Here is a 55,450-nt window from a genome sequence, read left to right as displayed (position 1 = left end):
TGGACCATCTGCACGTAGTAGGGGATATTTATGATCGTGGACCTGAACCGGATAAAATTATGGATACGCTGATTAACTATCACTCCGTTGATATTCAGTGGGGAAACCACGATGTGCTATGGCTAGGCGCTTTTGCGGGCTCGAAAGTGTGTCTTGCCAATATTATTCGGATCTGCGCGAGATACGACAATCTAGATATTATTGAAGACGTATATGGCATTAACCTGAGACCGCTGCTTAACTTGGCGGAGAAATACTATGATGATAATCCTGCTTTTAGACCAAAAGTAAGCTCGAGTGACAAGCTATCCGATCACGAGCGACTACAAATCACGAAAATTCATCAGGCCATTGCGATGATTCAGTTCAAGCTTGAAAGTCCGATTATAAAAAGACGTCCTTTCTTTAATATGTCAGAAAGGCTGCTGCTTGAAAAAATTGATTATGATAAAAATGAAATTACGATATACGGAAACACATATCCGCTAGAAAACAGCTGCTTTGCAACGGTGGATCCGGCGCAGCCTGATCAGCTATTAGAAGAAGAAGAGCAGGTAATGGAAAGACTGCTGCTTTCCGTGCAGCATTCGGAAAAGCTGGCGAGACATATGAAGTTTCTTATGAAAAAAGGCAGCCTTTATTTGAAATACAACGGAAACTTATTAATACACGGCTGCATTCCTTTAGATGAAGAAGGAAACATGGAAAAAATGACGATAGAAGATAAAACGTATGCAGGCCGTAACTTGCTTGATGTGTTTGAACATTATTTACAGGAGGCTTTTGCGCACCCTGAAGAAACGGATGATTTGGCAACAGATATGGTCTGGTACCTATGGACAGGAGAATATTCATCACTCTTTGGGAAACGCGCCATGACGACGTTTGAACGATATTTTATCAGTGATAAAGCAACGCATAAAGAGAAGAAAAATCCATACTACTATTTACGGGAAAATGAGGAAGTCTGCCAAAACATCCTCGCAGAATTTAATCTGAATCCTGATCACGGTCATATTATTAATGGTCATACGCCTGTCAAAGAAATCGAAGGAGAAAACCCGGTCAAAGCAAATGGAAAGATGATTGTTATTGACGGCGGTTTTTCAAAAGCGTATCAATCCACAACAGGTATCGCTGGATATACATTATTATATAATTCTTACGGCATGCAGCTAGTTGCTCACAAACACTTTAATTCAAAAGAAGATATTTTATTAGAAGGAACGGACGTCTTATCCGTAAAGCGATTGGTCGATAAAGAACTAGAAAGAAAAATGGTTTTAGAAACAAATGTCGGAGAAGAATTGTTAAAAGAAATTTCGATTTTAAAAGATTTAAGAAAATATCGCTATAGTTAAAGATAAAAAAAGAGCAGTATGCCCCGGGGCTTCTGCTCTTTTTTATGTAGCCACTACACCGTCATTTCCCAGCTCGACATTTCCAGCCAGTGCTCTTGTTCACGATAATCGGGCATAATTTTCCCGACAAGACGCCAAAAGGACCGATCATGATTCATGTGAACCATGTGGCACATTTCATGAACGACTACGTAATCAATGACGTGCTGCGGTGCCATTGCCAGCCGCCAGTTGAAGGTTAGCTGACGCTTAGAATCACACGTGCCCCACGCTTTTTTGCTATCGGAAATCGAGATGGATCGCGGCTTTGTTTTAAAATGTTTTTGATAGGAGGAGATACTTTTGGTTACGAGCGCTTTACATTGTTGATAGTAAAAACGTTTGAGCGCTTGTTTTATCGCTTCATCGTCGTGCTGATTGACATAAATCTGAAGCGTGTTCGCTTCAAACACTACAGAATCCTTTGGAATGGTCGAATCGTGATGAATTTGTATCGGATAGTTTTTTCCTACATATAAAAAGCTTTCTCCGTGTTCATAGACTTTTTTCTTGGGTCCATGCGTTCTATCTTTCATTTCATTTATTTTTTGCTGAATCAATGCCCAGTTGTTCTCTAATAACATACGTACTTGTTCAGTAGACGTTCCTTTAGGAGCAAGGACTTCGACCGTTCCGTATCCGTCTACTTTAATTGCAAAAGAACTTCGGTTTTTATATCGTATTTCATAATGGATACTCTGATTTGAAAAAGTGTGTATCATGTTATCCTCTATATTGTACGGTTAAGCCTCTTAGGAATTTTCGAGCAAAATTCTCTTTGCACGGTTTGTAATTTTTATGGCCTTTTTTTCGTAATAAAGCACCTAATTCTGCTTTAGATACACGTATTCCACCGTCATCAAATACTTCTAACATCTCTTCACTTGTTAGGGATAAAGCGATTTTCACTTTCTTTAATAAGACGTTATACATATTTTGATTGCTCTGAACCGGCGCTGGAGGTGCTTGCCCTGATTTAGGATCTTGTTTTCCTCTTTTAAAGGTAATAAAACCGTTTAAAAAAGAATCTAACATACTGTTCGTGCACGGTATATGATCGTCCGCATGAACTGCATCCTCGTCTTCTTCATCCGGTGTTCTCGTAAGGATTTTTAATACGTCTTCTTTTGTTACGTCTACTCCGCCAAGAGTAAAGATCTCTACCATTTCTGTATTTTTTAAATCTAAGGCATATCGTAATCTAATTAAAATATCGTTATTATCCATTCTTGCTCCTCCTATAACTTGCTTGCTGTATGTAAAAATTATGACTGCCACAATCTGAACGGACTTGGTCAATATCAGTACAATGATAGTAACAGGTTCTGCTGGAATTCTAAGTTATTCCATTCATTTCTACAAACATATAACTTCTCATATTTATCAGCCTTCGTCAACTCTTGAAAAAGAACGATTTGCTCATATTATGTCCGAACAGACACTTTGCCATAACAAAAATTAGGAGGTGCAGTCTGCTAAAGGAAGGAGAGGCAGCTTTATTTTTTAAGAAGAGATAGGACAATTTTTGAAGTTAGCGGATCTCTGTGTGCTGCTAGAATGATATACCCTACTAAATAAATAGTTTTACATATTTATTTAGTATCCAAATAGGAGTATGATAGTAGTAAAAAAAGAAAGAGGTCAACAGATGAATTCAACATACTCACCAAGAGAATCAACCAAAATCAAAGCTTTATCCATGCATGCGCTTTTTATCGCACTGACGTTTGTAGCGACAATGTTTATCAACATAAAGCTTCCAATCATGGGTAACGGAGGTCTCATCCATTTAGGCAACGTTCCTCTTTTTATAGCGGCCTTTATTTACGGTAAAAAAACAGGAGCCATCGCCGGCGCTTTTGGAATGGGGTTATTCGATCTGATCTCGGGCTGGACAGCATGGGCACCGTTTACGTTTATTATTGTAGGGGCTATGGGCTTTTTAGCAGGTCTTATCTCTGAAAAAGCACCTGGTAAAAGAGCACTTGTCAACACACTGGCAGTTGTTGCTGCGCTGATTGTGAAAATCGTGGGCTACTATTTTGCCGAAGTGATTCTTTACGGTAACTGGATCCTTCCGCTTGGCTCTATACCAGGCAATGTGATGCAAGTTGTTATCGCCGGTATCATTGTCGTTCCGCTTGTAGGGCGCTTAAAGAACAGAGCGGTACAAATTTAATCCGTCAATCGTAAGTCGTTTTACCATTATCCTATCCTTAAGTGATATACTTGATAGATATTCATCAAGTGAAAGGAGCGGAAAACACCATGAAATATCTAAAATCACAGATGAAGCAGCTCATTAAAGACAATCAGGAACTGCAAGGTAAGCTGAATGGACTGATGAAAGAGCACAGCCTTGAAAAAAACTTTGCTCTTAAAGCTCTCTACCATGCAGAAGTGGCTGAAGGCGGGAAATATCAGCTTGCTTATCAAGCATTAGACGCACCGAAAAAGTAATGGCCTTGTTGCTCATTCGTATATTTCTTCATAATAAAAAGGCAGCCGAATCGCGTATTTGGCTGCTTTTTTTAGCAAATAGAATGACGCACAATCATCTTGGTGTTTGTACAACTTCTTTTGAACTGCTTAACTCTAGATAAATAGGGTATGTAAAAATTAAAGATAGCTATCGTTCTAATCATATAAGAAAAGAGGAAAATAGCGATGACCGTATCTGCTTTAGAACAAGCAAAAGTAGAATTACCGAATGGAGAAACAGTAAATTACCGAATGAAAAAAGGCGGAAAAGAGGTGCTTTTGTTAATTCACGGAAACATGAATTCTTCCCTTAACTGGGATGTGTTAATGAACGAACTGCCAGAACATATCACAGCTTATGCCATCGACCTAAGAGGGTTTGGAGACTCCACTTATCATACACCTATCCACACAATCAAAGACTTATCAGATGATGTCAAACTGTTTGCAGATGCTTTAAAGTTGTCTGCTTTTACAATAAGCGGGTGGTCATTAGGAGGAGCAGTTGCTATGCAATATGTGATTGATCATCCGAATGATGCCAAAAATTTAATCCTATTAAGCTCCGTCAACATCAAAGGCTATCCCATTCCAAGAAGAACGTTTCTAGAACTGCCTATTCCTAACAATTTTATACAAACCAAAGAAGAAGTAAAAGAAGCATTTAGAATGGTAGAAAACGCGAAAGAAACAAAAAACACATGGTTTTTAAAAATGATGCTGCGTCAATTTTTATATACAAAAAATAAGCCGTCTGCTGATCAATTTGAAAAGTATTTAGAAGGAACGATCAAGCAGCGCAACTTAATTGATATCAATTACGCACTCATGAGATTTAACATTTCAAACGATTTTAACGGGGTTGTTCAAGGAACAGGAGAGGTGGAAAAAATCACGATTCCTACTATGGTTATTCAAGGAGATGAAGATAAGATGGTTTCAACAAGAGATGCATCTGACATCGCAAAAGGCATAGGGGAAAATGCAACGTTAAAAATCATGAAAGGTGTAGGCCACTGCCCGTTGTTAGATGATTTAAGCAGTTTAATGGACTTATACAACGCTAAGTTAAGCAGGGCTTAGGAAAATTGCCATTCTCCTTAGTAACAGAAGTTTTATTATTGCTAGATGCAGCATGTTCTAAATTAACATTAAGAAAAGAAAGCTGTTTTTTGAGGAAGCTGACAATTAGTAAAGAAAATAAGCAAAAAAACGTAAGGTCTTTTGAAGGTGCTTACGTTTTTTATTGATGCCACTTATCATATTGAATGCTGCTTTTCAAAATAAAGAAACAGATTGGTAATCCATTTTGATAGCACTATCACCCCGAGATAAAATACAAATAAATAACCGTAAGTAGCCCATTCATGCAGCTGGAAAAAGCCGATCCCTGTTAATAATGGTTTGAAAATAAAAGCAAAAAATAAACAAAGAGCCGTTGCATATAAATAATAATTTTTATGATGGTTGATCGTCCATTGATAGAGAAGCATAAAAGCAACGGGAATAAGCGAAGCATCTAGGCTAAAGCTTACGGGTATGATTGTGTTGATTTGGTAAGGATACGTCCACAGCCCGTTATAAACTCCAGCGGTGTCACTATAGTGAAACCAAACGTGCACGTTAAATCCATAAAACCCTAAGTGAAAGGCTTTTTTTCGATCAATAAAAAAATAGAGAATGACTAAAGGTAAAATAAAAGCGCCCAAGGTCACCCAAAACTGCCAAGAGCCTGGAGTGGAGTAGTGATGCCAATATTCAGCCCACGTTTTGGAGAGATCTTCCTGTATACTATGTATTTTTTCAAGATATTCCTTTTGATTGGTTGTCAACGTGATCCATCCTTTTTAAGTAAGAAAAGTTTTTTATTTTTAAACTGCCCTTTTCTTAAGGTTTGGATACCTTTCCCTGTTGAGTTGTTTGTATTTTTCTGCACGTAAAACGATGTATGTATTCGGTTTTATCTGCATGCTTACGTCGATTTTGCTGCTCGGAGAGGCCGTTTATCAGCTAATTATCTAAAAAGCAGTTAAAGTAACTGCTTTTTTCCATTTTTATGAAACTTTTAGCGCGTTTTTTACGTATAAAAGGTATCAATAAAATAGTAGCAACAAGGAGTGATTTTTTGTCTGAAGAAAAGAAAAAGACAGATTATCTAGGGGTAGGATTAGGTTTAGGTGTTGCAATGGGGGCTTCTCTTGGAATGTTGATGGATAATATCGGGTTTGGTATTGCGATTGGGACATCATTAGGCGTTGTTTTTGGAACGACGATGAATCAAAGAAACAAAAAAGAATAAAGTTCAGAAGAAAGGAGTGCAGAATGAAATATTTTGACGAAGCAAAAGAACTATGGTTAAACTATGTTCCGAGAAATGGGCAGTCGGATATCGTAGAAGGCGAGGTCATCCGAGCCATTGAAAAGCTTCGCTGTGAAGCTCAAGGCAACGGAAATGCCAATTGGGACGGCGGATTTGAGATGCTAGTGCTATATATACTAGACGTATTAAATGACCCGGACGTATTCAGCGCAGCTATGTTAGCCGAAATAAAAGCCGATGTTCACATCTTGTTCACTTCGGCAGAAGATCCGTACTTAGAAGACGACGTATACGATCGTTTAACCGACCGCGTCATTGAGTGGCATATAGCCAAAGGCGGACCTATCAAACGAGAAAGAAATCCTCAATTGTATAGATAAACGTGAGAAATGAGCTGTTTTAAACAAGCTCTTCTTTTTTGAGTTCCGGGAGCTTTATTTAGCCAACAGCTATCTAATTGCATCATGTGCTAAATAAATACATGTAAAAAATCGGCGGTTTACATCGCACCAGTGTAGCATAAACTTCTTAAAAAATCGATTCATAAATGGTTAAATGTTTGCTGACCTCCATAAAAAGTTCATAACTGACGCTGTTGCAAACGCGTATAGTATTATATCTTTTACTAAATAAGAGATAAAGGAGAAGCGCCGATGTATATTCCAAAGTATTTTAAAGTGAATGATGAACAAATCATGTATGATTTTATTGAAGATAATGGATTCGCCACTTTGTTTTCGTATCATAACGAAAAGCCTTATGCTACTCATTTGCCCCTGATGTTAAACCGGAAAGAAAAAGCTTTATACGGACATTTTGCTCGTCCGAATCAGCAGTGGAAAGATGCTGAAAATCAAGATATTTTGATTGTGTTTCAAGGGCCTCACTGCTATATTTCACCGTCTTGGTATGAAACGAATCAAGCTGTACCAACATGGAATTATGAAGCTGTTCACGTGTATGGAACGATGAAAATGATTGAAGAACCAGCAGAACTGCTTGGGCTGCTGAGGAAGATGGTGGAGAAATATGAAAGTCCGAGCAGTACATATACACTAAATGACGTTGATCCTGCTTATATGAATGGTTTAAGTAAAGGAATCGTTGGATTTAAAATCGATATCACTAAAATGGAAGGCAAACAAAAGATAAGTCAAAATCATTCAGCAGAGAGACAGCAGCTAGTTATAGAAAAATTAGAGCAGACGTCGCGTGAAAATGAAAAGAAAATTGCAGCCCTGATGGAACAAAATGTGCAGCGCGCGCTTAAAAAGTAAGGGCTAGTTAAAAGAATGATCTATTCGGTAGCTTAAATCCAAAAAGAAACTGAATATGTTTTTAGTTTCTTTTTTTATGTCCACAGTACTTTTCTTGTTATTGACAAACAGGCTGTATATCCTTTAAAATTATCTTTAATTAAAGATAATTAAATTAAAGATAATTTTAGCGTGAGTTAAAAAATTTATATATTATGAAAAGAGGCGGATCAGATGGAATTGTTAGGGTTGCATCATGTATCTATTCTGACGGGGAAAGCTGAGAAAAACTATCAGTTTTTCACTAAAGTTTTAGGCATGCGATTAGTAAAAAAAACGGTGAATCAAGATAACACTCAGTCTTACCACTTATTTTATGCAGATGGAGAAGGGACCCCAGGAACGGAAGTAACGTTTTTTGATATTCCAGGGCTTGCAAGAACACATGAAGGTGCATCTGACATTTCGACTGTGTCGCTTCGCGTTAAAAGTACGGATTCTCTACACTTTTGGAAAGAACGCTTCGAGCAGCACGGAGTGGAATATGAAGAAATAGCTAAACGAGCTAATCGTGATACATTAGCATTTAAAGATTACGAAGGTACACGTTTGCTTCTTGTCGCGGACAACGGTGAAAAAGGTGTAAGAGCAGGCGTGCCGTGGAAGCGCGAAGACATTCCGTTAGAACATGCGATCATCGGCTTAGGACCGGTCACGCTAACGGTGGGCACGGCAGAACCAACAGTCGGTGTACTAACAAACATTATGGGATTTCGCTATGTAGGTTCTTATCCATCTTTTGCAGAAAATCAAAAGGATATTTTGGTTTATGCAACGGGTGAAGGCGGAAGCGGAGCCGAAGTTCATATTGAAACGAGACCCGATTTGCCGAAAGTTCGCTTAGGGCGCGGTGGCGTTCATCACGTTGCCTTCCGTGTGCCAAATGAAGAAGAATACAATAAGTGGGCAACTCGATTAAATGAAAACAGTCTGCCGAATTCCGGTAAAGTAGAGCGATACTATTTTAAAGCACTTTATTTCAGAGAACCAAACGGCATTTTATTTGAATTATCAACGGACACACCTGGATTTGCGACCGATGAACCGCTTGAAACGATGGGTCAAACATTAGCGCTGCCGCCATTTTTAGAGCCGAAGCGCAAAGAAATTGAAGAGAAGCTGAGACCTCTAGATTTGGACGAAACGCTATAAGGTTTGCAGCGATTAAGACATGAAAAAACTCCAGTATTTATACTGGAGTTTTTTAGGTTAACAATCATCGTGATGGAAACCGAAACCACATGCACCAATAATAATGAGTAAAATAAACAGTACGATGATAATGGCAAAACCATTACCTCTGTGGCAAGGAACGCTATATCCACATTCCATATATCCATAGTCCGGCATTGTATATCCGCAGTGTGGAATCATATGGTCATAAGCAGGAGCAGCATAGCCGTGGTGAGCCATAGCAGGTGAGAACGGCATATTTTCATTAGAACTAAAAGGTGCGTTTACGTTATTATGCATTTTAATATCTTCCCTTCATTTATAAAACTTTTATAAAGCTTTGATAACTTATTCATATGTTCGAAGGTCCTCATATGAAGCTTATTCACAGCCCAATTATGGTTGATTAACTATATTTTATGGTGAATGGAAATGTGGAACTTAGTTTTACAATGCTTGTGGCCTTATAAGTTATGTCAGAAGGGAAGGGGGTTACCTGTTCTAAATTTTATACCGCTGTTTCTAGAACGGGTTATGAGGAACGTTTTGATTTTCTTAATTCTATATCGTATACGTACCCAAGCTTTCGATGGTTCATAACATCTTCAGGGGTTGTATTCCAAGGATACATCGGATCTCTAAAGTTTTGACCAAACGGCCCGTTTTTCATCGGCAGATAGTTTTGATTGCGGTGAACAATTTGCCATACAGCCCAAATACGATCCACATTTGCGTGGTGTAAAAAGAAGACAGGATCATTCGGAGCAGTAGGGACAATGCCCATCTGTCCGCCAACCCAACGGTGTACACGATTGTGAAGCTGCGGCCCGTTAATAAATCCTTCAAGCTGATTACGAAAGCTGTTTTGGCTGGTCATATCCCAAGGCGGCGTATCATATTGAGTTATTTTTAAAGCTTTGAGAACATCATCTCGAGTAGGGAGTGTAGGTGCCTCTTTCGTTGCGCCCAAATTACGTTTTAACCCTCCGGAAGGATTTCCTTGTTCATCGATCGTCGTCCAGCGCCCAGCTGCAAATGGCCCGGTATCGACGATAAAATCCTTTTTGGGATTTCCGTTTCCGCCCATAAAATCTGCGTTCCAAATTGCTGATTGTGATGGATCCTGCAGCTGTGCATCCGTTTCCCATTCCCAATAAGGAAGGGTTACTTCTGGATTGATCGACTGGAGGTCACGTTCGAATCGCAAAAGGTATTCACGATGCCACGGCAAAAAAGCAGAACTCATATGTGCTGCATTTCGATCGCTGCCCGGAGGAGTATGAAATTTACCTGCTGCACCATGCCAGGCTACATAGCGGTCATATATTCCTTTTTCCTTTAGTATTAGCACGGCACGAATAAAATCTCTTTTTTCGGTGTCTGTAAGATGTAATACGTTTTTTCTGACTTTATATTTGTTACTCATTTTTAAACCTCTTTCTTAAAAAAGAAGCAAAGGACTGTTTCTTTTTTATATTTAGAATATGTCCAAGATGTAAAAGTGCTACTGTCATATCTCCAAAATTTAACAGTCTAAAGTTGGGTTTTTTACATATCAAATAGACTTTAAATCAATTATTAACTTTCTAGAGCTGTAGATAATGAGAAGAGGTATAATGAAAAAAAGCAGGCGTGGGCCTGCTTTTTCATTGTATATATTAGGGTTAATGACCTATTGGATACATGGTCGTTACACTGTAGTCGTAGTCTTTGCCTCTGTAGTCGGTATACACAACTCTAACTTCTTGGTTTAAAGAACTAATATATTTTTCTTTAACGTAATTGCCAGATTTATTATTGGTGCCGTCTTCACCTTCGTTAATGACTTTTTCGGCAATAGACATGGCTTGTTTTTCATTTAAATACTTGCTGAATTGGCTTTTACCATGGTAATTGTCCGCTCCTGGTTTTTGCATATGCGCGACAATGTGGCAATATCCGTATTTATCATTTCCTTCTTGTAAGACAAGCTCTTTGCCGGTAAATAACCTGTCGCTTTGAGTCTCTGCAGAGCATTCGTTGCTTGATGTAGTGTCCGATGTACTCCCCGATGTACTGCTGGATGTGCTGCTTGAATTTTCATGCTGCTGAATGAGGGAAATAGGCGAATTGTTGGTAAATACAGCGATGAGAGCAATCACAAGTGCTACAATGGTGTATAGTATTTTGCTGTTTTTTAAAAAATCCATTCCTTTATGCGTCTCCTTTTTGAATCAACGTTAAAATCAAATCAACTTTCTTTTCTAGCTGATCGATTAAGTTTTGTTTTACTTGTTCTGATTGTAATAAAGCGCTTCTTAGTTCGTCCATATCTTTTTGCATATACGCACGGTTTTCTTTTTCTTGCTGCAGCTCTTTTTGAAGAGCGTGTATCGTGGACAGCAATTCTTTATCTTGGCTCATTTCTGCGTTCACCGCCTCTGTATTGATAAAAAGCAACGTATGCCCACTATATAAAATACCACTATCTCTGCTGTAAATCGACTATTTGGATAGGAAATGAGCCCTCCCGGGTGAGGTTTTAGCAGGATATTGCTAGTTGAGAGGAGAATAGTATGGTTTACCGTAGATAGATAAGCTGCGCAGAAAAGAGGGAAGAAAATGTTTCCGGAATTAGAGACAAAACGGCTGATATTAAGAAAAATTGTAGAAAATGATGCGGGCGAGATTTTAGAATGCTTTTCTGATGAAGACGTGCTGCGCTATTACGGGCAAAAATCTTTAGAATCGATTGACCAAGTGAAAGGGATCATTGAGAATTTTTCCAAAGGCTACGAAGAAAAGCAGTTGATTAAATGGGGGATTCAGCTAAAAGGAAACGAAAAGCTGATTGGCACAATAGGGTTTCAAGAGTGGTCTTCAGAGCATAAAAAAGCAAATATAAGCTATGCTCTTTTTCCAGAGCACTGGAACAAAGGATACGCAACGGAAGCCGTTCATGAAGCGATTTCTTATGGCTTCCACGAACTTCAATACAATCGCATAGGAGCGATTGTATTTACGCAAAATAGCGGATCTATCGCTTTGTTAAGCAAAGTAGGATTTAAAAAAGAAGGGACGTTAAGAGAGTACCTATATCAAAACAATATCCCGTTTGATACATATGTTTATTCGCTGCTGCGCGGGGAAGCAAAGATATAATTGTAAGCACAAAAAAAGGAACATGGGGAGATGTTCCTTTTTTTTTTGTGCTTATATTTGTTATTAGAACGTACGTGCAGCTTCTTTAGCGCGAGCAATACCGTCTTCTTTAATTTCTTGTGCTTTATCTGGCATTGCAGCCTGTCCTTCTACAAATAGGCTTCCGATAGAAGGAACCCCAAAGAAGTTCATCATAATGCGCATATAGCGGTGACCCATTTCTAGTTCACCAGCAGGGCCGCGAGAGTAGATACCGCCGTTTGCTTGAATATGATACGCTTTTTTATCTGTTAATAGACCTACAGAACCTTCTGCTGTATATTTAAATGATTTTCCAGCTACTGCTACAGCATCTAAGTATGCTTTCATCACTGGAGGGAATGAGAAGTTCCACATTGGTGTAACAAATACATATTTGTCCGCTTGAGCAAATTGGTCACTTAACTCGTTTAGGCGAGCAACTTTGCGCTGTTCTTCAGAAGTAAGTGTATCAAATTCTGCGCCGCTTCCAAGTTTGCCCCATCCGCTGAATACATCGCCGTCGATGTGAGGGATATGCTCTTGATATAAGTTAACGTGAACAATCTCATCCGCTGGGTTTACTTCTTTATACTCATTAATAAATGCATCTCCCGCAGCCATACTGAATGATTGCGTAGCATCGTTAGGGTTTGCTGTAATATATAATACTTTTGCCATAATTCTTTTCACCTTTCTGTTTTCAATATATAAATGTTGTTTTATGAATTAAAGATAATATGTTCGAAAACATCTACTACGTTATTAATAGTAACTTACGTAACAAATTTAGTCAAAGGTTTTTTATTGGGTTTTATCATGTTCACAAACATTTTTAAGAGTATTACGCTTTTGGATTTTATGGCTGAATCCTTTAAAAATAAGGGTTTTTTCAGGTTGAAGTGTGATTTTAAACGTTATTTATCTAGAGGAACTATCTTTTTTTGAAGGTGGATAATTAAAAAACGAAAAAGAAAAATTATATATTTTTGTTTCATGCGTTATTAATAGTAACAAAAAATAACAGCGTTTAACCGTTTGTTTAACATATATTTTTAGCGCAAAACGAGACAGAAAGAGAGGAATATTTCAAGGGAAATATAATGTAGCGAAGAGGAAAGAAAAGAAAAAGACCCCGGTCAGCTTCGAGGTCTTTTTGATTCTTATTGAATTTAAAACGTTTTGGCCATTGAATGTGCTTTTTGGAGTGCTTTTTCTTTAATTTGCGGAATTTGATCCGGGAATTTTACTTGCCCTTCAATAATAATGCTTTCAAACGCTTCAATACCAAAGAAGTCCATCATGATTTCTAAATAGCGGTGGCCCATTTCTCTTGCCATTTCTGGGCCTTCTGAATACACGTCTCCGCGGGACTGAATGTGAATTGCTTTTTTTCCTTTAAGCAATCCCTGAGCGCCTTCTTTTGTATATGTAAAGGTTTTACCTGACACGGTAATCGCATCGATGTACGTTTTCATGATCGCAGGAACGGAAAAATTCCACATTGGCGTGACAAAAATATATTTGTCAGCAAGTACGAACTGTCCGCCTAGTTCGGCTAACCGTCCCACTTTTAATCGTTCATCCGTTGATAAATCCTGGATGGAGGAGTGAGAACGAAGCTTTTTCCATCCGTTAAATACGTCTGCATCTAAGTATGGAATATCTGCTTGATATAAATCTAAATGAACCACATCATCTTCTGGATGTGTTTGCTTATACACGTCAATAAATTCTTTCCCTACAGCCATGCTAAGCGATTCGTCTTCAGCTAAAGGGTGTGCAGTAATATAGAGAACATTTGCCATGATGCTCATCCTTTCTATGGAGTAGTTTTATTAATCTTGGACCCAGCTTTCTGCCCACTGGCTAATCGGTCCTAGTATTTTACCTAACTCTGTTCCTTTTTGAGTCAGCGAATATTCAGAACGAATAGGGCGGTCGGGAATGACATTTCGGACAACGATTCCGTGGTCTTCAAGCTCTTTAATCCGTTCTGTCAACAGCCTTCTGCTTAAAGCTGGTATACTTTCATTTAATTCACTAAAGCGTTTAGGACCGCTCATAAGCACATAGATGATTAATCCTGTCCACTTCTTGCCAATCAGTTCGAAACTTTTTTCTACTTTAGGTTGAATATCTTTTGGTTCGTCCATATTACGTATCCTCCTTCAAACAATATGGATGAAAAATAACTTATGCATTTATTGTAACAGAAAAAGCGTAAAAACATGTGGAAACTTTGGGTGAAGCAGGGTGAAATGAATAAATTCACTAATGTTTGTACCTTGCCTTTTGTTTTATAAAAACTTTTCACACATAGGCTTGTCACAACATATGATGTACAAATTCTCTTTAAGAAAAGGTGGTATGGTCATGGCAGGAGTTATTAACATCTGTAACACGAGAATTAATGGTATGGCAAGAAATGGATCGATGAATTTTGGAGAAGTTCTTCACAACGGACACACAGCGGATGTTAAATCTGTTGGAATCAACTCAACCTATGGAGACATTTCAGCTGCTTGTGCGCGAATGAAAAATACAAATATGGATGCAGATATATTTGATCAAACGGCTGTTGCAAATATTGATGGGGTATATGGAAATCAGCTATAAAAGGAAGCTGCTTATAACACATGAAGTTGTAAGCAGCTTTTTTATACTGAGAAGTAGAACACTTATTTATGATAAGAGAATATGTTTCTAATTCAATAGAACGATCTACTAAAGTTCCCGAATCTATTATATACGCCTTTTCCAAAAAAAATTATATATTGTACAAGCACCCGGTCATTTATTGAATAGTATATAGAGGAAAAACAAAGAAAGGATGATTAAAATAGAATTATATGATTCCTATTACAACCGTTCCGATGGAAAATACTATATTAAAAAGAAAAAAAAGAGTCCAAATCCCTTAAAAGAGACCAAAAATAAAATAAATAAAGCAGACCATTCATTATATAGTATGAGTATAAAAAATAATCACAAACATCCTATTAAAGTTAGTATCATTATGCCTACGTATAATAAATATCATCAAACCTCTCTCTCGCTTTATAGTTTATCAAAACAAACGTTTCCTCAAGCTGAGTATGAAGTCATTTTAGTGGATGATGCTTCTTCTGATGATACGCCCAATATTTTTAAAGAAGCTGATGTCCCGTTCAAATTTAAGTATATCCGCATGAAACAAAATAAAGGACGCTCCTCTGTTCGCAATATAGGAATTAATCATGCTGAAGGGAATCTTTTAATCTTTTTAGATGGAGAAATGCTAGCGCCGCCTTCTTTTATTAAAAATCATTATAAACATCATATGCACGAATCAAATCTCGTGGTTACCGGTGCCATGCATTATGAAGGAGTCTACACATTTATTATGCCAGACTATAATGAAGATCAAATGGCCCACTTAAAAGAACTAGTCGGTAGGGATCCTGAGTATAGAAGATCGTATGAAAACTATGAACAGACGAAGTGGCATTCAAACGTTCCTTATCCTCTTGTAACAAAAGAAGACATTGATACAAACCGTTTTCAACGTTTATCATTTCCTAATCGCTATTTCCTTAACAGCGGGCTAAAACATTTCGGTGAGCGACTTGAAGGGTTTACACTACCTTATATTGCATTTTTAAGTGGAAATGTATCAGTAAGAAAAGAGAACTTAAAAAAATCCGGTCTTTTTGATGAAACGTTTGTTGGCTATGGGGCAGAAGACTGGGAGCTTGGATATCGTTTGTATAAAAATGGTGCACAATTTGTTTTAGATCCCTCAACAGTTGCTTATCATCAGGAACATGGGATATCGAAGCGAAAAGTGAAAGAACAGTGGGGAAATCACTATCGCTTCGTTAAAAAACATCCCAATATAGACGTTCTTATCCTCTCTCTTGAATGGAAAGAGCTTCCGTTTATGCATATGCATAGAACATTAGTTGAATATAAAGCGCTGGAGCAGCGTTTTCCTGATGAATATAAGGAATTTAAACATGCTTTTCGCGTCATGCTGTATAGAATCATTGAATATTTAAATAGTGGACAGCCCGTGACGAAACTTTACGATCTCCCAGGAGGATCAGATGAAAGAATAAAAATTATTCAGCAGTTCGAAACACTGCGCCCTCGCGGATTTGACTACTTGGCGAGTTCTTTTGAACAAATCTATTACCTATAGCGCTATTACATGCAGAAAAAGATATAACATCATCTCTTAAAAATTGTCTCGTCGTAAAAGCCCCTCAGCTTACACCCACAAATTGAGGGGTATATTTCTATATCTATTTTATATAAGGGGAGAAAACATGAATCAAAATTCACCAAAGTACGTTGCGTTAACGTTTGATGATGGCCCCTCAGCTTACACGGCTGCAGTTTTAAAAGTTCTAAAAAGATATCATGTACGTGCGACCTTTTTTGTCGTTGGTTCGGAAGTAGAAAGATTTCCAAAGCTGATCCAACGTATTCATAGAGAAAAGCACGTAATTGGAAATCACACGTGGAGTCATCCTGATATTACAACTCTTTCTAAGCATGAGTTGTGGAAAGAAATCATTTCTACAAATGCTCAAATAGAGAAAATCATCGGTTATTCTCCCAAGCTGTTTCGTCCACCTTACAGTTCGATAAATGATACAGCTCTTGCTGCCATTAAGGAATTGGGAATGACGTCTGTTCTATGGAATATAGATAGCCAGGATTGGCGTGAAGAAGATCCACTGGCCATATACAAACATACGATTAAAAATCTACAAGAAAAGAATCTTATTGTCATGCACGATGGGGATCGGTATGGCAGCGGAGCGCGGGACCAAATTGTTGCTTCATTGCCGAAAATCATTAAGTATTTAATAAAGAACGACTATCAATTTGTAACGGTTCCTGAATTTCACCGAGTCGCATACAAGATTGAAGGTTGGTCTTAAGTAGAAAAAGGAATGGTTCTTAGCCATTCCTTTTTTAGATGTATGAAATAAGATAAAATGGATAAGGATTACATGTACTAGATTATAGAAAGACTAGATAGAGAATCGTGTTTGAGAAATGAGGAGTTTGCGATGAGAGTAGTATAAAAGTATTTCAACTTATAGAGAGAGTGATCGTTAAAACATGTGGTCATCATAAATAAAATTGGCAAAAAATGAATCTTTTTAGGGTATGATTCGTACTAGTAAATAGATACATAATTTTGATGAAGAAAAGAGGTAATACATTGAGAAACAAAGGTTTGATCGCTACGATTGTTGTGTTAGTGCTTATTGTAATTTACGGAATAAGCTCTTACAATGGCCTCGTTAGCGCAGAGGAAGATGTAGATAATAAATTTTCCCAAGTGGATAACCAACTAAAAAGACGATCTGATTTAATTCCTAACTTAGTGGAAACGGTAAAAGGCTACGCTAAGCATGAACAGGAAGCAATTGATTCAGTCACTCAGGCAAGAGCGCAGCTAGCGGGAGCGAAAACGCCTGAAGATAAAGCTGATGCAGATCAGCAATTAAGCGGCGCGTTAAATCGCCTGCTTGTAGTGGTTGAAAAGTACCCAGACTTAAAAGCGAACGAAAACTTCAGAAGCTTAATGGACAGCTTAGAAGGGACAGAAAACCGACTCGCTGTAGCCCGTAAAGACTATAACGATGAAGTTGCGAAATACAATAAATCCGTTAAGAGATTTCCTAAAAGCATGTTAGCGGGTACGTTCGGCTTTGAAAAAAAGTCATATTTTGAAGTAACAAATGAAGAAAAAGAAGCGCCGAAAGTTGATTTTGGGAGCGATAAGTGATGAAATTTCTTGCTTCGTTTGCTTTATTATTATCTCTTTTATGTAATACCGCAAGCGTTGCTTTTGCTGCACCTGATATCCCAAATCCGGTAGGCGATATTTACGTTCAAGATTTTGCTCATCTGTTAAATGACCAGGAAAAAGCGGATTTCAATCAAATGGGCAGAAAGTTAGATGATGAAACGAAAGCTCAAGTAGCGATTCTGACCGTGAATTCATTAGGTGATTCGGATGTAGAAGAGTACGCAAATGAAGCGTTTCGAAAGTACAAACTCGGTGATAAAAAGCTGAACAATGGCGTTCTTATTTTGCTCGCTAAAAAAGAACAAAAAATCCGAATCGAAGTAGGGTATGGGTTAGAAGGAGCTATCACCGATATCAAATCTGGAGAAATCATTGACTCTTATGCTATTCCTAACTTAAAAAACGGCAAATACGATACGGCGCTAGAAAGCACATACAAAGCTGTTTATAACCAAGTCGTAAAAGAGTATGATTTAGGAACAGATTTTGAACAAAAAGTGCCAAAAGCAGCCCCTCCTTCTGATAGCGGTGTTCATTTCACAACGCTTCAAACGCTGCTGATTGCAGCTGTTATTGTGGGCTTGCTTATCCTTGACTTTGTCTTTTTTAAAGGAGCCATCACTCAATTTCTGCTAAACTTCCTTGTCATGTTTGGAGGAAGAGGCGGCGGAGGTGGCGGCAGTGGAAGCGGTCCTCGCGGAGGGGGAGGCGGCAGCTCCGGAGGCGGCGGAGCGAGCCGAGGCTGGTAAAAAGATAAGAGTTAAAAGAAGCTGAGATAAAATTAGGTTAGTTGAAAGAAAATCCGAACGTGATGGATTCTTGATTGAGAATCCAACGCGTTCGGATTTTTTGTTTGGATGGTGAACATAGCTTTCATATCTTCATTCAGTTCCTTCTAGCAGTTGATTGGAGGGCGAGGCGAAGACTCCTGCGGGGAAAGGCTCACCGGCCGCGTCATGAGCGGTTCAGCTCATGTATTCTATTTGTACTCATTTAGATGAAATAATTAGGGGTATCTCAACCTCTTTTTTGCGTTGTGTGCCTATATCTTAAAAAATAGATTTTTTCCATTGTATAAGCATAATTAGAAAAATTAAGGGAACTAAGAAAAAAGTTAGAGATTTACAAATAAAAAGGAAGGTTTTATATGAATACATTTAGATGGATAGCTGCAAGGAAACAGCTTTCTCCTCGCGCGTTTAAAGATGAGTTAACTAGTCAAATCTGGTTTAGTCCCTTAATTTATGCTTTCTTTTCTGTTCTTTTAGCTGCACTGACGCTGTTTCTTGACTATTATTGCAAAGTAGGAGAGAAGGTCCCTTCATTTTTTTCAATCAACATGGATTTAACGAATACGTTAGTGAGTACGATTATGCCCGGGATTTTATCGATTACCACATTTACCTTTAATTTAATGCTTGTTGTGTTTACATCATTTGCAGCTCAGTTTTCTCCTCGCGTGTTAAAAAACTTTGCTTCTTCTAAGTCTACTCAGCGAATTTTAGGTATTTTTATAGGAAGTTTTTTGTATACACTTTTTGTCTTTCTATTTTTAAACAGCTCTCAAGTAGACGGATATTTTGCGATTCCCTTTGTGACGACAGCCCTTTCTGTTTTTAGTGCGGGCACGTTTGTCTACTTCATTAATCATTCTGTTAAGTGGCTGCAAGTAAATCATATGACTCAATCGATGAAAACAGCGTCCATAAAAGCGATTAAGACAACGATTCGCGAGGAACTGGAGATTCATCGAACGCAGTCTAGTCATAGCGAACAATTTTCCTTTCCAGAAGGAGAGAAAAAGCCGGTATGTATTCAAACATCTGGCTATATTCAAACGTTGAACTACAGCCAATTGATTCACTGTGCCAAAGAGCATAATTTAGTGATAAAAATGGAGCGTGAAGTAGGGGATTATGTGCTCAGCGGAACCGTATTGTTTTATTATTGGCATAGAGATTCGACAGAGCACGATGAAATGGATTGCACCGTCTTTCACCAATATATCCATGTAGGGAAATCCCAGACTGATATTCAAGACACGACGTATATTATTACCAAGTTTGTGGAGATGGCGATTAAATCACTAGGAAATGATGACTTCAAAACGGCAGTTAACTCCATTCACCAAATTAGCGATATTCTTCGGGAAATTTGTGCCGCGAGTCAATTTTCTTCTTACTTAGTTGATGATAAAGGCGTGATACGAATGGTGATCCCTGACAAAAAGTTTGAGGACTTTTTATATGATGGATTTGCGAATATCCGGCACTATGCGAGACGGAATATTATCATTACGATGGAGCTGCTCAAAACGCTTGGAAATCTCGCTGAGGCCATTGGGCCAGCTTATTATGACGACATCTGGGAGTTCGCCGTATACATTTCTAAAGGCTTTGAAGAAGAGTATTTATTTGTTCAAGATAAAAAATATTTTTTACATATTCTTTGCGATTTAGCGGTTTCCACAAAAAAAGAAGAGCAGTATGAACAAATCGCCAAACAAATGAAAGAATAAAAAAAGCCGAAGTCAGACGCTGACTTCGGCTTTTTCTTTATTTATTTGAACGTTTTAAGATGCTTTTAGCATGTGAAAATGTATCAAAGCTTGCTTTTCCGTGATACGCACCCATTCCGCTGTCACCAACGCCGCCAAATGGAAGGTAGTGAGATGTCATATGGTTAATTGTATCGTTAATAGAACCGCCGCCAAATGACACGCTGTTTAAAATGTGATCTTGAACAGCTTCATCTTCAGAGAAAAGATAAAGTGCTAATGGTTTTGGACGTTTGACGATTGCTTGGATTACTTCTGAGATTTCATCGTATACGATGACTGGAAGAATTGGTCCAAAGATTTCATCTTGCATCACATCATCTTCCCATGAGATGTTGTCAAGAACAGTTGGTTCAATAAACAGACGAGAACGATCCGTTTTGCCTCCAAAAACGATATCTCCGTTTGTTAAGAAGCTGCTAAGACGATCAAAATGCTTTTCGCTCACTACGTGAGGGAAGTCTAGGTTTTGTGAAACATCTTCACCGTATGTGTTTGTTACGACTGCTTTTAGGTTAGCTAGCAGCTCGTCTTTTACATTTCGCTGAACAAGAATGTAGTCTGGCGCTACGCAAGTTTGACCAGCATTTGCAAATTTACCACGCGCAATGCGTTTAGCTGCTTCTTCAATATTAGCATCTTCGTGTACAATTGTAGGACTTTTTCCGCCTAGTTCTAGCGTAACAGGCGTTAAATGTTTAGCTGCAGCTTCTGCTACAATTTTGCCGACCATTGTACTTCCTGTAAAGAAGATGTAATCAAAGTTTTCTTTTAGTAAAGCCGTGCTTGTTTCCACTTCACCTTCGACTACAGTCAAGTATTCTTCAGGAAAGTTTTCATTAAACATCTTAGCAAGAAGGCTTGACGTATGAGGTGTTAATTCAGAAGGTTTTAACACCACGCAGTTACCTGCAGCAATCGCGCCTACTACCGGTGAGACAGCAAGTTGGAACGGATAGTTCCAAGGTGCAATCACTAGAGCTAAACCGTATGGATCTTGATAAATGTAGCTTTTTGCTCCAGCGTGAGTAGATGGTGTTTCTACTTCTTTTGGCGATGCCCATTCTGCAAGATTCTCAACTGCAAAGTCGATTTCGCTTAGCACAAGACCAACTTCTGCACGTTTTGCTTCCATTTCTGGTTTGTTAAGGTCAGCTTTTACTGCTTTTAAAATGTCCTCTTCATGACGCACCACAAGTTCTCTTAATTTTTTTAGCGTTTCGATACGGAACGCAACGTCTTTTGTTTTACCGCTGTTGAAGAATGAAAGCTGTTTTTTTGTAAGTTCTTGATAGTTATTCATCAGAAAGTCTCCTTTTACTTCACATTTTTAGCTCTTTACTTATTGAATAGAACTAGCTGCTTATTTCCAAGTCGTAACCGTATTGACCGGTAAACGGTAAGAAGCATGGCCTTCGCTTGCTGCTTTTCCGATTGAGATAAGCATAATTGGAAGATAACGTTCTTTATCTAGACCGAATGCTTCTGCAATTAAGTGTTTTTCGTATCCGCCAATTGGATTTGTATCATACCCGTGAGCACGAGCAACAAGCATAAGCTGCATAGATACAAGACCTGAATCGATCAGCACGATGTCTTTCATATCTGCTTTTGGCATGTTTTCGTAAATCGGCTTAAAGAAATTTAGCTGCTGTTCTTTAATGTCTTGAGGCATATAGCCAAGCTCTACGGCCTTGCCGAAAATCTCATCTGCATATTCAACGTTATTCATATCACCAAACACGGCAATAACAGCTGAAGATGTATGAACTTGTTCACTGTTAAATTTCGCAAGTTCAGCTAGCTTTTCTTTTCCTTCCGGCGTTTCAATTACAACAAAGCGCCACGGCTGCATATTAACAGAAGAAGGAGCGCGCATAGCTTCTGTAAGAATTTCCTCCATTTCCTCACGGCTAATTTTTATTGAAGGATCATATTTTTTAATTGAACGACGTTTTAAAGCAATTTCGTTAAAGTCTTTTGTAGTCATAGTCATTATTCCTTTCTTTTTAGGCGTTAAACATATTTATTGTCATTTCCATATTTTTGATTGTGGACAATTGTTTGACATATCAATAATTGATACATCAACAATATAATACATTGATTTAAGAATTGCAAGGGAAAAAGTTTAAACTTTTGAAGTGGTGTGAATTGGAAGTGTGAAGAATCATTCTCCAGTGAACAAACAACTATAAAGAGAGTAAGGAAAAAAGAAATGATAAAAATGATCAAACAAAAAGTTTGACTACTTTATTTCTCTTGGTTACGATAAGTAACGAAAAGAAACAAAAGTGAATTTGTTACTTTTTAAATGAATGACAGTTTGAGAAAGAAGAGATAGAAAAATGTTTATTCTCTTTTTAAAACTTAAACTGTATCTATAATTAATACAGTATAACAAGACATATCACGCAGGAAAAGTAGGAGGACTTCAAGATGTATACAGATTTAAAAGGTAAAGTAGTAGTTGTAACAGGTGGATCAAAAGGATTGGGTCGCGCAATGGCCGTTCGTTTTGGTCAAGAGCAGTCAAAAGTAGTTGTAAACTACCGCAGCAATGAAGACGAAGCGCTAGAAGTGAAAAAAGAAATTGAACAAGCTGGCGGTCAAGCAATTATTGTTCGAGGCGACGTAACAAAAGAAGAAGACGTTGTGAACCTTGTAGAGACAGCTGTTAAAGAATTTGGCACATTAGACGTTATGATTAATAATGCTGGTGTTGAAAACCCGGTTCCTTCTCATGAATTATCATTAGAAAACTGGAATCAAGTAATCGACACAAACTTAACGGGCGCGTTTTTAGGCAGCCGCGAAGCGATTAAATATTTTGTGGAAAATGATATCAAAGGAAACGTTATTAACATGTCTAGCGTTCACGAAATGATTCCTTGGCCATTATTTGTTCACTATGCAGCAAGTAAAGGCGGCATGAAGCTAATGACAGAAACATTGGCTCTTGAATATGCACCAAAAGGAATCCGCGTGAATAACATTGGACCTGGGGCAATTGATACACCAATTAACGCTGAAAAATTCGCTGATCCAGAACAGCGTGCAGACGTAGAAAGTATGATTCCAATGGGCTACATCGGTAACCCGGAAGAAATCGCGTCAGTTGCAGCATTCTTAGCATCATCACAAGCAAGCTATGTAACAGGTATTACATTATTTGCGGATGGCGGTATGACAAAATATCCTTCTTTCCAAGCGGGAAGAGGTTAATAAATAGAACTGAAAAAAAAAGACCTCGGAATATTCCGAGGTCTTTTTTTTGCAATAAATGCGCAGAACATTTACCAAATATTGAAACTTTTGTTGAAGTGTTACGTATATAAGCTAACACCTAATAAAGGACGTGTTGAGATGGTGCCAGAGAATATTCAACAAAAAGTAAATCAGTATAGAGATTTTTATATCAGCTTAAAAAATGAACTGAAATGGAAAGTAGGAGATCACAAGCAGTTTATGGCTATCGCTTCTATGTATGCAGTGAAAGGTAAACCGCTCAAGCTTCAGGATTACCTCGAGTTAAGCGACTATATCAAAAATCAAGTAGGGATGTTTTCTACGTTAAAATCATCACAGCGATTTACGATCGCAGCCATGCTTGATACTCGCTATGAGAATCCAAAAGAAACGTTTCATGAGTTTCTTGACGTATATGATCAATTGATACAAGGCGGATTTACGAGAGGCGCGTTTACGTACATTGCGGCTTCGGCTATGCTGTCGAATGAGTCAAGCCGAAGTCATAAAGAAATGGTCCGAAGATCGGTAGAAATTTATCAAGGCATGAAAAAGAAGCATCTTTTCCTTACTTCAAGCGGCGATGTACCTCTTGCCGTTCTATTAGCTGAAACGAGCGAGTCTACTGATGATCTCATGCATGAAATTGAACACTTCTATACAACATTGGCGCAGCATGGATTTAAAAAAGGAAATGACCTTCAATTTTTAAGTCATATTCTCTCAATCAATAAAAATTTAGATGCAGATACACTTATTGAAAGATGCGTATCAGTAAAAGAAGCCTGTGAATCGGCAGGTATGAAAGTAAAAGCGATGCACTACCCGGTCATTGGCTTATTAGCACTGTTTGAAAAACCAGAAACTGAAATTGAACTTATCCATGAAGTAGTGAAACAGCTAAACGCAGACAAGCTTTTTAAATGGCAGAAAGACATCAATGTTATGCTGGGGGTTAATTTGGTTATCAGTGAAAAACTGAAGGATTCTAGAGTGGTCGAAACGGGCATCTATACAACGATTGAAACCATTATTCAAGCTCAGCAAGCAGCTATGCTAGCGGTTATTGCGAGCACTTCAGCAGTTGCTACTACGACTACTACTTGATAAATTAAAGAGCTATAAAAGAGAGAGGGAGACATAACTACATCAATGAAAAAATCCGAACGAGTTTAATTCTCACCCAAGAATCAAACTCGTTCGGACCTTTCCTCAACTTAAATACTTTTGTCTCATCTTCTCTCTTAAAAAGTATAAACCTCGCCATCATCTGGAACAAAGACGCGGGACGCCATATCTTTTTCGTTGATAAAGCTTTTTAACTCTTCTCTTGATAGCGCCCAGTGATTTACAGCTTCCATATGAACAGAAAGAATCGTAGCATGAGGGGCCACTTTGTGTACTTCGTAAATATCTTCTTTCCCCATCACAAGAGAACCGCCTTCTAAAAACTGATTATCGCCGCCGTTTACGACAATGACATCCGGTTGATGGGTGTTGATTTCTTCTTCAACAGCGGAATACCATACCGTATCTCCAGCTACATAAAGCGTTTTTTCGCTCTTGTGTTTAAAAACAACGCCGCATACTAAACCAGTACGCTTTAAAATTTCTCCTCTTCCGTGTTCACCTTTTGTTTTGGATAATTGGATGCCTTCAAAGACCGTGTTCTTTGTTAGTACTTCTACATTTTTAAAACCATCAGCTCTTACTACTGCGGCATCTTCTTCATTTTGAACGAACATTTTGATATCGTTTGGCAACGCCTGTTTAGCGGCATCGTCAAAATGGTCCAAATGAAGGTGAGTGAGAATTACGGCATCAATACCCTCAATAATCTCTTCAACGGATAACGGTAAGCTTACTAAAGGATTGTTTTGATCTTGTCTGATCGAATTTGGGAAAGGAGGGTACGTTCCTTTCTTCGCTAACATGGGATCAATTAAAAACGTTTTTCCCCCGTATTCAACAAGTAAAGTGGCATTTCGAATATGTGTAATCTTCATCTCTATCTCTCCTTTTTTTGATCTACATATAGTTTATAGGATGAGCTGTTTTCAAATACATAAACAAAATCAAGTCTTTTAGCAATTTTACTTGATAAATGAAAGAATATTAGTCAAAAGCAAAAAGAACCGAAACAGTGCTGTTCAGGTTCTTTTTAGTATTTCTTTTTTCTCTTCATACACACGTACTTGGTTGCGGCCGTTTTGTTTGGCAGCGTACAGGGCGATATCTGCTTTATTCAACAGCTCATCTAACGTTTCATTTTCTTGTTTTTCCGCTTGTGCTACTCCAAGACTTAGCGTAACAGAAATGGTTTCTTCATTAATCAGTAAGGGGTGAGTCTCGACGTGACGGCGAATTTGCTCAGCAAGCGTTTCACCTTGAGATAAAGTATAGCCCTTTAGCGCGAGTACAAATTCTTCACCGCCGTACCGAGCAAAAAGGGCTCCTTGTGATAATACGGACTGGCAGGCTTTTACGACATGTACAAGCACTTGATCGCCGGTATAATGGCCATACGTATCGTTCACTTTTTTAAAATAATCAATATCAAGTAAAAAAAGTGTAAAAGAAGATGCGGACTTTTTTACTTCATCGAACGCTTGCTTGCTGTGCTGAAAAAATGCCCTGCGATTATAAATTTGCGTCAGCTCATCGTAATAAGCTTGATTTTCAAGCTTTAGCTGAAGTCTTTTTAGCTCCGTGATATCCGTAAAAATAAGCAGCAAGCCGTGACTGTTGTTAGCATACTGCAAAGGAGAAGTGCGAACTCGATACGTATACGGAGATTGATCCTCAGAAAAAAGCTGCAGCTCTTGACTGCTGTTTTTATTTTCGAATGCAAAAGGAAATGAACTGCCCGATAGCGTCCCCCAAATATCAGCAAAATGTTTTCCAAGCATCGACTTTTTTAGCTGCGGAAACATGTTTTTAGACGCTAGATTAAATTCAATTAGTCTGTAGGATTCATCAAGCACGATAACACCGTCATTGATGCTGTTAAATATCGCGTCTTTCGCAACGGGCATGACTGTAAACATACGCGATGAGTTAATGGACCATAAATATAAAAATGAAGAAACCCATAAAACCATCGGAACTGGATCAATTCCCTGCGGCGTAAAGCCCATTAAATAGATAAAGGCTGTGACGATAGGGACTAATTGACCGACCATTAATGAAATTAACTGCAGGCGATAAGCTTTGGCTGTTTCTTTCCAGCGGTAAACGGCGAGCAAAAAAGCAACGAACATAGACGAAAAGATGAACATGCCGTGAATTGTGTACCATGGTCCAATTTCTTGATGAACGTAAGGAGCACCTAGAACGGGATCAATTTCAAACACGCGGTAATGAAGGTGATGCCAGTCATTTGTTGCGACCATAATCAAACTAATAAAAGGAATGATAAAAAGGGTGAAAATATGTTTTTTCCTTACTTTTATGCCGACATACTGCATAACAAACAGCAGTCCCGCAGGAGGCGAAAAAGGCATGCCCACGTATTGAATAGCGGTCCAAAATTTCATTTCTCCGAGGTTAACGGATAGTAAGCTAAACGCCGCACCTATACAATAAATAGTGGTGAAACCTGTATGAAGAATAAATAAATGCGCAATGTTAGCGTAGTGGTGACGCTTAATAAATACGTAAAAACATAAGTATAGATTAAGAACACCAGACGTGCAGATAAGCGTTATATAAGCTGTTAAATCTAAATTCACAATTGTATCCCTCATTAAGAAAGCATTTTTAGTTAAATGTAGCACAGTTGAAATGAAATGTGGATATTTTATGTAGGAATTTAGTAGTGTTGGAGATAGTAGAGGAACTATAAGGATAGGTCAGGACGATGAAAAAATGACGCCTAAACAACAAGTAATTGAAACGAACAGAGAAGATTTATCTTCATCTACAAAAGTCAAAGTTTCTCAGTAAAAAACACATGCCTGAAAACACGAGATGTTCCTTCATCTGCGTGTCTTCAGGCATATTTTTATTGTGAGTCTATTTAAGTTTTATAAAGGTGTCATCTGCATTTTTTTCTGTCTAAAAAAGACCCAATCCGTAAAGCCGATTTCTTTAAGACGCTTTTTTACTAGTTCAAAGTCGTCGCCAATACGCTCTAGGTCATGAGCATCAGAACCAAATGTAATGTGTACCCCGTAGTGCAGGGCTCTTTCTAAAATATCGTCTGCAGGATACCAGCCTCCGCAGTCTTTGGTTTTGCCTGATGTATTCACTTCTATAGCAATGTTATGTGCCGAAATCACTTTTAGCGTCTGATCAATGACAGCTGTCTCGATAGAAGAAAAAGAGGGATAGAATCCTTTCATGGCATCAATATGGCCAAGGATTTGAAACATTCTGCTCCGGGCGGATTCTTCAATTAATTGATAATACGTTTCTTTCGTGCGCTGCTTTTCTTTTTGAGAAAGCCCTTCCCAACGCGTTTTATGAAAGATACTGATTTCATCAACTTGATGAACAGAGCCGATTATGTAGTCAAACGGATATTTTTTATAGTAGCTCTGATATATTTCCGCATGCTCGGGAAAGAAATCAGACTCCACGCCTAACAGCACTTCAATTTTCTGTTTATATTCTTCTTTTAGTTTCAAAATCTCAGCTACATATCCGGAGAATGCGCTTTTTCCCATCGCAATGTGAGGAAACGGCTGGTCTTCTTCGCTCGCAAAATAAGGAGAATGATCCGAAATCCCAATGATATCAAGGCCTTTATCAATAGATGCCTCTATATAATCTCGAATTGTTCCGCGAGCATGTCCGCATCGGTCGTGATGGGTATGAAAATCAAATTTTAACTCAGCGTTCATGTTTCATCACCTCTGTCATCTTTTTATGTGGTTTATAGAATATTCTACAAAGAAACAAAGTATCCCCCGTAGAAATGGATGAAGAGAACATTTCTTGAATTTGCTTGTAATTCACCTACTAAAAAGAGTGTACAGAAACAAGTTATTTTATTTAATTTGCTGTAAAAATTGAATTGGAATCCATACCAAAAGTTACATTTGATTCGGCAAGCTAAAACGCATATACTACTCATACACGATCTGAAATAACGTTCAGGTAATTGCTGCATCATTTGATGTAGAGGAAAGTCCATGCTCGCACGGTGCTGAGATGCCCGTAGTGTTCGTGCCTAGTGAAAAAATAAGCTAGGGCAGCTTGGCTTATAGCTTAGCTGACGGCGGGAAAAACCACCTAAGTCCTCGGATATGGTCGAGTATCCCTGAAAGTGCCACAGTGACGAAGCTTTGCTGGAAACAGCAAAGGTGGAACGCGGTAAACCCCACGAGCGAGAAACCCAAACAATGGTAGGGGAACTGTCTTGAAGGAATTTAACGGAGAGACGGACGGTTACATGCGTAATCGTAGATAGATGATTACCGCCTGAGTACGAGATTAAAATCGTTTGCAGTACAAAGGTACAAAACATGGCTTATCGAACGTTGTTGAAACAGAGACTGACTATAAAATACGTAACCAAAACAAACCAATGAGGTTTGTTTTTTTGTTTGTTATTTTTCAACCATAGTATGAGGACTCAAGGTATATGGAAATACATATTGCCTAAATTGCTGTATAGTTTACTTGTACCTACTAAATATGGGGAAAGGGAGAATATCGATGATTAAGAAAATGGAACATACAGCAATTATTGTTGGAAATATGGATGAAACGATTCACTACTACGGGGATATGTTTGGCTTTAAAGTTCGCCTTCAAGGCTCTACCGAAAAAAGAGAGATGGCTTTTTTGTATCTTGAAGAACAGCCGGGTATTGAAATTGAGCTCATTCGAGATATTGATCCGATTGGCGAGTATAACAAAAGCGGGATTGTTAACCATCTTGCCTTTACGGTAGAGGATATAAATAAGGCGATTCAACATTATAAGAGCAAAGGAATTGAATTTTTATCATCTGAGCCTCAGCCAACGCTTGAAGGCGGACGTATGATTTTATTTCACGGACCAAATGAAGAATTGCTGCAGTTAGTAGAAAGAGTTAAACTCTAAAAAAGGTTACTTTAAAGGGGTACATACAATAAAGAATGTGTTTTGCAGTCAGGTTTTTAATAAAAATAGCCTTGCCAAAATACACCTATAGCTAACACGAACGCTATTGATAGCAAGTAGACAGTAAACTTAGGTCATAGATTGGCATCAGTTCGTTCCACGTATCATTATATAAAAACGGCTTGTATTCATCTAGAAATTTACCACTTTTAACTTGGTTTCGAGTATGTGCTGTGATAAAAAAACTGCCCCCTCTAATTAGAATGACTGACAACTGGAGGGGCAGTTTTGTATGCAAAAAAGTTTATTAATTTTTATCGAGGCCGTGTTTATACGGATTCTAGAGTTAACTCAATAAATTTTTCAACAGCAGGAGATTGCCACTTTTTTGACTTGACGAGTAGATGCGAGTAAAAGGGCACAAATTGTTCATTGTGTTCAAGAATGTTTAATAATCCTTTTTCAACCTCATTTTTTACGGTGATATAAGGAAGTACAGAAAACCCTAATCCGCTCATTACCGACTGTTTGATTGCTTCTAAACTCCATAGCTCCATTGTTTGAAATTTAGGCAGTTTATGAGCAGCCAGATACTTTTCAAACATCGAACGATAACTGCATCCCTCTTCGTTTGTTATAAAGAAGTCAGTAGTTCCATCGGTTTTATAATCATCAAAGTGCTGATTTTTATCCGGGCTTGTAATTAAAACAATTTCTTCTTTATGCAACTCATGATGAATGAAATTATCTGCTTCTAATTTTGGCCAAACCATAAACGCAACATCAACATCTCCGCTCATAAGATCTGTTTGATTTTGCCCGCAAGTTCCATTGCTTAATATAACCTTAACATCGGGATACTTAGTTGAATATTTTTTTAGAATAGGTCCTAATCTTGAAATAGTTAGGGACTCAGGTGCAGCAATTTTCAGCTCGCCGCTGACCTTATTATGAGTTTTTAGATGGGATATACGTTTATACGTATATAACAGTTCGTCGGTTAAAGGTATTAATTCTTTTCCTAGAGCAGTCAATTTTAACTCTCGTTTAGTATAAGTGAATAACTCTCCGCCAACTTCGCGTTCTAATGCTTTAATATGAGAAGTGATAGTTGACTGAGTATAGCCTAATTTTAGAGCCGCATTTGTATAACTCCCCACATCGATAATCGTTCGAAACGTAGTAAATTGTCGTATCTCCATTGGTCATAAACTCCTCTTATCTATTTAAAAAAACGATAGTAGTTATTTGTTATTTCAATTTTACCGATAGATAGGCTTATATTACAATGAAGCACGTAACTCATTCAACAATTTTTTAGTAAGAGGAGAAATTAACTATATGAATTTTACAGCATTCCTTTCCTATTTAATTATTACATCTTTTACTCCAGGTCCAAGTAATATCTTGGTAATGAACGAAGGGAGAAGGTTTGGATTCAGAAGATCCCTACGCTTCAGCGGTGGAATTATGTTGGGGTTTATTATTCTAGGTGTAGTAACCGCATTATTAGCAACAAGTCTGTATCAGTGGATACCAATGGTAGAACCTTACTTTAAGATCGTTGGTGCGGCCTATTTAGTTTACCTAGCATGGCAAATGGCTTTTTCTAAGAAGAAAAAAGAGGATGATTCCTGTACACATTCTTCTTTTTTTTCGGGGCTGTTTTTTCAAATTCTCAATGTAAAAAGTATTTTGTATTTTTTAACGGCCATGACAACTTTTGTGCTCCCTTATACTAATTCAAAACCAGCTGTACTCTTTTTGGTGTGTCTAACGATATTTATAGGGTGCACCGCATTGCTACTGTGGACTGCATTTGGTTCTGTATTTAAAAAACTATTTGCAAAATATGATAAAAAAATAAATGTAATAATGTGCGTGTTGCTTATTTATTCGGCAATTGTCATTTTCTAAAACTTGCTTGTTTATAAATTCATCTTGTATTAAATGGTGAAATGTGCGCAAAAGAATCAACTGCAAGAGGTAAGTAGGATTTAGGATAAATAAGTAATATAAATAGTTACATAATGACTGCATCAAAAAAGACCTTTTTTAGGGGGTCTTTTTTGATGTGTATTTTTCTACTTCTTGATCTAGATAATAGGATATCCCAATTAGTTTTCCTTCATTTAATAACTTTCCTTAACATTTGTAACGCGTCTTGCCTTTACTGAGCTTTTTAAAAGAAAACCGGAAAGGAGAAAAGCAATCAATAAAAAAACAATAATCATACAAATAAGGCCTTTCCAGCCAAACATTGACCAAAAGACTCCTCCGAGCGTTCCGCCTACGCTTGACCCCGTGTAATATAGAAACAAATAAAGTGAAGAAGCCTGAGCTTTATTTGTTAAAGCGCGCTGACCTACCCAGCTGCTGGCAATCGAATGGCTGCCGAAAAACCCAAACGTAAACAAGCCCAAGCCAGCTACTTTAGCAAGTAAAGCAGGATCTAACGTTAAAATCACACCAGCTAGCGTAATCGAAAGGTTGATCATAAGTATTTTTTGTTTTCCGTAGCGGTCTACCAGTCTGCCGGTCCACACCGAACTAAACATTCCGATAATAAGAATTAAAAAGACCCAGCTGACAATCGTTTGGCTTAAGGAATAAGGTGGAGCCGTTAGTACATACCCAATATAGTTAAATAAGGCGACGTTGCTGCCTAACAACAAAAATCCTAAGCCATATAAACAAACTAACCTCGGATCTTTAAGATGATCAAGTAACGATTTCCCTAACTTTCCAACTTCTAATTTACGAGATTGAAAGTGCTGTGAAGGAGGGAGGCTAATCCAAAAGATAACGGTCGCTGCTATACTTATAATACCAATTCCTGCTATTGCACCGTGCCAGCCGAAATACTCACTAAGCGTTCCGGAAATCACTCTTCCGCCAACGGCGCCAATTGCATTGCCGCTTATATAGAGGCCCATTGCTGAACCAAGGCTTTTAGCTTCGATTTCTTCCCCTAAATAAGCCATTGCCACTGAAGGTAGACCGGCTAGTGTAATCCCTACCATTATTCGGAAAAATAGCAGAATATGAAAAGTAGGGCTCCATGCAGTCAACAGGCATAATAAAGAAGCGGCAAGCATGGAATAGACCATGACAGGCTTTCTTCCCCAAACTTCCGATAACGAACCGAAAATAAGCATACTAATAGCCAAAGCTATGGTTGTAACGGAAAGTGATAGGCTAGAAGTTGTTGGAGAAATATGAAATTCTTTTGTGAACGCCAGCATTAAAGGCTGTGCGCAGTATAAAATTGCAAATGTATTGAACCCGGCTGCAAAAAATGCAAAGCTCGTTTTGCGAAAAACGGGCGTTCCTTTTTTTATGTAACTCATAGAGCAACCAGCTTACGCTTTCTCAGATGTACGATACGTTTCATAACAAATCCTTCTTTCTGCTAGAAAATGATGATTATAAAATTTTGTAGGAGCTGTATACAGCAGTCGTTAAAAGAAACTAAAAACATCCTCGAGTATGTTTCCATTTTTTATCGTAACACCTGCTATTTATAATGTATAATTCATTATAATCATATTTTTCATACATCTATGTAATGAGTAGAGCCGCTTGATAAGGAGATGGTACAAAGTGGAATGGCAGCAGTTTAAATATTTTCAAACGCTAGCACGTACGCAGCATATGACGCGCGCAGCAGAAGAGCTGTTAATTACGCAGCCTGCGCTCAGTCGTTCAATCGCTCGTTTTGAAGAGGAAGTAGGAGCACCGCTATTTGACCGGCAAGGACGTTCCATTATATTAAATCAATATGGTAAAGTTTTTTTAAAGCGTGTAGATAACATAATGAAAGAATTTGATAAAGGACAAGAGGAAATTCAAGCGCTGCTAGATCCTGAAAAAGGGCAGGTGTCACTTGGATTTTTACATACGCTCAGCACGGATTTGATTCCAGATTTAATCGCTTCGTTTCGCAGTTTATATCCTAAGGTGAATTTTCAACTGAGGCAAAGTCCTTCGCACGTGCTCCTTGAACAGCTGGAGCTCGGCGAACTGGATCTTTGTTTGATTGCGCCGATGGAAGAGAAATCGTTCATTAAATGGCAGCATCTTTGGAGTGAAGAGCTGTTTGTAATCGTACCGAAAAATCACCGGTATGCTGATCGTGAATGTATTGCACTAGAAGAAATTGCTGAGGAATCATTTATTCACTTAAAAGAAGGCTTTTCTCTTCGTCTTACGTTTGAGCAGTTATTTGAAGAGTCAGGAAGAATGCCTCACATCATGTTTGAAGGAGAGGAAGCTGATACCGTAGCAGGACTAGTAGGAGCCGGCTTAGGAATTTCTATCCTTCCAGATTTACACGGAATAGATCAAAGCAAAATAGTGAAAATCCCATTAGCTAAAGCCAACTGCCACCGAGTAATTGGACTAGCATGGATTGAAGGAAGATATCTATCGCCGGCTGTTAAACAGTTTAGAAACTTTGTTTTACATAAATTCCATGACCAGAAATAAAGGTGTTTTTTAACCTAGGCTCGTATACAAGCTTAGTCCTTTTTTCGTTTGAATAACCGTTTTAAAATCGATCTCTTTTTACCTACTACGCTGCTTTCTTTTGAAGCTTCTACTAATTCTGAAATGGCCTGCTGTTCACGCAGACTTTTACGCAAAGATTGAATAAGCTGCTTATCTTTTTCCTGAAGAATTTGTTTTGTATCAGGCTCTTGTTGGGGTGAAGGCTGTACCGGCTGTTCGGGAGGTGTCGGCTGCTGGTCATCGGCTTCGGGCTGGTCAGCTGCTTCTGCTGTGTTCTCTGTGTCCTCTTTGTCTTCGTCTAGAGACACGGCAGCTTGATCCTCGCTTGTAGTCAAAGAGAATTCTTTTTGCAGCGCTTCATTGATTTCTTCTGCTTGACAGCCTTCATCATAAAGCTGCTTAATTTTCAGTAAAACGGTCGCAGCTGCAGCTTCATATTGTTTTGGTCGATGATCTTCTTTTTGTATAAAGAAATCTTCGAATTTATCTATGTATCTTCTGATAGTTGAAGTAGGAATACTCGTTTCTTCAGATAATTCTTTTACACTAAGCCATTTTGTCATTTTCTCACCACTTTTTAAATGATTACTTATTCGTCAGCATCAATTTGAAATTGTACTAGTATCTACTGTTTATCTTATCACGTAACGCTTCTACGTACTTTGCTGTGTTGATTTCTGTAACGTTTTTATAATCACAGTGTCATAAATAAGGGATAAGCTGCCACTCGCGCAAAGATTTGCTAGTTGAAGAATAGGAAATACAAGCATTTACCTGAAGAATGTTGCACAATGATGAGCGTACTTCTTATGTATTATCTTATAATGTTGCTGAAGAAAAATCGAGTGATTACTTCACTGTTTATTAATTATGGTAATGTTGTACTAAAGAATAAAAGGAGGGGCAGCATGAGTTTTACAGAGCGAACAGTAGCACTTATTAAACAAATTCCTCATGGGAAAGTCATGACATACGGACAAATTGCCCGCCTGGCTGGAAGCCCTCGAGGTGCAAGACAAGTTGTACGAGTACTGCACTCAATGAGTAAGAAACATAATCTTCCTTGGCACCGAGTCATCAATTCCAAAGGAGAAATTGGATTTAAAGATGAAGAAATGCATGTTGTCCAAAAACTTTCACTCGAAGCGGAAGGAATACTCGTTTCTTCGGATGGAAGACTTGATCTTAAAGTCTATCTCTATGAACCTGACGTGCATAAATAACAATTGAGATAAATGATTGAGTATGAATTGCTTGTTACACGTCTGTTGATTTCCGTGCAAGACTTCGCTTTCCGCAGGCGGCCGATGAGCCTCCTCGTCGCTTGCGCTCCTGCGGGGGCTCATCTATTCCGCTTTTCCTGCAAGAGTCTTCGCCTTGCCCTTCAATCAACGGCTAGAAGCACCTGCATTTACCCTATTAATAAAAAAATCCGAACGAGTTTGATTCTCCATCAAAAATCAAACTCGTTCGGAACTTTCTTCAACTAACTTATTTTTGTTATTTATGTTTTTCAAAAGCGAGCTTTAATCCAAACCCGATTAACACGACGCCCGTTGCTTTATCCATAAAGCGCTGCACGCTAGGTGTTGTAAGCCATTTTCGTAAATAGTTAATAAAAAAGACGAATGCGAAAAACCACGTGATAGCCAGGATCGTATACGTTATTCCCATAAGAAGCAATTGAAGCGTTACGTTTTGATCGCTTTGAACAAATTGAGGTAAAAAAGTTAAGAAAAACACGGCTACTTTTGGATTAAGTACATTTGAGACAAGGCCTTGACGAAAAGCGGATGTTTCTTTTGACTTTTCCTCTTTTACAGAAGAAGATGCATTGCTTTTTTTAGAAAGGAAGGCCGAGATGCCTAAGTACATTAAGTAAATGGCTCCTGCGTATTTTACGATTTCAAATGCCAAAGCTGACTGAAGGAGAAGAGCCGATAAGCCAAACGTGGCGGCGAGCGTATGAACTAAAGAGCCGCTCGCTAAGCCTAATGCCATTTTATAGCCGCCCGTTTGTCCGTCTGCCATCGTTCGTTTCGTGATAAGGGCGGTATCGATACCAGGGCTCATAATAACAAACAATGTAAGAACCAAAAAGGTCAAGATGTCATTCATTTTTTTCTTCCTCCTCGCTGTGATAAAATTAAAATATACTTTATTTATTAAATATAATTTAACACACTTAACTCAGTTTATTAAGTTTAATTTAATAAAATTAAATATAATTAAACATCTTTTACGGAGGAATCATCATGGAAAACATAGATATTGGAAAAAAAGTAGAGAAATTTCGAAAAGAAAAGGGACTAAGCAGTCGTGAATTAGCAAAATTAGCGGATGTCACGCCGTCTATGCTAAGTCAAATTGAACGAGGGTTAGCTAATCCGTCTATTTCAACGCTTAAGATTTTAGCTAAATGCCTCGACGTGCCTACTTTTAGCTTTTTGCTTGAAGACATAAATACCTCTCATTTAGTCGTACGGTCAAACGAGCGTAAAACGATGAAGGTAAAAGAGTTAACGTATTCGCTAGTATCACCAGATTTTACTGGAAATCTAGCTACGGCGATTATGGAAGTCCCTCCCATGATGTCTTCATCTGAAACTCCTTTAGCGCATAAAGGGGAGGAAGTGGCATACGTTTTAGAAGGAAAAATTAAAGTGTATTTGGACGAGGAAGTATACGTGCTAGAAAAAGAAGATAGCGTCAAAATCCCTTCGCATCTTAAGCACAAATGGGACAATCCGTTTGATGAGAAAGCCGTTATTTTATTTTCCGTTACGCCGCCGGTATTTTAAATTTATTAATAGGTGGTATGCTAGTTATTCTTCATTATCGGGTACTTTATTATATAAATGTGATAAAACTATCATGTTTGTGAGAGTAAACAATTGATAAAATAGAATTGTTGGTAACCTCTACCTAAGAGATTACATACTAAATACTTTTTGGAAAGGTGTTGAAAGGTAATGAAGAGATGGAAAGAGATGTTTTACACTTCAAAGCTTAAAAAAATGATGCCTGCACTGGCTCTATCATGCGCGGCGGTTGTAGGCTTTTCAAGCAGCGGAGTACAGGCTGAAACGGTGAAGTGTCAAAAACAAGAAACTAAAAGTGATCGAGAGTTTGCTAAGCTTGAAGAAAAATATGATGCGAATCTTGGCATTTATGCATTAGATACCGGTACAAATAAAACGGTAACGTATCACCCGGACGAGCGTTTTGCTTATACGTCTACTCATAAAGCGCTTGCTGTCGGTGCACTTTTACAGCAGAAATCAATTGAAGATCTCAACGAGCGAATCTTTTATACGCGCGATGACCTTGTGAACTATAACCCTATTACAGAAAAACACGTGGATACAGGCATGACTCTTAAAGAACTCGCGGATGCATCGCTTCGCTACAGCGACAATACGGCAGGGAATTTAATTCTGCAGCAGCTGGGCGGACCGGACGGATTTAAAGAAGCTTTAGAAAACATAGGAGACGATGTAACGCTGCCTGAGCGGTTTGAGCCCGATTTAAATGAAGTGAATCCAGGAGAAACCCACGATACAAGTACACCAAGAGCACTTGCTGCAAGCCTTCAAACGTATGTACTTGGACAGGCACTTCCTGAAGACAAACGTGCACTTTTAACGGATTGGATGAAACGAAATACGACAGGGGATGCCTTGATACGAGCGGGCGTGCCAAAAAGCTGGGAAGTAGCCGATAAGACAGGCGCAGGCTCCTACGCGACGCGAAATGATATTGCCATTCTTTGGCCGCCAAACGGAGATCCAATTGTTCTTGCGATCCTTTCCGATCGTACGGAAAAAGATGCGGAGTATCATGATAAACTGATTGCAGAAGCGGCTAAACAAGCGGTCAAGGCTCTTAAAGTTACTCATAAATAAAAAATGGATAATAGTAGTTTAAATGTAAAAAAAGATTGAAAAGATTGATAGAACATTCTATTATTAATGAGACAAAATATAGGAAGGAAGTATCTCTTATGAAAAAGATTTTTCCAATTGTTCTATCTTTCGGTTTATTAACAAGCGTATCTTTTGGCATGGTTTCAAACGTAGATGCGGCAGCTAAATCTTACAAAAACTGTACCGAATTAAACAAAGACTACAAAGGCGGCGTAGCTCGTGCGGCTAATGTAAAGAATAAAGGCGGCAAAACAAAGTACAAACCGTACGTATCAAAAGCACTGTATGATGCCAATACAAAGCTAGATCGAGATAAAGACTACATTGCCTGTGAAAAATAAATACTGAGTGACTCATCCAAGCGCTTATTGTAAGCGCTTGGATTTTTTATTGTCATCAACTCCTGTATGTTGCGAGCTAAGATCAAAAATTAGTTAAATCGCACAAATTAATATCAGAAAATTCACATAAATAATAATGAACTTGCGTTAAAATTCGTATACACTATGTACATGTTAAATTAACTTACATCTTATGTTAGAAATAAGAGTGGAAACATCATAAAAAGGAGTTGAGTGTATAGTGTCTACAAATGCAACAAGTTCCGTTATAGAAGAGGTGCATTCTCATCAAGATAGGGGGCTTGATCCTTCGCTGAAGCCAAAAAGGGATGCGGATCGAAAGTTAACTCCACTGGCCTATATGTTTATGTGGATTGGAGACGGCGTTAACTTAGGAAACATGACGCTTGGTGCTAGCTTGGTAATCGCAGGTACTGCGGTATTAAATCTTTTTCAAACGTTTGTAGCAGCCATTATTGCCATCGGTATTATTTCTATTTTTTTTGTGTTAAACGATCGAATTGGCTACAGGACGGGTATACCTTACGTGATGCAGCTTCGAATGTCTTTTGGTATAAAAGGCTCCGTTATATCGTCACTTTTACGAGGTATTCCAGCTATCATTTGGTATGGATTCCAAAGCTGGACAGGCGGTACCGCTTTAAATGAAATCGGGAAAATTGTGAGCAAAGGGTCTTTTGACAATCTTGTTCTTTGTTTTATTATCATTCAACTGCTGCAAATTGTTCTTTCGCTGTACAGCTTCCACGCGGTTAAATGGGTAGAGATGCTTGCGTCGATCATTATATTGCTTGGTCTTGTTTACGTATTTGGTGTTCTTTTAACGTCTCATAGTGAGGTAGTAGCAGAGAAGTGGGTACAAACAAAAGGCTCGTGGGGACTTCCGTTCTTTTCTTTCATCATGATGTTTATGGGTAATTATGCGGCGATTTTTCTAAGCGCAGCCGATTACTCCAGAGAGCTGAAGCCGGGCATTAGCGACAAGAAACGCGGATTTTTATATTTTACACCAATTCTAGTAGCCTACGGATTTGTTCTTACAATCGGGGCTATGCTTGCTTCTGCTACGGGTATTTCCAATCCTGTTAAAGCGTTCGCGGTTGTAGTCGATAATTCGTATATTACTGTTGCTGTATCAGCATTTATTGTGATTGGGGTCATTGCCGTAAACATGGTGGCAAATATTATTCCACCTACGTATGTGATTACGCTGCTGACAAAAGCAAATTATAAAGTGGCTGTTACGATTACTGGGCTGCTTGCCTTTTGCTCGTTCCCTTGGGTGCTTGTTCAAGATTCATCAGCCGCAGGTCTTGGCTTGTTCATTTTAATTTACTCTGCTTTTTTAGGTCCAATTGTTTCTATTTTACTAGTCGATTACTATATTTTACGAAAACAAAGAGTAAACGTAGAAGAATTGTATCAAGAAAAAGGGCCGTTTTCCGGCTACAATCCGTGCGCTTTGCTTGCGATGCTCATCGGAGCAGGTGCTGCGTTTATCGAAGTTGATTTAGGCTGGATTATAGGAGTAGTAGTCGCAGGAGTCGCGTATATTCTTTTAACGAAATTTGCTTTTAAACAGTCAAAGTTCAAAAAAGGAACCATCTTTGAACAATAACTTATGAGATAGATAAAAGCCTTTGCTTGCCGCAAAGGCTTTTTGTGTGTCTTTTATCGCGTCAGAGCAAATCTCTTTGTCTAGTTTCCTAAAAAGTGGGTAAAGTAAAGAAGAGAAAAAGTTATCTCTATCATGAGTTGCTTTTAACAGGAGCGCATCTAATGTATCGCATCAATCATAGCTTAAAGGAGAGGGCAGAGTATGTATGAATTTAGAGTGTATACTCTTCGAGATGGAAGCGAAAAGGTAATTAAAACGCTGAAGCATGAATCGTTTGCGGATGAAATTCAACGAGCGGGAATTAAGCAAACAGAAATTGCGCAAACACAGCTAGTAGATAAACCGAGATAATGTCTTTGCATTTATTTTTACACGTTTTAAAAAAGCCGGGTTCCTGTGTCTTCACGCAGCAACCCGGCTTTTCTGATTTCTTATAGTTCTTCACCGTTTGTTTCAATCACATGTTTATACCAGTTAAAGGAGTCTTTCTTGTAGCGCTTCATCGATCCGTTTCCTTCGTTGTCACGGTCGACATAAATCATGCCGTATCGTTTTTTCATTTCGCCTGTTGTAAAGGAAACAATATCAATAATTCCCCACGGCGTATAGCCCATTAAATCAACACCATCGTACGTCACGGCTTTTTCTAACGCTTCGATGTGCGATTTTAAATATTCAATTCGCGATGCGTCATGAATGGATCCGTCTTCTTCAACCGTATCAATGGCGCCAAATCCGTTTTCTACGATGAACAGCGGAATTTGATAGCGGTCGTAGAAGCGATTTAACGTATAGCGCAAGCCCGTTGGATCGATCGACCAGCCCCAATCGCTTGATTTGATATAAGGGTTTGCTACGCCGTTTGGCAATCCGCCGTTTACGATATCGCCCGTGTTATCAGCTTCAACGTCGCTTTTAACGGTTGTGGACATGTAATAGCTGAAGCCTAAATAATCGACTTTTCCGTTTCGTAAAATTTCTTCGTCGCCTTCTTCAAACGGAATATGATAGCCTTCTCGTTCAAATTCTTTTAATGCATAGCTCGGGTAATAGCCGCGAACTTGAACGTCGGGGAAGAAGTAGCGCTGTCTCATTGTTTCTTCTGCTAACATCACATCTTCAGGGTTTGAAGAATACGGATAGATTGGCACATGTGACACCATTGCTCCGATTTGGAAATTTGGATTAATTTCTTTTCCTTTTGATACGGCAAGAGCGCTTGCTAAAAGTTCATGATGTCCCGCTTGATACATCACTTCTTTTGCATTTTCACCCGGCTTTACAGAAACGCCTGAGTTCGTCCATAAGAATAGGGGATTGTTTACGTCCATTTTGTTGTTGATTTCATTAAACGTCATCCAGTACGTGACTTTGTCTTTATAGCGGTCGAAACAAACTTCAGCGAACTTCACAAAGCAATCTACCGTTTTTCGACTTCTGAATCCGCCGTATTCTCGAGCTAAATGCAGAGGCATTTCAAAGTGAGACAGCGTAATGACCGGCTCAATGCCGTGTTTTAACAGTTCATCAAATACATTGTCGTAAAATTTTAGTCCTTCTTCGTTTGGCTCAGCTTCATCGCCCTTAGGAAAAATACGGCTCCAGCCAATAGACGTTCGTAAACATTTTAAGCCCATTTCTGCAAACAGTGCGATATCTTCTTTGTAGCGGTGGTAAAAATCAATTGCTTCGTGATTTGGATAGAATTTATCTTCTTCTACTGTTTCAGTGATTTGTCGCGCTACACCGTGCGCACCTGCAGTCATAACGTCTACTACGCTCGGTCCTTTTCCACCTTGGTTCCATCCACCTTCAAATTGATGAGCTGCTAATGCGCCGCCCCATAAAAAATCTTTTGGCATTTTTGTCATCGTTAGTTCCTCCTTATTTCACTACGGTAAATAATGTTTGATTTAGTCCGCTATTTTCAACATCTTCAACGATTACTTCTCGGTAAGCGTTTGAATTTGTGATAATAACCGGTGTAATCGTTTGTAACCCTTGTGTTTCAATAAATTCTTTATCAAATTCAATTAGTAAATCGCCTTTTTTAAACTTTACACCGTCTTCTACGTGCAGGGTAAACGGCTTGCCGTCTAACGTAACGGTATCTAATCCAATATGAACAAGCAGCTCAACGCCGTATTCTGAACGAAGGCCGATAGCATGCTTCGTTGGTGCTACCATGACTACAGTTCCGTCAAAAGGTGCATAAAGCTTGTTATCTGAAGGATCAATCGCTAATCCTTCTCCCATCGCACCTGAGCTGAATACTTCGTCCGGTACGCTAGAAAGAGGGATAACTTTCCCGCTAAACGGTGCGCTGATTGTTTCTTCATTTTCGTTCGGGTTGCTGACAGCTACTTCGTTTAAAGGAGCAGCAGCAGCTTCTTTTGCTGCGTCTTCTCCGTAGCCAAATACTTGAATAAGCACAACTGGAAGAATAATCGCAATAGCACATCCAATTAAAATTCCCCAGATTGACATCGGATAGTCTTGGCTAATACCGTTTACAATGGTCAACGGTCCAGGCAATCCTGCGTAAGCAAAGTAATATGGGTGAAAGAAACTTGCTACAACGGCACCAATAGCACCTGAAACGCATCCAAAGATAAACGGCTTTTTAAAACGTAAGTTTACGCCGTAGATAGCTGGCTCTGTAATACCAAATAATCCTGTTATTCCGGCTGATACGCTTACTTTACGTGCTTCTTGGCTTTTTGCTTTTAAAATAACCCCAAGCACCGCTCCAACTTGAGCTACTACGGCAATTGTTTGATACGCTTGAAATGAATCTCTGCCGTTTAAATCAAAGTTTGCAAGCACCATCGGCGTAATTCCCCAATGTACTCCAAAGATAACAACAATTTGCCAGAAGCCGCCAATGATTGCTCCAGCTAAGGCAGGTACGTTTTCAGCTAAAAAGTTATAGCCGTGAGCGATTCCGTTAGCTCCCATCGTTGTAACGGGGCCAATGAGTAAAATCGTTATAGGAACCATAATCACCATACATAAAAACGGAACAAACAGCGGTCTAACCACTTCATGAATGCTCTTGTTTAGGAACCTTTCAAGGTAAGACAAAATCCATACTAAAAATAAAGGCGGTAAAACAGAAGAAGTATAGATCGTTTCGGATAAGGGAAGACCTAAAAACGAAATGCTGCTTCCGTCGGCAATTTTGGCCGCCATTTCTGCCCATGTTGGACTGACTAATGCGGCACAGCACGCCACTGCGATGTAGGTGTTGGTTTTAAAATGCTTGGATGCTGTGATGGCAATAAAGATAGGTAAAAAAACAAACGGTGCCCACGAAATAAAGCTTAATACTTGATAGGTGCCCGTTTTGGCAAAGCTATCCGAAAACAAATTAATTAAGATTAACGAGCCCTGTAAAATTCCTGCCGCTGCTAAGATGTATACAAACGGTGCAAACACAGCGGACATTGTAGCAATCACACGGTTTAAAATCGTGCCTTTGTTTTCAGTTTGCTCCTCTGCTGTATCCAAATTTACTAAACTAGCAAACTCTTCATAAACGTCTCCTACGTGCTGTCCAATAACGACTTGAAACTGCCCGCTGTTTTCAACAACCGTAATGACACCAGCCATAGAAGACACCTTACGTTTGGCTTCTGGCTTCGAGCGCTTTAATACAATTCGCAGCCTCGTAGCACAGCGTGTAGCGCTTACGATATTTTCTTCGCCGCCTACTGCATCTAAAATATCTGCTGCAAGCTTGTGATAATCTCTAATTTTCCCTCCCATATGTTCAACCCCCTTGTTGAGTATACGCTTTCAGTATAATTGTACCGATACAATTTATCAATACCCAAATAAAATAATAATCAATAAATAATTTAAGTTTATGGGATGGAGTTAGATTATGGTATAATCGTGTTATTCTTGAGACAAATTCAGTAAAGAGGTATAGCTATGATCAAATACCAACAAATTGCAATTGAAATTGAAACCTATATTGAAGAACACAAGCTTCAGCAAGGAGACAAGCTGCCGGTATTAGAAACGCTGATGGCACAATTTGAGGCGAGTAAAAGTACGGTAACAAAGGCCTTAGATCTATTAGAGAAAAAAGGCGTTGTTTTTCAAGTAAGAGGAAGCGGCATTTTTGTCCGTCGTCATAAACGAAAAGGATATATTGGCTTGCTTTCCAATCAAGGATTTACAAGTGAACTTGAAGATTTTCAGTTAACGTCGGAAGTAATTGAGCTAGATGTACGGAAACCGACGCAAGAAGCGGCGTTAAATTTAAACATAGAAGAAAATAGCGACGTCTATTATGTAAAAAGAGTACGGTATATTAACGGCCAGACGCTTTGTCTGGAAGAATCGTTTTATAATAAGTCCATCGTTACGTACTTAAATAACGAAATTGTTTCTCAGTCTATTTTTCATTACATTAAAGAAGGCCTTGGCTTAAAAATCGGGTTTTCTGATCTATATCTTCACGTCGGCAAGCTGAACGAAGAAGAAGCAAAGTACTTAGGATTAAAAGAAGGCGATCCTAAATTATTTATTGAAACACTTTTTCATTTAGCGAACGGCCAGCCGTTTGACTTTTCAAAAGTGACATATAACTACGAACAGTCGCAGTTCTTTTTACAAGCAACGAGTCATGTTTTATAAAAAAGTGCCTGTCTCTCAATTACCAAGGAACAAGAGGCAGGCACTTTTTTCATTTCTTTGATAAAAACATGAAAGAAGATAAAGATTGTAATAAATAGGAAATTAATATACGATAAAATGGTTACAAGGTTTATAGAAATAAGGAAATGAGGTGCCAAGTTGAAAAAGATGCTGAGCTATCTTATTCCAATGCTTTTTATGTTTGGTTTGCTTTCCATGAATTTATTTCAGCCGACTAAAGGCGATTTTATCGCTGTAGGTGTGATATCGATTCTTGCAGGTGCCGTAATTGGTTTTATAATGAACATAGGCTGTGCAGTATTAAAAACAGCCAAAAATAAGATGGAGTAAACTGATTAGAGGCGGTGGAGGTTTTGAGTGAAAGTATCATCATTCAGCCATATGCTAGTAAGTATCAACAAGAAGTAGTGGACTTAATTCTTCCTATTCAGCAGCAAGAATATCACATTCCAATAACGGAGAAAGATCAGCCCGATTTATTTAAAATCGAAAGCTTTTATCAACAGGGAAACGGAAACTTTTGGGTTGCTGTTTGCAACGAAAAAGTAGTGGGAAGCGTAGCTTTAATAGACATTGGAAGCCGCCAAGTAGCGCTACGGAAAATGTTTGTAGCAAAGTCTTATAGAGGAGCCACCTTCAAAACAGCTCACCGTTTATTGCATACAGCCATCGCGTGGGCAAAAGAGAGGGAAGTAGAAAGAATATACTTAGGAACGACGTTACAATATAGGGCTGCGCATCGATTTTATGAGAAAAATGGATTTCAACATATAGAAAAAGAAAAGCTGCCTGCGAATTTTCCGGTGATGAACGTAGATAAAAAGTTTTATACATATAAGGTATAAGCTTAGCCTTTATGCAAAATCATATCGGTTAGTGTAATGAACGATAGCGATATGTCTGTAGCAAAGCATCTAAAAAGACGGTCTATGTATAATAGACCGTCTTTTTAGATAGCTTGTTTATGAGTATAGAAGATAACCCAAACGGCAATGAGCAGCTCAACGTTACAATAAGGATTCGCGGAAAGAGACTAAAAGCCGATATTCCGTCACTTAGCAAAAATAAAGTTAATACGGCGAGTGCTCCCACGATACCGAAAAGAAGATATAGGATTAGTTCAATTAATATTTGAAATGAAGCTATGTATTTCATGATGTTTGCTATAGCTATTGAACAAGGGATGCCTACTATAATAATAAATGGAGCGGTAAGATACACACCAATAAGCAAAGTCGATAAATAATCTACTATACTTGTATAGCCAAGGGAATTTAATTCAAATATTTCGATGCAAACCGCACCGCCGCATATCGATGAAGCAATAGTTGCAAGTATTCGTTTAATAAGCTTCACAGTCGTTCACCTAGACGTACTTTTTTATATAGAATAGCAAGGTAGTCTGAAAAATACTAGCATCTATTAAAATAAAAGTGGAAATAGTGTTAGGGCTGCTAAAAGAAAGCTCATACCTTAGCTTCATAACAAAAGCCGCTAGGTTCTTATCTAGCGGCTTTTACTTTGGCAAAGTCTCTTGGTAATGAACTCTTTTTTTTAATAGTAAATCGTCTAATTGAGCAATTAAAATCCCCGCAATCACAATAATAGAACCAACAAGGTCTTTAAGCGTAAACAGCTCATGCAAAAAGAGGACGGCAAACAGCGCAGCAAAAATCGGTTCCGTTGCAAAAATAAGTCCTGTGTGAGTAGGAGTTGTGTAGCGCTGCGCAATGGCTTGACAAATGAATCCAATCGCGCTGCAAAGAACGCCAAGACCTAAAATCGCAATCCATGATGATAACGTAGTTGGAATGCTGGGGTGTTCAAATAAAAAGCTGCAAGTCAGTGCAAATAATCCAGCAAACCCTAGCTGTAAAATGCCGAGTGCAATTGGATTTTCATTTTTCGTAAACGTGCCGGTCAAGGTAATATGAATGGCATAACATAGCGCCGTTCCGATGCAAAGTACATCACCAGTATTCATATGAAAGGAGTGCTTTAAAGTTAACACACCTATACCGGTTAGGGTAACAATAACTCCAAGTCCAATCGGCCAAGAAGGAAGCTTCTTTACTAACAAGCAGTTGAGCAACGGAACAAAAATGACCGTTAAACTGACAAGAAATCCGGCATTTGAAGCAGACGTCATGCTGACGCCAAACGTGACAAACGAAAAAACGGAAAATAGTAAAAAGCCTAAAATAGCTGATGATAAAATCGTTTTGCGCGTGATATGTAGTAAAGGCTTATAGAAAAACAGTCCGGCAACCAAAAAAGCAATTAAACATCTGAGTGCAATGATAGTAAATGACCCGAGCGAACCCAGCCCCATTTTCATAAACACGTACGACATGCCCCAAAATACATTTACACCAACCATCATCATATTTGCTCGCGTGCGGTAACTCACGTTCAACCCTCCATTGTTTATGATGTACTCACAGTATACAAAGGAATTTGATATTAATAAAATGAATCTTTATAATGATGAACGTGAATTAAATTCATGTTAAGGCGGGATAAAATGAGCTTAGTGAAATATGAAATTTTAAACAAAGTAGCTGAAGTGAAAAGCTTTACAAAAGCGGCAGATGCGCTGGCACTCACGCAGTCAGCGGTCAGTCATGCCATTACAAATCTCGAAACAGAATTTGGATTTCCGCTTGTGAATCGAAACAGATCAGGTATTACCTTAACAACAGAAGGCGAAACGATGCTTCTTGCCATTCGGAAAGTGCTGCAAGAAAATGAAAAAGTTCATCAAGAAGCAGCCAGTCTCTTAGGTCTTGCAAAAGGAACGATTAAAGTTGGGATTTTTAAAAGCGTATCCACCAAGTGGCTCCCTGAAATTATTCAGCTGATGGAAAAAAGCTATCCGGCCATTCAAATTCAGCTAAAAGAAGGCGATTATCTTGAAATTGAACAGTGGCTGCTGAGCGGAGAAATAGACTGCGGTTTTATTAACATTACGCATTCAAGTCAATTTCATATTATCCCTTTAAAAAAAGACCCGCTGCTGTGTGTCGTATCAAATCAAAGTGCTTTGTATCATCAAAAAAACGTTTCCTTTAAAGATTTAGAGAAAGAACCGTTTATTATGCCGACATACGGCGGATATCATGATATTAAGCAATTGTTTGAAGAACAGGGGGTTCAGCCTGAAATTCGCTTTGAATTAATGGATGAAAGTGCTATCCTATCGATGATTACGTATCACTTAGGCATTAGCATTTTACCTGAAATGCTTTTGGATTCTATCCCGCAAGAGCTGCGTGCGATTCCATTTCAAGTGGACAGCTACCGTTCAATTGGTCTAGCTACTCGTTATCATCTTTCACCTGCAGCCAAAAAATTTGCTGAAACAACGCAAGCATGGCTGCAAAATTCGGACAAGTAAGAGATTATTTATAAAGCAAAATCGGTTAATTCATAAGACTCTTAGGAACTAAGAGCATCTTTGTGCTATAATAAAGCTATACAATTACCTATTAGTCATCATTGATGACTAATTTTTTTTGGAGGATAATATGGAAGATTTATTACAATTAAAGAACAAGAACATTGTGATTATGGGAGTTGCCAACGACAGAAGTATTGCTTGGGGTGTTGCAAAAGCCCTTCATCAAGTAGGAGCAAACTTAATTTTTACATACCGTAAAGAACGTTCACTAGGAAAATTGAACAAGCTTTTAGAAAAAAATGAAATTCAAGCATCATTAATTGCTGAATGTGACGTAAACAGCGACGAAAGTATTGAAGCAGCTTTCAAAAAAATCGGAGAAGAAGTAGGCACAGTTCACGGAGTTATTCACTCTGTTGCGTTTGCTCACTCAGAAGATTTAAACGGCGAGTTTATTAATACATCAAGAAGCGGATATGCATTTGCTCAAGATACAAGCGCTTATTCATTTATCGCAGTAGCGAAAGCAGCAAAACCTCTTATGACAGAAGGCGGTTCTCTTGTAGCGATGAGCTATCTTGGTGCAGAGCGCGCAGTTGAAGGCTATAACGTAATGGGCGTAGCAAAAGCAGCGCTTGAGTCTTCAGTAAAATACTTAGCATTAGACTTAGGGAAAGACAATATCCGCGTAAATGCGATTTCAGCAGGCCCAATTCGTACACTTGCAGCGAAAGGCATTTCTGACTTTAACCAAATTCTTCACCATGTTGAAGAAAAAGCACCTCTTAAGCGTAACGTAACGCAAGCAGAAGTTGGCGACATGACGGTTGTATTACTGAGCCACCTTTCACGCGGCGTAACGGGAGAAATCGTACACGTGGACGCTGGTTATAATATTGTAGGTTAATTCCAAAACACCTTCTCGAATGAGAAGGTGTTTTTTTCATGGGAAGACAAATGCATCCCAAAAAACACAGATCCCTTAAAGAAATATTATTAGCAATAAGGTGAATGATAAGAAATATTCATTCTATACTTCTAGATAAATACGTGCTTCCACTTGTAAAACAAGAGCTCATGCCTATAAGTAAAGAGAAGAAATACGTAATTTAATTCATAATTAACTAACCGCCTATATTTTAAAATAGATAAGCTCTAAATCCTAAAAAGAACATATGATGTGGCAAAGGAAAAGGAGTTGACGAAATATGCATCAAGGACAGCAGAATTATATTCCATGGGAACAATGGCATCATCAGCATCCGCACGGCACGTGGAATCAATGGCATCAGCAACATCCACATGTACCTTGGGAGCAGTGGCACAAACAGTATCCGCACGGGACATGGAATCAATGGCATCAACAACATCCATACACACCTTGGAATCAGTGGCACCAGCAGTATCCGCACGGTACGTGGAATCAATGGCATCAGCAAAATCCATATGTACCATGGAATCAGTGGCACCAGCAGCATCCACACAGTTCGTGGAATCAATGGCATAATATTTATCATCAAAGCTAATCAGCTTTTTACCACAAAAGATCCAGTTCTCCTTGGGAACTGGATCTTTTGTGTGTAGACGTGAATGATGCAGTAAGCTTATTTTCTAGTAATTTATATGAGCCCAGGTGATGCATGAAAACGGAAAAGTATGTTTGATCTATAGGGTAGGGGGTACACACAATAAAGCAGGTTAAAGAAAACATTCATGATTCCTAAGCTGTATAAAGTGGATTGGTTCATATGAAAGGATCCATGTAAATCAGCAAAATTAAATATAATTTTATCGCTTGACAATATACCTATAGGGGTATATTATAAAGCATGTAAACAACATCAATTCAATAGCAAGGCGGTGATTGTTATGCTATATATAGCAGTGTTGTTGCTTGCTATTTCATTTATCGCATACAGACGTTATTATCCTGTTAAAAGAATACAGTGCATGCGTGAACTTGAAGCGAAAGAACTTGGGCGAACGATTGTAGATATTCGCCATTACCATGAAGTTCATGATTCTAAGGGGTTAGTTATGCCGTATGCGTACCTCAAACGCTTTTATTCAGAAATTCCACAGGGCAGCGTTCATGTAATTGCCGAAGATAGAGTGGAATTAAATTTAGGCGTACGGTTCTTACGAAAAAAAGGTTTTCAAGTGCGCAGCTATGAATTAGCAGCGTGTAAGTGTCAAAGCAAAGGAAAGAAAGGGGTATTCGATTATGGAGTATAACCAGCAAGTGAAAAATCGGCTGCGTCGAATTGAAGGGCAGCTAAAAGGCGTGCTTAGCATGATGGAGCAAGGAAAAGACTGTCGAGACGTCGTAACTCAATTATCGGCTGCAAGAAGTGCCATTGATCGCACGATGGGAGTTATTGTGAGCAGCAATCTTGAACAGTGCGTCAGAGAGAGCCTGCAGCATGGAGAGCCAACCGAAGGGTTAGTGCAAGAAGCTGTACAGCTGTTAGTGAAAAGTCGTTAATCATTGTCACCTTATTTAAGGTTGACGAATATCATTATTTAAAATAATATACCCTTACAGGTATATGTATATAAAAGGAGAGATAGCTACTATGAAAATTGATCAAGTTTTAGATGCAAAAGGATTAGCGTGTCCAATGCCAATCGTAAAAACAAAAAAAGCAATGGATACTTTAACAACAGGCCAAGTATTAGAAGTGCAAACGACAGATAAAGGTGCTAAAAGTGACTTAACCGCGTGGGCAAAATCAACAGGACACGAGCTCATTGATTTTAAAGAAGAAGGCAGCACATTTATCTTTTACATTCAAAAAGGCTAATTTTTTTAGAAATAAATATACCCCATAGGGTAATAGGAGGAACAATATGACTGAACAAAAGAAACGAACAACAATCGTATTATTTAGCGGTGATTATGATAAAGCGATGGCAGCTTATATTATTGCCAACGGAGCGGCTGCTTATGACCATGAAGTGACGATATTTCATACGTTTTGGGGATTGAATGCGCTTCGTAAAGAAGAAATGGTGCCGGTGAAAAAAGGATTTTTAGAAAAGATGTTTGGCAAAATGATGCCGCGCGGTGCGGATAAAATGGGCTTATCTAAAATGAACTTTGCAGGTATGGGACCTAAAATGATTAAAAACGTAATGAAAAAGCATAATGCCCTAACGCTACCGCAGCTTATTGAAATGGCACAGGAACAAGATGTGAAGCTAGTGGCTTGTACGATGACGATGGATCTTCTAGGGTTACAGGAAAAAGAACTGCTAGATAATATTGAATATGCAGGCGTAGCGGCGTATTTAGCCGACGCAGAAGACGGAAACGTAAACTTATTCATCTAAAAGATAGCTCATGAAGCGAGGATTAATATGATTATCAATGCGCTTATTATCATCTTTCTGCTGTGGTTTTTGTATCAGCGTTTTGCACCCGTAAAAGGTATTCAGCAAATAGCCACAACGGATTTAAAAGCAAAGTTAAAAAATAAACATAACCAGTTTATCGATGTGCGAACACCACATGAATTTCGTACCAAACATATTAAAGGATTTCGAAACATTCCTTTATCAGAACTGCCAGCGCAAACAGGCCAGCTTTCAAAAGACAGAGAAGTAGTCGTTATTTGTCAAAGCGGAATGAGAAGTATGAAAGCAAGTAAGCTGTTGAAAAAGCAAGGTTTTACATCCATCACCAACGTTAAAGGCGGCATGAATACGTGGAGATAAATCAAGAAGGAGGAGACGTAGCGTGAAGACAATAGCAGCACAAGAAGTAGAACAATTAGTACAGAACCAAAAACAAATTCACATTTTAGACGTGCGTGAAGTAGAGGAAGTAAAAACAGGTAAAATTCCAAACGGGTTAAATATCCCGCTTCCTTTATTAGAATTCCGTATGCATGAATTAGATAAAGCAAAGAACTACATTATTGTCTGTCGTTCTGGCGGCAGAAGCGGTATGGCAGCTCGTTTTCTTGAACAGCAAGGCTACAGTGTAACGAATATGACCGGTGGAATGATGGAGTGGAAAGGGGAGACGGTCTAATTTTTTTGGATTGAAATATACCCCTACTAGTATTTGAGCCAAGGAGGAAATAGAAATGATGCAAGCAAACTTCGTATTAGATGCAAAAGGGCTAGCGTGTCCAATGCCAATCGTAAGAACAAAGAAAAAAATGAATGAATTAGAAGCAGGTCAAGTGTTAGAAATCCAAGCAACGGATAAAGGCTCTACGGCTGACTTACAAGCGTGGGCAAAAAGCACAGGTCATGAGTATTTAGGGACAGAAATAGAAGGTGACGTTCTTCACCACTTTCTTCGTAAAGGCGGTGCCGAAGAAAGCGTAACGCCAATTCCTGAAATTTCATTAGAAGAATTTGCGAAAAAAGTAGAAAATGATAAACATCTTCATATTTTAGACGTTCGCGAAGTAGAAGAATACGATGAAGCTCATATTCCAGGCGTTGTTCATATTCCGCTTGGTGAAGTAGAAAAACGTTTCAATGAGTTAAATAAAGAAGATGAAATTTATATTATTTGCCACTCTGGAAGACGAAGTGAAATGGCAGGCCAAACGATGAAGAAGCAAGGATTTAAGTACTTGGTTAATGTGGTTCCTGGTATGCGTGACTGGACGGGTAAAGTAGAATAATCAATTGAGCATAGCGAATTAAAAAATTTTGATAGTTTATATACCTAAGGAGGTATTTTAATATGACAGTACATGTACTTACTGCAAAAGAAGTTACATCTAAAATTATCAATAAAGAACCGCTATTTATCTTAGACGTTCGTAACGAAAGTGATTTTAGCGATTGGAAAATTGAAGGTCATCAATTTCAGCATTTAAATGTTCCATACTTCGATCTTTTAGACGGAGTAGAAGAAATCTTAGAAAAAATCCCTTCTGATAAAGAAGTATTAGTTGTCTGTGCTAAAGAAGGTTCATCCGTGATGGTAGCTGACATGCTTTCAGAAGCGGGACTTACCGTATCGTACCTTAAAGGCGGTATGAAAGCGTGGAGTGAATATTTAGAGCCTGTTAAAGTTGGAGATTTAAAAGACGGCGGAGAAATTTATCAGTTTGTTCGTATCGGTAAAGGATGCTTATCTTATATGATTGTATCAAACGGTGAAGCGGCTATTATTGATGCGACGCGTATGGCAGATGTGTACATCAACTTTGCCAAAGAACTTGGCGTCACTGTTAAGCATGTGTTTGATACGCACCTTCATGCAGATCACATTTCAGGAGGAAGAGTTATTGCGGAAGCAACAAATGCAGCGTACTGGCTGCCTCCAAAAGATGCAGAAGAAGTGGTTTTTGACTACAAGGCTTTAGAAGAAGGCAGCGATGTCGTGATTGGTAACACAATGATTACGATTCAGCCTCTTTATTCACCGGGTCATACGATTGGATCAACTTCTTTTATCGTAGACGATCAATACTTGCTTTCAGGTGATATTTTGTTCATTGATTCAATTGGACGTCCTGATTTAGCTGGTATGGCTGAAGACTGGGTAGGCGATCTGCGCGAGACGCTTTATACACGCTATAAAGCATTATCAGATGAGTTAATCGTATTACCAGCTCACTTTATGATTATTGATGAGCTAAATGACAACGGCAGCGTAGCTGAAAAGTTAGGTACGTTGTTTGCAAAAAATCACGGATTAAATATTGAAAACGAAGCAGAGTTCAGACACTTAGTAACAGATAATTTACCGCCGCAGCCGAATGCGTATCAAGAAATTCGTGAAACCAACATGGGAAAAGTAATCCCAGATGAAGAAAAACAGCGTGAAATGGAAATTGGACCAAACCGCTGTGCGATTCGCTAAAACCTAAACAAAGGAGAGAGAGAAATGGAATCAAATAAAGTACTAGATGCAAAAGGGCTGGCATGTCCAATGCCGATTGTTAAAACAAAAAAAGCAATGAATGAACTAGAACCAGGTCAAGTGTTAGAAATTCACGCAACGGATAAAGGAGCGAAAAATGACCTTGCAGCTTGGGCAAAATCTGGCGGTCATGAGCTTCTTCAGACAGAAGAAGGCGACGTTCTTAAATTTTGGATTAAAAAAGGATAAGAAATAATGGATGAAAAGGGTATCTCTTGTAAAAGGTACCCTTTCCTTATATGAAACGGAGCGACTATAGATGGATCTTACGTTTATCATCACGCTTTTTCTTATTGGATTTATTGGGTCGTTTATTTCCGGTATGGTCGGTATTGGCGGGTCTGTTATTAATTATCCGATGCTGTTATATATTCCCCCAGTAGTAGGAGTAGGAGCACTAACGGCTCATCAAGTCTCAGGTGCAGGAGCCATTCAAGTGTTCTTTGCGACAATAGGCGGCGTATGGGCATATCGAAAAAGTGGATTTTTAAATAAATCATTAATTTTATATATGGGCAGCAATATTCTAATCGGAAGCATGCTTGGAAGCTACAGCTCACATTATATGAATGAACAAGGGTTAAATGTTGTATATGGAGTTTTAGCTCTTATTGCGGTTGTTATGATGTTTATTCCAAAGAAAAATGTAGATGAGATAAAAGAAGGCGAACTTCAATTCAATAAAGGATTAGCTTCTATTTTATCACTGCTTATCGGAGCCGTAGCAGGAGTGTTAGGAGCAGGAGGAGCCTTTATTTTAGTTCCTGTGATGCTTGTGGTGCTTAAAATTCCAACTCGAATAACCATCGCAACTTCACTAGCCGTTACCTTTATTTCTTCCATTGGTTCAACGGTTGGAAAGCTGGTGACCCATCAAGTCCCATTTATACCGGCACTTATTTTAGTTGCGGCAAGTTTAATTGCCTCTCCAGTCGGTGCAAAAGTTGGTCAGAAAATGAATACAAAAGTGCTTCAGTGGATCCTTGCCGGTTTGATTCTAGCAACGGCAATTAAGATTTGGTGGGGGCTACTATAAAAAGCTATGGATTCCCATAGCTTTTTTTATAGCACTTCATCACTTTCCACATACGTTTCAAGCGCAGGATGAAATTCTTTTTGATAGTGGTTAGACGGACACACTTTCACAACAGTAGCGTGAAGTGCGTTAGATTTTGATGTATTTAACACTTGCTTGCATTTTGGGCATCGTTCATTAAACAGAAAATGAAGCCATTTCACTTTTCATCACTCCTGTACTAAAACCTTTAAATCTTATCGAGTTAATAAGGATTATAACGAGTTTTATACGGCAGGTCAATGAAAAGGGAATCTCTTTAGATGTTACTAAGCTTTTTTAGCTTACGCTGATACGCAAGGTAAGGAAGTCCTGGAAATACTAAAATTACTGTTGAAATCGCTAATAAAATCTCGCTTATTGTACCTACTGCTTCCGGAAGCCAGCCGTATAAGCTCATAACGTCAAAAAGCAGCAGAAACACCATCGCGACAAGAATAGATAGAGCTGCTTTTCCTACAGAACGCTTTTCTCGTTCGTA

68 protein-coding genes and 1 other RNA gene (2 of these 69 running past the window's edge) are annotated in these 55,450 nt (G+C 38.6%); 43 read left to right on the top strand and 26 right to left on the bottom strand.

All coding sequences use genetic code 11. The features are described from left to right. Nucleotides 1–1,361: the 3' portion of a fructose-1,6-bisphosphatase gene (fbp, locus tag LJY09_RS17095; protein ID WP_028414618.1), read on the top strand. The gene continues 568 nt to the left of window position 1, outside the view; 1,361 of the gene's 1,929 nt are visible here — the last part of the coding sequence; its start codon lies beyond the left edge, outside the window; it ends in the stop codon at nt 1,359–1,361. Nucleotides 1,362–1,414: 53 nt separating this feature from the next. On the opposite strand, the gene LJY09_RS17090 is transcribed toward fbp, so the two are convergent. After that, nucleotides 1,415–2,122 (bottom strand): M48 family metallopeptidase, encoded by a 708-nt coding sequence (locus tag LJY09_RS17090; protein WP_028414617.1) that lies wholly within the window; start codon nt 2,120–2,122, stop codon nt 1,415–1,417. A gap of 1 nt (nt 2,123) precedes the next feature. Then, a complete protein-coding gene (locus LJY09_RS17085; protein WP_028414616.1) occupies nt 2,124–2,627 on the bottom strand; it encodes a YehS family protein in 504 nt (167 codons plus the stop codon). Between the two features lie 421 nt (nt 2,628–3,048). Here LJY09_RS17085 and LJY09_RS17080 point away from each other — a divergent pair, with 421 nt between their 5' ends. The 3 genes from LJY09_RS17080 to LJY09_RS17070 all read left to right on the top strand — a co-directional run bounded on the left by LJY09_RS17080 (nt 3,049) and on the right by LJY09_RS17070 (nt 4,964). Beyond that, on the top strand, nt 3,049–3,579 hold the full coding sequence (locus LJY09_RS17080; RefSeq protein WP_028414615.1) for an ECF transporter S component: 531 nt from the start codon (nt 3,049–3,051) through the stop codon (nt 3,577–3,579). Between the two features lie 89 nt (nt 3,580–3,668). Beyond that, the gene (locus LJY09_RS17075) at nt 3,669–3,860 is read left to right on the top strand and encodes a hypothetical protein (RefSeq protein ID WP_013058089.1); all 192 of its coding nucleotides are present in this window, start codon (nt 3,669–3,671) and stop codon (nt 3,858–3,860) included. Between the two features lie 207 nt (nt 3,861–4,067). Next, on the top strand, nt 4,068–4,964 hold the full coding sequence (locus tag LJY09_RS17070) for an intracellular short-chain-length polyhydroxyalkanoate depolymerase (protein WP_028414614.1): 897 nt from the start codon (nt 4,068–4,070) through the stop codon (nt 4,962–4,964). A 176-nt stretch (nt 4,965–5,140) separates the two neighbouring features. On the opposite strand, the gene LJY09_RS17065 is transcribed toward LJY09_RS17070, so the two are convergent. Continuing rightward, complete coding sequence (locus tag LJY09_RS17065) at nt 5,141–5,713, bottom strand: CBO0543 family protein (protein ID WP_028414613.1); 573 nt, start codon at nt 5,711–5,713, stop codon at nt 5,141–5,143. Between the two features lie 293 nt (nt 5,714–6,006). Between LJY09_RS17065 and LJY09_RS17060 the strand changes: the two genes are divergently transcribed. The 4 genes from LJY09_RS17060 to LJY09_RS17045 all read left to right on the top strand — a co-directional run bounded on the left by LJY09_RS17060 (nt 6,007) and on the right by LJY09_RS17045 (nt 8,669). Further along, complete coding sequence (locus LJY09_RS17060; protein ID WP_167387325.1) at nt 6,007–6,180, top strand: glycine zipper domain-containing protein; 174 nt, start codon at nt 6,007–6,009, stop codon at nt 6,178–6,180. Nucleotides 6,181–6,203: 23 nt separating this feature from the next. Further along, a complete protein-coding gene (locus tag LJY09_RS17055) occupies nt 6,204–6,581 on the top strand; it encodes a hypothetical protein (RefSeq protein ID WP_098999213.1) in 378 nt (125 codons plus the stop codon). Nucleotides 6,582–6,854: 273 nt separating this feature from the next. Next, nucleotides 6,855–7,478 carry an FMN-binding negative transcriptional regulator gene (locus LJY09_RS17050; protein WP_228307347.1) on the top strand — a complete coding sequence of 208 codons (624 nt, stop codon included), beginning with the start codon at nt 6,855–6,857 and terminating at the stop codon, nt 7,476–7,478. Nucleotides 7,479–7,691: 213 nt separating this feature from the next. Next, complete coding sequence (locus LJY09_RS17045) at nt 7,692–8,669, top strand: ring-cleaving dioxygenase (protein WP_028414610.1); 978 nt, start codon at nt 7,692–7,694, stop codon at nt 8,667–8,669. 57 nt (nt 8,670–8,726) lie between these two features. Here LJY09_RS17045 and LJY09_RS17040 read toward each other — a convergent pair whose 3' ends face one another. The 4 genes from LJY09_RS17040 to LJY09_RS17025 form a co-directional block, all read right to left on the bottom strand. Further along, the gene (locus LJY09_RS17040; protein WP_375164330.1) at nt 8,727–8,930 is read right to left on the bottom strand and encodes a YjcZ family sporulation protein; all 204 of its coding nucleotides are present in this window, start codon (nt 8,928–8,930) and stop codon (nt 8,727–8,729) included. Between the two features lie 292 nt (nt 8,931–9,222). After that, nucleotides 9,223–10,116, bottom strand: a complete 894-nt coding sequence (locus tag LJY09_RS17035) for a tyrosinase family protein (protein ID WP_205664244.1) — start codon at nt 10,114–10,116, stop codon at nt 9,223–9,225. Between the two features lie 238 nt (nt 10,117–10,354). Then, nucleotides 10,355–10,879, bottom strand: a complete 525-nt coding sequence (locus tag LJY09_RS17030; RefSeq protein WP_028414607.1) for a hypothetical protein — start codon at nt 10,877–10,879, stop codon at nt 10,355–10,357. Between the two features lie 4 nt (nt 10,880–10,883). Further along, nucleotides 10,884–11,093 (bottom strand): hypothetical protein, encoded by a 210-nt coding sequence (locus tag LJY09_RS17025; RefSeq protein ID WP_028414606.1) that lies wholly within the window; start codon nt 11,091–11,093, stop codon nt 10,884–10,886. Between the two features lie 198 nt (nt 11,094–11,291). Here LJY09_RS17025 and LJY09_RS17020 point away from each other — a divergent pair, with 198 nt between their 5' ends. Beyond that, the gene (locus LJY09_RS17020) at nt 11,292–11,831 is read left to right on the top strand and encodes a GNAT family N-acetyltransferase (protein ID WP_028414605.1); all 540 of its coding nucleotides are present in this window, start codon (nt 11,292–11,294) and stop codon (nt 11,829–11,831) included. A gap of 63 nt (nt 11,832–11,894) precedes the next feature. Here LJY09_RS17020 and LJY09_RS17015 read toward each other — a convergent pair whose 3' ends face one another. The 3 genes from LJY09_RS17015 to LJY09_RS17005 all read right to left on the bottom strand — a co-directional run bounded on the left by LJY09_RS17015 (nt 11,895) and on the right by LJY09_RS17005 (nt 14,005). Continuing rightward, the gene (locus tag LJY09_RS17015) at nt 11,895–12,530 is read right to left on the bottom strand and encodes an FMN-dependent NADH-azoreductase (protein ID WP_028414604.1); all 636 of its coding nucleotides are present in this window, start codon (nt 12,528–12,530) and stop codon (nt 11,895–11,897) included. Between the two features lie 491 nt (nt 12,531–13,021). After that, nucleotides 13,022–13,657 carry an FMN-dependent NADH-azoreductase gene (locus tag LJY09_RS17010; RefSeq protein WP_028414603.1) on the bottom strand — a complete coding sequence of 212 codons (636 nt, stop codon included), beginning with the start codon at nt 13,655–13,657 and terminating at the stop codon, nt 13,022–13,024. 30 nt (nt 13,658–13,687) lie between these two features. After that, nucleotides 13,688–14,005, bottom strand: a complete 318-nt coding sequence (locus tag LJY09_RS17005) for a winged helix-turn-helix transcriptional regulator (RefSeq protein WP_013058076.1) — start codon at nt 14,003–14,005, stop codon at nt 13,688–13,690. Nucleotides 14,006–14,225: 220 nt separating this feature from the next. Here LJY09_RS17005 and LJY09_RS17000 point away from each other — a divergent pair, with 220 nt between their 5' ends. The 6 genes from LJY09_RS17000 (at nt 14,226) to LJY09_RS16975 (ending at nt 20,179) form a co-directional block, all read left to right on the top strand. After that, nucleotides 14,226–14,468: a spore germination protein gene (locus LJY09_RS17000; protein ID WP_013084095.1), complete on the top strand. Its 243-nt coding sequence runs from the start codon at nt 14,226–14,228 to the stop codon at nt 14,466–14,468. Between the two features lie 214 nt (nt 14,469–14,682). After that, the gene (locus tag LJY09_RS16995) at nt 14,683–16,032 is read left to right on the top strand and encodes a glycosyltransferase family 2 protein (RefSeq protein ID WP_028414602.1); all 1,350 of its coding nucleotides are present in this window, start codon (nt 14,683–14,685) and stop codon (nt 16,030–16,032) included. A gap of 127 nt (nt 16,033–16,159) precedes the next feature. Beyond that, complete coding sequence (locus tag LJY09_RS16990; protein WP_228307346.1) at nt 16,160–16,780, top strand: polysaccharide deacetylase family protein; 621 nt, start codon at nt 16,160–16,162, stop codon at nt 16,778–16,780. A gap of 287 nt (nt 16,781–17,067) precedes the next feature. Continuing rightward, entirely contained in the window at nt 17,068–17,637 is a 570-nt protein-coding gene (locus LJY09_RS16985) for a LemA family protein (protein WP_028414600.1), read from the top strand. Next, nucleotides 17,637–18,410: a TPM domain-containing protein gene (locus LJY09_RS16980; RefSeq protein ID WP_228307345.1), complete on the top strand. Its 774-nt coding sequence runs from the start codon at nt 17,637–17,639 to the stop codon at nt 18,408–18,410. The genes LJY09_RS16985 and LJY09_RS16980 overlap by 1 nt, the downstream gene beginning before the upstream one ends. 398 nt (nt 18,411–18,808) lie before the next feature. Next, complete coding sequence (locus LJY09_RS16975; RefSeq protein ID WP_047750403.1) at nt 18,809–20,179, top strand: DUF2254 domain-containing protein; 1,371 nt, start codon at nt 18,809–18,811, stop codon at nt 20,177–20,179. A 37-nt stretch (nt 20,180–20,216) separates the two neighbouring features. On the opposite strand, the gene LJY09_RS16970 is transcribed toward LJY09_RS16975, so the two are convergent. Next, nucleotides 20,217–21,521, bottom strand: coding sequence for an aldehyde dehydrogenase (locus tag LJY09_RS16970; protein WP_028414597.1), 1,305 nt, complete (start codon nt 21,519–21,521; stop codon nt 20,217–20,219). A gap of 60 nt (nt 21,522–21,581) precedes the next feature. Continuing rightward, entirely contained in the window at nt 21,582–22,208 is a 627-nt protein-coding gene (locus LJY09_RS16965; protein ID WP_081732904.1) for a nitroreductase family protein, read from the bottom strand. 449 nt (nt 22,209–22,657) lie between these two features. On the opposite strand from LJY09_RS16965, the gene gdh reads away from it, so the two are divergent. Then, entirely contained in the window at nt 22,658–23,443 is a 786-nt protein-coding gene (gene gdh, locus LJY09_RS16960; protein ID WP_028414595.1) for a glucose 1-dehydrogenase, read from the top strand. Nucleotides 23,444–23,584: 141 nt separating this feature from the next. Then, nucleotides 23,585–24,574: a DUF4003 family protein gene (locus LJY09_RS16955; RefSeq protein WP_228307344.1), complete on the top strand. Its 990-nt coding sequence runs from the start codon at nt 23,585–23,587 to the stop codon at nt 24,572–24,574. Nucleotides 24,575–24,711: 137 nt separating this feature from the next. Here the strand turns inward: LJY09_RS16955 and LJY09_RS16950 are convergent, their stop codons facing one another. From LJY09_RS16950 to LJY09_RS16940, 3 genes are all read right to left on the bottom strand, one after another. Then, nucleotides 24,712–25,473 carry an MBL fold metallo-hydrolase gene (locus tag LJY09_RS16950; protein ID WP_033580257.1) on the bottom strand — a complete coding sequence of 254 codons (762 nt, stop codon included), beginning with the start codon at nt 25,471–25,473 and terminating at the stop codon, nt 24,712–24,714. 144 nt (nt 25,474–25,617) lie between these two features. Then, nucleotides 25,618–27,198: a histidine kinase N-terminal 7TM domain-containing diguanylate cyclase gene (locus LJY09_RS16945; protein ID WP_228307343.1), complete on the bottom strand. Its 1,581-nt coding sequence runs from the start codon at nt 27,196–27,198 to the stop codon at nt 25,618–25,620. 294 nt (nt 27,199–27,492) lie between these two features. Then, on the bottom strand, nt 27,493–28,311 hold the full coding sequence (locus LJY09_RS16940) for a histidinol-phosphatase (RefSeq protein WP_028414591.1): 819 nt from the start codon (nt 28,309–28,311) through the stop codon (nt 27,493–27,495). A gap of 248 nt (nt 28,312–28,559) precedes the next feature. Here LJY09_RS16940 and rnpB point away from each other — a divergent pair. Together rnpB and LJY09_RS16930 are read left to right on the top strand one after the other, a co-directional pair. Further along, nucleotides 28,560–28,948, top strand: an RNA gene (gene rnpB / locus LJY09_RS16935) — RNase P RNA component class B. A gap of 180 nt (nt 28,949–29,128) precedes the next feature. Then, nucleotides 29,129–29,518, top strand: coding sequence for a VOC family protein (locus LJY09_RS16930; protein WP_228307342.1), 390 nt, complete (start codon nt 29,129–29,131; stop codon nt 29,516–29,518). Between the two features lie 329 nt (nt 29,519–29,847). On the opposite strand, the gene LJY09_RS16925 is transcribed toward LJY09_RS16930, so the two are convergent. Then, complete coding sequence (locus tag LJY09_RS16925) at nt 29,848–30,720, bottom strand: LysR family transcriptional regulator (RefSeq protein ID WP_028414589.1); 873 nt, start codon at nt 30,718–30,720, stop codon at nt 29,848–29,850. 139 nt (nt 30,721–30,859) lie between these two features. On the opposite strand from LJY09_RS16925, the gene LJY09_RS16920 reads away from it, so the two are divergent. Continuing rightward, nucleotides 30,860–31,435, top strand: coding sequence for a LysE family transporter (locus LJY09_RS16920; protein ID WP_014459139.1), 576 nt, complete (start codon nt 30,860–30,862; stop codon nt 31,433–31,435). A gap of 215 nt (nt 31,436–31,650) precedes the next feature. On the opposite strand, the gene LJY09_RS16915 is transcribed toward LJY09_RS16920, so the two are convergent. After that, the gene (locus LJY09_RS16915; protein WP_028414587.1) at nt 31,651–32,868 is read right to left on the bottom strand and encodes an MFS transporter; all 1,218 of its coding nucleotides are present in this window, start codon (nt 32,866–32,868) and stop codon (nt 31,651–31,653) included. A 253-nt stretch (nt 32,869–33,121) separates the two neighbouring features. On the opposite strand from LJY09_RS16915, the gene LJY09_RS16910 reads away from it, so the two are divergent. Further along, complete coding sequence (locus LJY09_RS16910) at nt 33,122–34,006, top strand: LysR family transcriptional regulator (RefSeq protein WP_028414586.1); 885 nt, start codon at nt 33,122–33,124, stop codon at nt 34,004–34,006. 32 nt (nt 34,007–34,038) lie between these two features. Here the strand turns inward: LJY09_RS16910 and LJY09_RS16905 are convergent, their stop codons facing one another. Continuing rightward, nucleotides 34,039–34,590, bottom strand: coding sequence for a MerR family transcriptional regulator (locus LJY09_RS16905; protein ID WP_228307341.1), 552 nt, complete (start codon nt 34,588–34,590; stop codon nt 34,039–34,041). A 345-nt stretch (nt 34,591–34,935) separates the two neighbouring features. Between LJY09_RS16905 and LJY09_RS16900 the strand changes: the two genes are divergently transcribed. Continuing rightward, nucleotides 34,936–35,250 carry an MGMT family protein gene (locus tag LJY09_RS16900; protein ID WP_228307340.1) on the top strand — a complete coding sequence of 105 codons (315 nt, stop codon included), beginning with the start codon at nt 34,936–34,938 and terminating at the stop codon, nt 35,248–35,250. 34 nt (nt 35,251–35,284) lie between these two features. Here the strand turns inward: LJY09_RS16900 and LJY09_RS27700 are convergent, their stop codons facing one another. Further along, nucleotides 35,285–35,419 carry a hypothetical protein gene (locus LJY09_RS27700; RefSeq protein WP_258232123.1) on the bottom strand — a complete coding sequence of 45 codons (135 nt, stop codon included), beginning with the start codon at nt 35,417–35,419 and terminating at the stop codon, nt 35,285–35,287. Nucleotides 35,420–35,527: 108 nt separating this feature from the next. Further along, nucleotides 35,528–36,145, bottom strand: coding sequence for a LysE family translocator (locus LJY09_RS16895; RefSeq protein WP_228307339.1), 618 nt, complete (start codon nt 36,143–36,145; stop codon nt 35,528–35,530). 137 nt (nt 36,146–36,282) lie between these two features. Here LJY09_RS16895 and LJY09_RS16890 point away from each other — a divergent pair, with 137 nt between their 5' ends. The 5 genes from LJY09_RS16890 (at nt 36,283) to LJY09_RS16870 (ending at nt 40,284) form a co-directional block, all read left to right on the top strand. Next, complete coding sequence (locus LJY09_RS16890; protein ID WP_028414582.1) at nt 36,283–36,828, top strand: helix-turn-helix domain-containing protein; 546 nt, start codon at nt 36,283–36,285, stop codon at nt 36,826–36,828. A gap of 171 nt (nt 36,829–36,999) precedes the next feature. Beyond that, on the top strand, nt 37,000–37,932 hold the full coding sequence (bla, locus tag LJY09_RS16885) for a class A beta-lactamase (protein ID WP_028414581.1): 933 nt from the start codon (nt 37,000–37,002) through the stop codon (nt 37,930–37,932). Between the two features lie 98 nt (nt 37,933–38,030). Beyond that, nucleotides 38,031–38,294 carry an excalibur calcium-binding domain-containing protein gene (locus LJY09_RS16880; RefSeq protein ID WP_028414580.1) on the top strand — a complete coding sequence of 88 codons (264 nt, stop codon included), beginning with the start codon at nt 38,031–38,033 and terminating at the stop codon, nt 38,292–38,294. A gap of 241 nt (nt 38,295–38,535) precedes the next feature. Next, nucleotides 38,536–39,933, top strand: coding sequence for an NCS1 family transporter (locus tag LJY09_RS16875; RefSeq protein ID WP_228307338.1), 1,398 nt, complete (start codon nt 38,536–38,538; stop codon nt 39,931–39,933). Nucleotides 39,934–40,134: 201 nt separating this feature from the next. Continuing rightward, nucleotides 40,135–40,284, top strand: a complete 150-nt coding sequence (locus LJY09_RS16870; RefSeq protein WP_013058052.1) for a hypothetical protein — start codon at nt 40,135–40,137, stop codon at nt 40,282–40,284. Nucleotides 40,285–40,364: 80 nt separating this feature from the next. On the opposite strand, the gene bglA is transcribed toward LJY09_RS16870, so the two are convergent. Together bglA and LJY09_RS16860 are read right to left on the bottom strand one after the other, a co-directional pair. Then, nucleotides 40,365–41,804, bottom strand: coding sequence for a 6-phospho-beta-glucosidase BglA (bglA, locus tag LJY09_RS16865; RefSeq protein WP_228307337.1), 1,440 nt, complete (start codon nt 41,802–41,804; stop codon nt 40,365–40,367). Between the two features lie 13 nt (nt 41,805–41,817). Then, nucleotides 41,818–43,701 carry a beta-glucoside-specific PTS transporter subunit IIABC gene (locus LJY09_RS16860; protein ID WP_028414577.1) on the bottom strand — a complete coding sequence of 628 codons (1,884 nt, stop codon included), beginning with the start codon at nt 43,699–43,701 and terminating at the stop codon, nt 41,818–41,820. 168 nt (nt 43,702–43,869) lie between these two features. On the opposite strand from LJY09_RS16860, the gene LJY09_RS16855 reads away from it, so the two are divergent. The 3 genes from LJY09_RS16855 (at nt 43,870) to LJY09_RS16845 (ending at nt 45,446) form a co-directional block, all read left to right on the top strand. Then, nucleotides 43,870–44,580, top strand: a complete 711-nt coding sequence (locus LJY09_RS16855) for a GntR family transcriptional regulator (RefSeq protein WP_014459154.1) — start codon at nt 43,870–43,872, stop codon at nt 44,578–44,580. 168 nt (nt 44,581–44,748) lie between these two features. Beyond that, entirely contained in the window at nt 44,749–44,931 is a 183-nt protein-coding gene (locus tag LJY09_RS16850; RefSeq protein WP_016764961.1) for a hypothetical protein, read from the top strand. A 23-nt stretch (nt 44,932–44,954) separates the two neighbouring features. Then, nucleotides 44,955–45,446: a GNAT family N-acetyltransferase gene (locus tag LJY09_RS16845; RefSeq protein ID WP_014459156.1), complete on the top strand. Its 492-nt coding sequence runs from the start codon at nt 44,955–44,957 to the stop codon at nt 45,444–45,446. Nucleotides 45,447–45,528: 82 nt separating this feature from the next. Here LJY09_RS16845 and LJY09_RS16840 read toward each other — a convergent pair whose 3' ends face one another. Together LJY09_RS16840 and LJY09_RS16835 are read right to left on the bottom strand one after the other, a co-directional pair. Next, complete coding sequence (locus LJY09_RS16840) at nt 45,529–45,957, bottom strand: hypothetical protein (protein WP_228307336.1); 429 nt, start codon at nt 45,955–45,957, stop codon at nt 45,529–45,531. Between the two features lie 160 nt (nt 45,958–46,117). Continuing rightward, a complete protein-coding gene (locus LJY09_RS16835; RefSeq protein ID WP_221781339.1) occupies nt 46,118–47,011 on the bottom strand; it encodes a DMT family transporter in 894 nt (297 codons plus the stop codon). Between the two features lie 114 nt (nt 47,012–47,125). Here LJY09_RS16835 and LJY09_RS16830 point away from each other — a divergent pair, with 114 nt between their 5' ends. From LJY09_RS16830 to LJY09_RS16770, 13 genes are all read left to right on the top strand, one after another. Further along, nucleotides 47,126–47,998, top strand: a complete 873-nt coding sequence (locus tag LJY09_RS16830; RefSeq protein WP_014459158.1) for a LysR family transcriptional regulator — start codon at nt 47,126–47,128, stop codon at nt 47,996–47,998. A 130-nt stretch (nt 47,999–48,128) separates the two neighbouring features. Then, a complete protein-coding gene (fabI, locus tag LJY09_RS16825) occupies nt 48,129–48,908 on the top strand; it encodes an enoyl-ACP reductase FabI (RefSeq protein ID WP_115654427.1) in 780 nt (259 codons plus the stop codon). A gap of 301 nt (nt 48,909–49,209) precedes the next feature. After that, the gene (locus tag LJY09_RS16820) at nt 49,210–49,527 is read left to right on the top strand and encodes a hypothetical protein (RefSeq protein WP_115654424.1); all 318 of its coding nucleotides are present in this window, start codon (nt 49,210–49,212) and stop codon (nt 49,525–49,527) included. Between the two features lie 343 nt (nt 49,528–49,870). After that, on the top strand, nt 49,871–50,236 hold the full coding sequence (locus LJY09_RS16815; RefSeq protein ID WP_221781337.1) for a sulfurtransferase: 366 nt from the start codon (nt 49,871–49,873) through the stop codon (nt 50,234–50,236). Further along, nucleotides 50,226–50,486, top strand: coding sequence for a metal-sensitive transcriptional regulator (locus tag LJY09_RS16810; RefSeq protein ID WP_014459165.1), 261 nt, complete (start codon nt 50,226–50,228; stop codon nt 50,484–50,486). The genes LJY09_RS16815 and LJY09_RS16810 overlap by 11 nt, the downstream gene beginning before the upstream one ends. Nucleotides 50,487–50,577: 91 nt before the next feature. Then, nucleotides 50,578–50,805: a sulfurtransferase TusA family protein gene (locus LJY09_RS16805; RefSeq protein WP_014459166.1), complete on the top strand. Its 228-nt coding sequence runs from the start codon at nt 50,578–50,580 to the stop codon at nt 50,803–50,805. Between the two features lie 46 nt (nt 50,806–50,851). Beyond that, a complete protein-coding gene (locus LJY09_RS16800; RefSeq protein ID WP_013058040.1) occupies nt 50,852–51,334 on the top strand; it encodes a DsrE/DsrF/DrsH-like family protein in 483 nt (160 codons plus the stop codon). Between the two features lie 27 nt (nt 51,335–51,361). Continuing rightward, nucleotides 51,362–51,718: a rhodanese-like domain-containing protein gene (locus LJY09_RS16795; protein WP_221781336.1), complete on the top strand. Its 357-nt coding sequence runs from the start codon at nt 51,362–51,364 to the stop codon at nt 51,716–51,718. A gap of 22 nt (nt 51,719–51,740) precedes the next feature. Next, the gene (locus tag LJY09_RS16790; RefSeq protein WP_221781335.1) at nt 51,741–52,037 is read left to right on the top strand and encodes a rhodanese-like domain-containing protein; all 297 of its coding nucleotides are present in this window, start codon (nt 51,741–51,743) and stop codon (nt 52,035–52,037) included. Nucleotides 52,038–52,092: 55 nt separating this feature from the next. Then, a complete protein-coding gene (locus LJY09_RS16785) occupies nt 52,093–52,644 on the top strand; it encodes a sulfurtransferase TusA family protein (RefSeq protein WP_228307335.1) in 552 nt (183 codons plus the stop codon). A gap of 62 nt (nt 52,645–52,706) precedes the next feature. Then, entirely contained in the window at nt 52,707–53,834 is a 1,128-nt protein-coding gene (locus tag LJY09_RS16780) for an MBL fold metallo-hydrolase (protein ID WP_028414562.1), read from the top strand. Nucleotides 53,835–53,858: 24 nt separating this feature from the next. Beyond that, a complete protein-coding gene (locus LJY09_RS16775; protein ID WP_028414561.1) occupies nt 53,859–54,083 on the top strand; it encodes a sulfurtransferase TusA family protein in 225 nt (74 codons plus the stop codon). 70 nt (nt 54,084–54,153) lie between these two features. Further along, nucleotides 54,154–54,930, top strand: a complete 777-nt coding sequence (locus tag LJY09_RS16770; RefSeq protein ID WP_028414560.1) for a sulfite exporter TauE/SafE family protein — start codon at nt 54,154–54,156, stop codon at nt 54,928–54,930. A 26-nt stretch (nt 54,931–54,956) separates the two neighbouring features. Here the strand turns inward: LJY09_RS16770 and LJY09_RS16765 are convergent, their stop codons facing one another. Both LJY09_RS16765 and LJY09_RS16760 read right to left on the bottom strand, forming a co-directional pair. Beyond that, nucleotides 54,957–55,133: a hypothetical protein gene (locus tag LJY09_RS16765; protein ID WP_165573543.1), complete on the bottom strand. Its 177-nt coding sequence runs from the start codon at nt 55,131–55,133 to the stop codon at nt 54,957–54,959. A 95-nt stretch (nt 55,134–55,228) separates the two neighbouring features. Beyond that, on the bottom strand, nt 55,229–55,450 hold the end of the coding sequence (locus LJY09_RS16760; protein ID WP_028414559.1) for a DUF2812 domain-containing protein. Its footprint extends 318 nt past the window's final position; only the last 222 of its 540 coding nucleotides appear in the window; the start codon falls outside the window, past its right edge; the stop codon is at nt 55,229–55,231.

The sequence above is a fragment of the Priestia sp. J2 genome, from assembly GCF_020790095.1.
Taxonomy (GTDB): domain Bacteria; phylum Bacillota; class Bacilli; order Bacillales; family Bacillaceae_H; genus Priestia; species Priestia zanthoxyli.
This window is presented reverse-complemented; position numbering and strand designations above follow the sequence as displayed.

What these genes read in the sequence shown, in the direction of transcription:
- LJY09_RS16800 (WP_013058040.1), top strand. Translation starts at nt 50,852, where the DNA reads ATGACTGAACAAAAGAAACGAACAACAATCGTATTATTTAGCGGTGAT.
- LJY09_RS16900 (WP_228307340.1), top strand. Translation starts at nt 34,936, where the DNA reads ATGAGTTTTACAGAGCGAACAGTAGCACTTATTAAACAAATTCCTCAT.
- LJY09_RS16830 (WP_014459158.1), top strand. Translation starts at nt 47,126, where the DNA reads ATGAGCTTAGTGAAATATGAAATTTTAAACAAAGTAGCTGAAGTGAAA.
- LJY09_RS16775 (WP_028414561.1), top strand. Translation starts at nt 53,859, where the DNA reads ATGGAATCAAATAAAGTACTAGATGCAAAAGGGCTGGCATGTCCAATG.
- LJY09_RS16895 (WP_228307339.1), bottom strand. Translation starts at nt 36,145, where the DNA reads ATGAATGACATCTTGACCTTTTTGGTTCTTACATTGTTTGTTATTATG.
- LJY09_RS16805 (WP_014459166.1), top strand. Translation starts at nt 50,578, where the DNA reads ATGAAAATTGATCAAGTTTTAGATGCAAAAGGATTAGCGTGTCCAATG.
- LJY09_RS16965 (WP_081732904.1), bottom strand. Translation starts at nt 22,208, where the DNA reads ATGACTACAAAAGACTTTAACGAAATTGCTTTAAAACGTCGTTCAATT.
- LJY09_RS17045 (WP_028414610.1), top strand. Translation starts at nt 7,692, where the DNA reads ATGGAATTGTTAGGGTTGCATCATGTATCTATTCTGACGGGGAAAGCT.
- LJY09_RS16930 (WP_228307342.1), top strand. Translation starts at nt 29,129, where the DNA reads ATGATTAAGAAAATGGAACATACAGCAATTATTGTTGGAAATATGGAT.
- LJY09_RS16815 (WP_221781337.1), top strand. Translation starts at nt 49,871, where the DNA reads ATGCTATATATAGCAGTGTTGTTGCTTGCTATTTCATTTATCGCATAC.
- LJY09_RS17055 (WP_098999213.1), top strand. Translation starts at nt 6,204, where the DNA reads ATGAAATATTTTGACGAAGCAAAAGAACTATGGTTAAACTATGTTCCG.
- LJY09_RS16810 (WP_014459165.1), top strand. Translation starts at nt 50,226, where the DNA reads ATGGAGTATAACCAGCAAGTGAAAAATCGGCTGCGTCGAATTGAAGGG.
- LJY09_RS16955 (WP_228307344.1), top strand. Translation starts at nt 23,585, where the DNA reads ATGGTGCCAGAGAATATTCAACAAAAAGTAAATCAGTATAGAGATTTT.
- LJY09_RS17085 (WP_028414616.1), bottom strand. Translation starts at nt 2,627, where the DNA reads ATGGATAATAACGATATTTTAATTAGATTACGATATGCCTTAGATTTA.
- LJY09_RS16795 (WP_221781336.1), top strand. Translation starts at nt 51,362, where the DNA reads ATGATTATCAATGCGCTTATTATCATCTTTCTGCTGTGGTTTTTGTAT.
- LJY09_RS16780 (WP_028414562.1), top strand. Translation starts at nt 52,707, where the DNA reads ATGACAGTACATGTACTTACTGCAAAAGAAGTTACATCTAAAATTATC.
- LJY09_RS16870 (WP_013058052.1), top strand. Translation starts at nt 40,135, where the DNA reads ATGTATGAATTTAGAGTGTATACTCTTCGAGATGGAAGCGAAAAGGTA.
- LJY09_RS16850 (WP_016764961.1), top strand. Translation starts at nt 44,749, where the DNA reads ATGCTGAGCTATCTTATTCCAATGCTTTTTATGTTTGGTTTGCTTTCC.
- bglA (WP_228307337.1), bottom strand. Translation starts at nt 41,804, where the DNA reads ATGACAAAAATGCCAAAAGATTTTTTATGGGGCGGCGCATTAGCAGCT.
- LJY09_RS16820 (WP_115654424.1), top strand. Translation starts at nt 49,210, where the DNA reads ATGCATCAAGGACAGCAGAATTATATTCCATGGGAACAATGGCATCAT.
- LJY09_RS17015 (WP_028414604.1), bottom strand. Translation starts at nt 12,530, where the DNA reads ATGGCAAAAGTATTATATATTACAGCAAACCCTAACGATGCTACGCAA.
- LJY09_RS16950 (WP_033580257.1), bottom strand. Translation starts at nt 25,473, where the DNA reads ATGAAGATTACACATATTCGAAATGCCACTTTACTTGTTGAATACGGG.
- gdh (WP_028414595.1), top strand. Translation starts at nt 22,658, where the DNA reads ATGTATACAGATTTAAAAGGTAAAGTAGTAGTTGTAACAGGTGGATCA.
- LJY09_RS17050 (WP_228307347.1), top strand. Translation starts at nt 6,855, where the DNA reads ATGTATATTCCAAAGTATTTTAAAGTGAATGATGAACAAATCATGTAT.
- LJY09_RS17070 (WP_028414614.1), top strand. Translation starts at nt 4,068, where the DNA reads ATGACCGTATCTGCTTTAGAACAAGCAAAAGTAGAATTACCGAATGGA.
- LJY09_RS17005 (WP_013058076.1), bottom strand. Translation starts at nt 14,005, where the DNA reads ATGGACGAACCAAAAGATATTCAACCTAAAGTAGAAAAAAGTTTCGAA.
- fabI (WP_115654427.1), top strand. Translation starts at nt 48,129, where the DNA reads ATGGAAGATTTATTACAATTAAAGAACAAGAACATTGTGATTATGGGA.
- LJY09_RS16990 (WP_228307346.1), top strand. Translation starts at nt 16,160, where the DNA reads ATGAATCAAAATTCACCAAAGTACGTTGCGTTAACGTTTGATGATGGC.
- LJY09_RS16880 (WP_028414580.1), top strand. Translation starts at nt 38,031, where the DNA reads ATGAAAAAGATTTTTCCAATTGTTCTATCTTTCGGTTTATTAACAAGC.
- bla (WP_028414581.1), top strand. Translation starts at nt 37,000, where the DNA reads ATGAAGAGATGGAAAGAGATGTTTTACACTTCAAAGCTTAAAAAAATG.
- LJY09_RS16975 (WP_047750403.1), top strand. Translation starts at nt 18,809, where the DNA reads ATGAATACATTTAGATGGATAGCTGCAAGGAAACAGCTTTCTCCTCGC.
- LJY09_RS16925 (WP_028414589.1), bottom strand. Translation starts at nt 30,720, where the DNA reads ATGGAGATACGACAATTTACTACGTTTCGAACGATTATCGATGTGGGG.
- LJY09_RS17040 (WP_375164330.1), bottom strand. Translation starts at nt 8,930, where the DNA reads ATGGCTCACCACGGCTATGCTGCTCCTGCTTATGACCATATGATTCCA.
- LJY09_RS16855 (WP_014459154.1), top strand. Translation starts at nt 43,870, where the DNA reads ATGATCAAATACCAACAAATTGCAATTGAAATTGAAACCTATATTGAA.
- LJY09_RS17030 (WP_028414607.1), bottom strand. Translation starts at nt 10,879, where the DNA reads ATGGATTTTTTAAAAAACAGCAAAATACTATACACCATTGTAGCACTT.
- LJY09_RS16785 (WP_228307335.1), top strand. Translation starts at nt 52,093, where the DNA reads ATGATGCAAGCAAACTTCGTATTAGATGCAAAAGGGCTAGCGTGTCCA.
- LJY09_RS16920 (WP_014459139.1), top strand. Translation starts at nt 30,860, where the DNA reads ATGAATTTTACAGCATTCCTTTCCTATTTAATTATTACATCTTTTACT.
- LJY09_RS17090 (WP_028414617.1), bottom strand. Translation starts at nt 2,122, where the DNA reads ATGATACACACTTTTTCAAATCAGAGTATCCATTATGAAATACGATAT.
- LJY09_RS17010 (WP_028414603.1), bottom strand. Translation starts at nt 13,657, where the DNA reads ATGGCAAATGTTCTCTATATTACTGCACACCCTTTAGCTGAAGACGAA.
- LJY09_RS17035 (WP_205664244.1), bottom strand. Translation starts at nt 10,116, where the DNA reads ATGAGTAACAAATATAAAGTCAGAAAAAACGTATTACATCTTACAGAC.
- LJY09_RS16890 (WP_028414582.1), top strand. Translation starts at nt 36,283, where the DNA reads ATGGAAAACATAGATATTGGAAAAAAAGTAGAGAAATTTCGAAAAGAA.
- LJY09_RS16905 (WP_228307341.1), bottom strand. Translation starts at nt 34,590, where the DNA reads ATGACAAAATGGCTTAGTGTAAAAGAATTATCTGAAGAAACGAGTATT.
- LJY09_RS17075 (WP_013058089.1), top strand. Translation starts at nt 3,669, where the DNA reads ATGAAATATCTAAAATCACAGATGAAGCAGCTCATTAAAGACAATCAG.
- LJY09_RS16860 (WP_028414577.1), bottom strand. Translation starts at nt 43,701, where the DNA reads ATGGGAGGGAAAATTAGAGATTATCACAAGCTTGCAGCAGATATTTTA.
- LJY09_RS17080 (WP_028414615.1), top strand. Translation starts at nt 3,049, where the DNA reads ATGAATTCAACATACTCACCAAGAGAATCAACCAAAATCAAAGCTTTA.
- LJY09_RS17025 (WP_028414606.1), bottom strand. Translation starts at nt 11,093, where the DNA reads ATGAGCCAAGATAAAGAATTGCTGTCCACGATACACGCTCTTCAAAAA.
- LJY09_RS17020 (WP_028414605.1), top strand. Translation starts at nt 11,292, where the DNA reads ATGTTTCCGGAATTAGAGACAAAACGGCTGATATTAAGAAAAATTGTA.
- LJY09_RS16995 (WP_028414602.1), top strand. Translation starts at nt 14,683, where the DNA reads ATGATTAAAATAGAATTATATGATTCCTATTACAACCGTTCCGATGGA.
- LJY09_RS16970 (WP_028414597.1), bottom strand. Translation starts at nt 21,521, where the DNA reads ATGAATAACTATCAAGAACTTACAAAAAAACAGCTTTCATTCTTCAAC.
- LJY09_RS16940 (WP_028414591.1), bottom strand. Translation starts at nt 28,311, where the DNA reads ATGAACGCTGAGTTAAAATTTGATTTTCATACCCATCACGACCGATGC.
- LJY09_RS16915 (WP_028414587.1), bottom strand. Translation starts at nt 32,868, where the DNA reads ATGAGTTACATAAAAAAAGGAACGCCCGTTTTTCGCAAAACGAGCTTT.
- LJY09_RS16770 (WP_028414560.1), top strand. Translation starts at nt 54,154, where the DNA reads ATGGATCTTACGTTTATCATCACGCTTTTTCTTATTGGATTTATTGGG.
- LJY09_RS16980 (WP_228307345.1), top strand. Translation starts at nt 17,637, where the DNA reads ATGAAATTTCTTGCTTCGTTTGCTTTATTATTATCTCTTTTATGTAAT.
- LJY09_RS17000 (WP_013084095.1), top strand. Translation starts at nt 14,226, where the DNA reads ATGGCAGGAGTTATTAACATCTGTAACACGAGAATTAATGGTATGGCA.